We start from the raw sequence: 57671 nt of genomic DNA on the forward strand, positions 1-57671 counted from the left end.
CGGCGACGGTCTGCTCGCGCTCGAACCGGCCGCGGCCGCCGGCGCGGCCCGCCCGAGCGTGCTCGTGTCGGCCGGCGTGCACGGCGACGAGACGGCGCCGATCGAGCTGCTGTCGATGCTCGTGCGCGATCTCGCATCGGGCGCGCTGCCGCTCGCGTGCCGGCTGCTCGTCGTCCTCGGCAACGTGCCGGCGATGCGTGCCGGCGAGCGTTATCTCGACGACGACCTGAACCGCCTGTTCAGCGGCCGTCATGCGCAGGTGCCCGCCAGCCGCGAAGCACCGCGCGCCGCGCAGCTGGAAGCGGCCGCCGCCGCGTTCTTCTCGGACGCGCCGGCCGGCGCCGCGCGCTGGCACATCGACATGCACACGGCGATCCGCGCGTCGGTGTTCGAGCAGTTCGCACTGCTGCCGCACACGGGCACGCCGCCGACGCGCACGATGTTCGAATGGCTCGGCGACGCGCGCATCGCGGCCGTGCTGCTGCATACCGCGAAGGGCAATACGTATTCGCATTTCACGGCCGAGCACTGCGGCGCGCTCGCGTGCACGCTGGAACTCGGCAAGGTGCGTCCGTTCGGCCAGAACGACCTGACGCGCTTCGCATCGGCCGATCGCGCGGTGCGCCAGCTCGTGTCGGGCGCGGGCGGAGATGCGGCCGCGCAGGGCGATCATCCGCCGCTGCCGCGCGTGTTCACGGTGATCGACCAGATCACGAAGCAGAGCGATGCGCTGGAGCTGTTCGTCGCGGCCGACGTCGCGAACTTCACCGCGTTTGCACGCGGCACGGTGCTCGCGCAGGACGGCGACTACCGCTACACGGTGACGCACGACGAGGAACGGATCGTTTTTCCGAACCCGACCGTGAAGCCGGGCCTGCGCGCGGGCCTGCTCGTCGTCGACACGACGCGCGAGACGCTCGCGGCGCTCGTTTGAGCGCGTGTCCCGACCGGCTGCCGATTGCGCTGCCGCGACGGCACGCGGCGCGCGCCTGACCCGCAACCCGTCGGTATCCCGTCGTCGCCCGCATGCCGGGGCTGACGGCAGGCGCCCCCCGGCTTGCGTATTTGCGACACCGTCTTGCAAGTTCGGCGGCTCGCCTGACCGGCGCCGCGCACGCAGCGCAGCATCGGGCGACGTCGCCCGCTTTGCCATATCGGGCCGCGCGGATTGGTACAATCGCGGCCTTGCGGCTGTTGCGCCGCATCACGGCGTGGCATCGCGATTGTCGTGGTCATCCGACCCTGCAATGATGCAAGCGCCCGTAGTTCCGGAACATTCGAGTATCGAGGAGAGCACCTGATGAAGTTGGATTGGCGTAAAGTGGCCGCGCATGCGGTGGTGGCGGCATCGGCGGTGGCGGCAGGCAGTGCGGTTGCCGCGGATCTGAAGGAGATCCGGTTCGGCGTCGAGGCCTCGTACGCACCGTTCGAATACAAGACGCCCGACGGCAAGCTGACCGGCTTCGACATCGACATCGGCAACGCGGTGTGCGCGAAGCTGAAGACGAAGTGCGTGTGGGTCGAGAACGACTTCGACGGCCTGATCCCGGCGCTGCAGGCGCGCAAGTTCGACGCGATCAACTCGGACATGACGATCACCGACCAGCGCAAGCATGCGATCGCGTTCACCGATCCGATCTACACGATTCCGAACCAGCTGATCGCGAAGCAGGGCAGCGGCCTGCTGCCGACCCCGCAATCGCTGAAGGGCAAGCGCGTCGGCGTGCTGCAGGGCACGATCCAGGAAGCGTACGCGAAGAAGAAGTGGGCGCCGGCAGGTGTCGAGGTCGTGCCGTACCAGACGCAGGACCTGGCCTACGCCGACCTGAAGTCCGGCCGTCTCGACGCGACGTTCCAGGACGCGGAAGCCGGTTCGAAGGGCTTCCTGGCGAAGCCGCAAGGCCAGGGCTTCGCGTTCGCGGGCGGTACCGTGAGCGACGCCGAGATCCTCGGCTCGGGCGTCGGTTTCGGCCTGCGCAAGAACGACGCGGCGCTGAAGACCGCGCTCGATCAGGCGCTGAAGGACCTGAAGGCCGACGGCACGATCGACAACCTCGCGAAGAAGTACTTCAGCGTGCCCGTGACGCTCAAGTAAGCGTTGCGTTCGATCGCACGATGCAAGCAGACCGGCCGCTCATGCGGCCGGTTTGCTTTTGCAGGCGGGGAGCGGGATGAATCAGGGTGTCAGACAGGATGTGAAACAGCCGAAAACGGCGGGGAGCGGCCGGCGCCGCGTCACGCCGGAAAGAACCGGCCCAGTTCGCGTGCGAGCTCGTTGAGCACGCCCATCTCCTGCTGCGTGATCTTGCGCGCGGGCTGCGCGCCGGCCCAGTCGCCGTACAGCAGCGCGACGGTCGTCGTGCCGACGCGCACGGGCAGCAGCACGAACGCGCGCGTGTCGTCGAACGCGTCGAGATACCACGCGGGCAGGCGCTTGAGCATCTTCGGCTCCCGTGCCTGCTCGATGAAGATGCCGACCGAGTTCGAGATCGCGAGATGAAACACGTCCGGCTCGAAGCGCTCGTCGAAGCGCAGCCGGTCGAGCATCGTATCGACGCCGGGGCCGAAGCCGAGGCGCGCGGCGAACATGCCGTCGTCGTGACGCACGAACATCACGGTGCGCGTGAACGCGAGGCCGGCCAGCAGGCTTTCCGACGCGAGTGCGAGTACCGGCGTCAGCACGTGCTCGGACGGCAGCGCGCGCAGGTCCGCGAGGCCGGCTTCGAGGCATGCCTCGGGCGCGGCCTGGGCGCGCGCGATCGCATCGGCGTTCGCGCGCAGCTCGACGATCTCGCGCATCACGGTGTCGCTCGCTTCCTCGCGTGCGAGCCGCTCGGCGATCTCGACGAGCGCGTCGGATTCCATGTCGAGTTCCGCGCCGTAGTGCTGCGCCAGCGCCGCGATGCGCGCGTCGCGCTGCGGGCTCGCGGGCATCACCAGTGCGCCCGCGACGTCGGTCGAGCAGCGGCTGATCGCGCGCAGCCAGCGCACGCGGTCGGCCGGGCCGTCATCGGCCGCATGGCCCGCATCGTGGTCGTCAATCTCGTTGCCGAACGCGTCGGCATGGACCATATGGTCGTGATCGGCCATCCCCGCGCGGATCACCTCGGGCAAGCGCCAGCGCGCGGCCGCCTCGAGCCCGATTTCGTCGAAGCCGACGCCGAGCACGTCGATGCAGGCGGCCGTTTCGTCGCCGTTCAGCTCGGCCGCGCGACGGCGGATCCGGTCCCATTCGCTGTCGAGATAGCAGACCACGAGCAGCTTGCCGACCTGGCGCATCAGCGTGCAGACGACGGCTTCCTCGCCCGAGCGCAGCTCGGCGCGCTCCGTGAGCTTGCGCGCGACGCAGCCGGACAGCAGCGCGCGGTTCAGCTCGAGCTTCGCGTCGATGCGCCGCGGCGTACTCTGGTGGAAATGATCGACGAGCTTGAGCCCGACGACCAGGTGGCCGACGGCGTCCATGCCGAGCACCATCAGGGCGCGGGTCACGGTCGTGATGTTGCCGCCGAACGCCATGTACATCGCGGAGTTCGCGAGCCGCAGCACTTTCTGCGTGAGCGCGAAGTCCGACAGCACGACGCGCACGAGTGCGGTGAAGTCGAGGTCGTCGTTCTTCATCGCGGCCATCGTCGCGCGCAGCGATTCCGACAGCAGCGGGAAATCGCCCCGTTCGTTCATCCGGGCCCACAGCTTGTCGAGCAATGCTGTGCGGGGCAGGTGTTCGGTGATTGACATACGGATCTGTCCGGTTCGCCGCGCGTCAGGCGGCGGCGTGCAGGTGCAGCTGATGGGCCTCGAAGCGCCGCGCGAGCTCCTCGGACGGCAGCGCCTGGCAGACGAGCCAGCCCTGGATATGGTTGCAGCCCATCTCCGTCAGCAATTCGCGCTGCGCCTCGGTCTCGACGCCTTCCGCGACGAGTTCGAGATCGAGCGTCTGCGCGAGGCCGACCACCGCCGACACGATCGCGCGGTCGTTGCGCGAGGTCAGCAGGTTCTCGACGAAACTGCGGTCGATCTTCAGCTTCGCGAGCGGGAAGCGCTGCAGGTACGCGAGGCTCGAATAGCCGGTGCCGAAATCGTCGATCGCGAAGCGGATGCCGAGATCGGTCAGCTCCTCGAGCAGCCCCTTCGCCTGCGCGGGATCGTGCATCAGCAGGCTTTCGGTGATCTCGAGCACGATGCGGCGCGGGTCGATGCCCGTCAGCGCGATCGCCTCGCGCACGCTTTGCGTGAAGCGCGGGTCGCGGAACTGCTGCGGCGACACGTTGACCGCCACGTACTGCAGCGCGAGCCCCTGGCGATCCCACGCGACGAGCTGCATGCACGCGGCCTTGAGCACCCAGTTGCCGAGATAGTTGATCAGGCCGATCGATTCGGCGAGCGGAATGAAGGTCGCCGGCGGCACGAGGCCGTGCACCGGATGGCGCCAGCGGATCAGCGCCTCGACGCCGACCACCGCGCCCGACTGGCTGCGCGTGATCGGCTGGAAATGGAGCGAAAACTCGCCGTTGCGCACGCCGTCGTACAGGTCGGCCTCGAGCTTCAGCCGTTCGGCATCCGCCGGGTCGTCGACGGGCGCGTGGAACGCGAGCGCATTGCCACCCGACGCCTTCGCCTGCGCGAGCGCGTGGTCGGCACGGCGCAGCAGCGGGCTGTGGTGCTGCGCGCGATGCGGGGCGGCACGCTCGTCAGGGTAGAGCGCGATGCCGATGCTCGCGGACAGGTGCACGGTCTGCCCCTGGTACACATAGGGCTGGCGCACCGCGGCCTGCAGCCGGCGTGCGAGTGCATCGGCGGCATTGCTCGCCTGCGTGCGGTCCGGCGCACTGAGCACGACCGCGAACTTGTCGCTCGCGACGCGCGCGAGCTGTTCGTTCTGCGTGACGAGCGCCTTCAGCCGCTGCGCGGTTTCGCGCAGCAGCGTGTCACCCGCGTCGTAGCCGAGCGCGCGGTTGATCCGCTGGTAATCGTCGAGGTCGAGCAGCAGCAGTGCCGCGCAGGTGCCGCCTTCGTCGGCGGCCTGCTGCGCGCGCATCAGCGCGGGCACGAGCGCGGACAGGTTGTCGAGGCCCGTCATCGGGTCGTGGTGCATCTCGTAGGTCAGGCGCGCCTCGAGCGCGCGCCACGACGACACGTCGAACGCCGCGATCGCGAACCCGTCGACGCCATGGTGGCGGCTCTTGAATGCGCGGATCTCGACGTCGAGCGGGTAGGTCAGCGATTTCACGATGCACATCGTCGCCTTCTCGACCTGGCCGGAACGCGCGGCGCGCGCAAGCAGGCCTTCGAGCGCCGCGGTATCCTGTTCGGCGATCAGGTCGCGCAGCGTCAGCGTGTGCAGGTAGTCGCGGTGGTAGCCGATGAAGCGCAGGCTTGCGTCCGACACGTAAAGAAAACGCAGTTCGCGGTCGACATGGGCGAGGAAATCCACCGTGCCAACCGTCTGTTCCAGCCAGTTGCGTACGGAGTCGTCGCGGCGCGGGGCGCCGGCGCGCGCGGGCATCAGCGCGCCGCCCGACCAGGCGAAGCGGCGCAGCGTATGCAAGGCGCTGCGCCAGGAGCCCTTGCGTGACGTCTGTTTCCTGTTGGCTTCCATGTTTCTCGCTGACGTGAAGGGCTGGAACCGGTTGTCCGGAAGGAATAACGGCAGACTGTGCGGAATCTTTAACGGGCCGGGCGCGGATGGCGCTGCCGCGGCTCCGAATCGGTCACGCAAGTGTTCGACAGGCGAACGCCCGCGTGACCCACATCGAGGCTGACTTTATAAGAAATGAGGATGCAGATGAAGCGAAAACTGTTGCTGGGCGCCGCCGTGGCGGCGCTGGTGGCCGGTCATGCACTGATGGCGCAGGCGGAACTGAAGCCGGGCGCCGCGGCGCCCGATTTCACGACGCAGGCGTCGCTGGGCGGCAAGACCTACACATACGCGCTCGCGGACGCGCTGAAGCAGGGGCCGGTCGTGCTCTATTTCTATCCGGCCGCGTTCACGAAGGGCTGCACGATCGAGGCGCACGCGTTCGCGGACGCGGTCGACCGTTACAAGGCTTACGGCGCGACGGTGATCGGCGTATCGGCCGACAAGATCGACACGCTGACGAAGTTCTCGGTGAGCGAGTGCCGGAGCAAGTTCCCGGTCGCGGCCGATCCGGACGCGAAGATCATCCGGGAATACGACGCGAAACTGCCGGCGATCGACCGCGCGAACCGCGTGTCCTACGTGATTTCGCCGGAAGGGAAGATTCTCTACGAATACACGAGCATGTCGCCTGACAAGCACGTCGAGAACACGCTCGCCGCCGTGAAGGCGTGGGCCGACGCCCATCCGAAGCAGTAAACGTGAACCGGGGAACCGGGGAACCGCGTGCGTCAAGCGTCGAGGCGGCCCGTCGTGCGGGCCGCCGGTAGGGATCGACGCGCCGCCGCGCGGCGGCGCGCGTGAGGGCGCTAGGCGCGCAAGGCCTGCTCGATCGGCACGCTGCCGCCGACGAAGCCGACGATCTTGCGCGAGATGCCGAGCTTGATCGCCTCGATCGCGGCCCAGGCGACATCCTGGCGTGACACGGGCGGGGCGCCGTCGAACCACGCGTCGGTCAGCGCGATCTTGCCGACGCCCGGATCATCCGTGAGCGGGCCGGGGCGCAGGATCGCGTAGTCGACGCCCGACGCGATCACCCGATCGTCGCCTTCGCGCTTCATCTGCGAATAGTGGCGCAGCGCGTCCGGGCCGAGTTCGGGCCGGTACGCGGACAGCGAGCTGATCACCACGAGCTTCTGTGCGTTGTAGGCCAGCGTGTATTCGGCCGCACGGGCGACCGCGTCGCGGTCGACCTGCTCCTCTTCGGCCGCGCCTTCCGATTCGGCCGAGCCGGCTGCGTAGATCACGTGCGTGATGCCCTGGAATGCGTGCGAGAAATCGTTCGTCAGATCGGCCTCGACCACCCGCGCGCCCGCCAGCGCATAGCCGTGCCGGCGCACGAGCGCCGTGACCTCGAACTCCGGCTGCTTGAGCAGCAGATCCGCGCAGGCCTGGCCCGTTCGGCCGGTCGCGCCAATCAGCAGTACCTTCGTCGTCATGAAACCGCTCCTTGCTCGATGCGTCGTCCTCCCAGATAGGGACGGACGACCGATAACTCAAGTGTAATGTCGATTTGCCCGTGCGGCGGGTGTGTATTAAGGGGCGTACCGGCGGCGGGCCTTCCTGCGGTCATTCGTTCACACGGATGCGGGAATGACGCGCCGACCGGCTATCATGTGCGCGATGCATTTTTCGCCGCTACGTCATACAACGCAGCGGCCCACCGGTTGGAGTACACATGGCATTACCCCTGGACAACGTCAGCATGGCCGTGTTCTGCGACTTCGAGAACGTCGCGCTCGGCGTGCGCGACGCGAAGTACGAGAAGTTCGACATCAAGCCCGTGCTGGAGCGCCTGCTGCTGAAGGGCAGCATCGTCGTGAAGAAGGCCTATTGCGACTGGGATCGCTACAAGGGCTTCAAGGCGTCGATGCACGAAGCGAGCTTCGAGCTGATCGAGATTCCGCACGTGCGCCAGTCGGGCAAGAATTCGGCCGACATCCGGCTTGTCGTGGACGCGCTCGACCTCTGTTACACGAAGTCGCACGTCGATACGTTCGTGATCATCAGCGGCGATTCGGATTTTTCGCCGCTGGTGTCGAAGCTGCGCGAGAACGCGAAGAAGGTGATCGGCGTCGGCGTGAAGAAATCGACGTCGGACCTGCTGGTCGCGAACTGCGACGAATTCATCTTCTACGACGATCTGGTACGTGAGCAGCAGCGCACGCTCGCGAAGCGCGAACAGCAGCAGCGCGCAGGCAACGGCGGTGCGAAGCGGCCGGACGAGCCGTCGGCGTCGCGCAAGCACGACCTGGACGCGCGCAAGGCCGAGGCGATCGCGCTGGCCGTGGAGACGTTCGACGCGCTCGCGTCGGAGCGGGACGACGTCGGCAAGATCTGGGCGTCGGTGCTGAAGAGCGCGATCAAGCGTCGCAAGCCGGATTTCAACGAGTCGTACTACGGATTCCGCGCGTTCGGCAACCTGCTCGACGAGGCGCAGGCGCGCGGCCTGCTCGAAGTGGGGCGTGACGACAAGTCGGGCGCGTTCGTGTCGCGGGCACGCCAGTCGGTGGCCGCGGAGCAGGTGGCGCACGCCGGCGAAGGCGGGGCCGCACACCACGGCGGTCACCACGGCGCGCGCGCGGCGGAGCCGGCGCGGGCCGGCCGCGAGCCGCGACGTCGCGAGCAGCGGGCGGACGCCGTCGTGCACGAAACCGCGCAGGTCGACGCGGACGACGCGGCGATGGCCGAATCGGCCGGAGCCGCCGAAATCGCGGCAGTCGTGCCGGCTGAAACGACCCAAGCCGTGGAAGCGGTGGAAGCAGCCGAGGCGCACGGCGACGCGAAGGATGGCCGCAAGCGTGCGCGCAAGAGCGCGGCGAAGAAGACCGGCGCGAAGAAGGGTGCCGCCGCGAAGAGCGCAGGCCGTGAGTCGGCCGGGAGGCCGGACGACGCCGGGCATGGCGCGGCGAAGCACGGCGGCGACCAGCACGCGCACGGCAAGCATGCGGGCGACACGCATCGCGACCCGGAGCAGGGCGACATGTGGCCCGCCGCGGTGACGCACACCGAGCCGTCGGCCGGCGACGTCGGCGGCGAGGTGGCTGCCGCGCCGGCCGAGGCGGCTGTCGAGGCGTCCGCCGAAGCCAAGCCGAAGAAACCGGCCCGCAAGGCGGCACCGCGCGCGCGGCGTCCGCGCAAGACGGCGGCAGCGGCCGAGTAATGGTCGTGTAATGGTCGAGTAGTGGCCGAGTAGTGGCCGAGGTAACGGCCGAACAACGGCCGAGCCGGGTAATGGCCCGGTAACGGCCGCCGGCCGGGTGTCGTCCGAAGCAGGTCGGCACGCGGGCCGGTTTCTCGCAGTGCAACAGCGGCCGGCGCAATGCCGGCCCTTCAGCCGAGCTGACCGTTCACCGCATAAGGCTGCGTCATCACTTCGAGGAAGTGGCCGTCCGGATCGTCGAAATACACGCCGCGGCCGCCGTTGTGGCGGTAGATGTCATCGGGTTGCCGCTTCGCGGGATCTGCCCAGTGCGGCAGCCCGCGCTCGCGGATGCGTGCCAGCACGCGATCGAAGCCGGCTTCGTCGAGCAGGAACGCGTAATGCTGCGACCGGATGTCCCCCGCCTGTTCGTAGAAATCGAGCGACACGCCGTTGTCGAGCGGTACGACCAGCATCGCGCCGAACGGCGTCGGCGGCGGCAGTTCCAGAAGCTCGGTGAGGAAGCGGCTCGACGCGCGCTTGTCGCGACACCAGACGATCGTATGGTTGAGCTGGACGTTCATGGCGTGTCCCCGTGAGGGGGCCCGCGGTGGGCATGGACTCACGATAGCCGATCGCTGCGGATGCGCAAGCGCGGCAAGCGGCCGCCCGGCGGGCGGCCGCTTCCATCACTCCCCGGCGACGGCCGGGCCGCCGGAATTCCCGCGGCGGTTGCGCCGCTTCTCGGCCCAGACGCGGAAACGGTCCATGTACAGGTAGACGACCGGCGTCGTATAGAGCGTCAGCACCTGCGACACGATCAGGCCGCCGGCGATCGCGATCCCGAGCGGCGCGCGCAGCTCGGCGCCGTCGCCGCTGCCGAACGCGAGCGGCAGTGCGCCGAACAGCGCGGCCATCGTCGTCATCATGATCGGGCGGAAGCGCAGCAGGCACGCCTCGTGGATCGCTTCGAGCGACGATTTGCCGTAATTGCGCGTCTGGTCGATCGCGAAGTCGACCATCATGATCGCGTTCTTCTTCACGATACCGATCAGCAGGATCACGCCGATCAGCGCGATGATGCTGAACTCGGTCTTGAACAGCAGCAGCGCGAGCAGCGCACCGACACCGGCCGACGGCAGCGTCGACAGGATCGTGATCGGGTGGATGTAGCTCTCGTACAGGATCCCGAGCACGATATAGACGGCCAGCAGCGCCGCGAGGATCAGGATCGGCTGGTCGTTCAGCGACTGCTGGAACGCCTGCGCGGTGCCCTGGAAGCTGCCGACGATCGTCGGCGGCACGCCGACCTGCGCCATCGTCTGGTAGATCACCTGCGTCGCCTGCGACAGCGACACGCCGGGCGGCAGGTTGAACGAGATCGTCGTCGCGACGAACAGCCCCTGGTGGTTGACCGACAGCGGTGTCGTGCTCGGCCCGAACGTCGCGATCGCCGACAGCGGGATCATCGTCGACTTCGACGTCGACACCGACGCACCCGACGACGCGCTCGACTTGCCGCTCGCCGCGATCGCGTTGAGCGCCTGGTTGCGCGCGGAGTCCGACGCGATCGCCGCGGCGCTCTGCGCGGCCGTGCCGGCGCTCGACGTGCCGGCCGACGTCGCGACGTAGGTGCCGGCCGCCGCGTTGGTGGTCTGCGAGCCGTTCGCGCTGCCGCCCGACGTGCTGACCCACACCTGGTTCAGCATCTCGGGGCTCTGCCAGTATTTCGGCGCGACTTCCATCACCACGTGGTACTGGTTCAGCGGGTTGTAGATCGTCGAGACCTGGCGCTGGCCGAATGCGTCGTACAGCGTATTGTCGATCTGCGCGGGCTTGATGCCGAACCGCGCGGCCGTCGCGCGGTCGATCGTCACCATCGCCTCGAGGCCACCTTGCTGCTGGTCCGAGTTCACGTCGGTCAGCTCGGGGCGCTTCTGCAGCGCTTCGGTCAGGATCGGCCCCCACTTGTACAGGTCGGCGCTCGAATCGCCGAGCAGCGTGAACTGATACTGCGCGTTGCTCTGCCGGCCGCCGACGCGGATGTCCTGTGCCGCCTGCAGGAACGTGCGCGCACCCGCGACGTCCGCCAGCGGCGGGCGCAGTTGCTGGATCACCTGGTCGGCCGTCAGCTTGCGCTCGGTACGATCCTTCAGCGTGACGAACATGAAGCCCGAGTTGGTCTGCGTGCCGCCGGTGAAGCCCGCGACGCTCTTCACGTTCGGGTTGCCCTGCACGATCCGCATCATCTCGGAGAACTTCAGCTTCATCGCCTGGAACGACGTCGACTGGTCGGCCTGGATGCCGCCGATCATCAGCCCGGTGTCCTGCTGCGGGAAAAAGCCCTTCGGCACGACGACGTACAGGTAGGCGTTCAGCACGATCGTTGCGACGAGCGTCAGCAGGATCAGCAGCGGCCGGCGCAGCGCCCACGACAGCGAGCGTTCGTAACCGCGCTGCATGCGGCTGAAACAGCGTTCCAGGAATCGCGCGAAGCGGCCTTCGCTCTGCGGTTCGTGCGACTCGGGGAGCAGGCGCGCGCACATCATCGGCGTGACGGTGAGCGACACCGCGAGCGACACGGCGATCGCAAGCGACAGCGTCAGCGCGAACTCGCGGAACAGGCGCCCGACGATGCCGCCCATCAGCAGGATCGGGAGGAACACCGCGACGAGCGAAATGCTCATCGACAGCACCGTGAAGCCGACCTCGCGCGCGCCGTCGAACGCGGCCTGCATGCGCGACTTGCCGTTCTCGATATGCCGCGAGATGTTCTCGAGCACGACGATCGCATCGTCGACGACGAAGCCTGTCGCGACGATCAGCGCCATCAGCGACAGGTTGTCGATCGAGAAGCCGAGCAGGTACATTGCGCCGAACGTGCCGACGATCGAGATCGGCACCGCGACGCTCGGGATCAGCGTCGCGCGCCAGTTGCGCAGGAACAGGAACACGACCATCACGACGAGGCTGATCGCGATCAGCAGCGTGTGTTCGGTGTCCTTCAGCGACGCGCGGATGGTGGTCGAGCGGTCGAGCACGGGCGTGACCGTGATGTCGGCCGGCAGCGACGCGGTGAGCTGCGGCAGCGCCGCGCGCACGCGGTCGATCGTATCGATGATGTTCGCGCCGGGCGAGCGGTAGAGGATCACGAGCACCGCGCGCTTGCCGTTCGACAGGCCGAGGTTGCGGAGATCCTCGACCGAATCGACGACGTCGGACAGGTCGGACAGCCGCACGGCCGCGCCGTTGCGATACGCGACGACGAGGTCGCGGTATTGCGACGCCTCGGAAGCCTGGTCGTTCGTATAGAGCTGGTAGCGCTGCGGGCCGAACTCGATCGCGCCCTTCGGCGCGTTGGCGTTCGCGGAGGCGAGCGCCGCGCGCACGTCCTCGAGGCCGATCCCGTAGTGGAACAGCGCCTGCGGCTCGAGCTCGACGCGCACGGCCGGGTTCGCGGAGCCGCTCACCGACACCTGGCCGATCCCGTCGATCTGCGACAGCGACTGCTGCAGCACCGTCGACGCGGCGTCGTACAGCTTCGCGGGCGACGAGGTTTCCGACGTCAGCGACACGACCATGATCGGCGAGTCGGCCGGGTTGACCTTGCGGTAGGTCGGGTTGCTCTTCAGCGCGGCGGGCAGGTCGGCGCGCGCCGCGTTGATCGCGGCCTGCACGTCGCGGGCGGCGCCGTCGATGTCGCGGTTCAGGCCGAACTGCAGGATGATCCGGGCATTGCCGACCGTGCTCGTCGACGTCATTTCGGAGACGTCGGCGATCGAGCCGAGGTGCCGCTCCAGCGGGCTCGTCACGCTGGTCGCGACGGTCTCGGGGCTCGCGCCGGGCAGCGACGCCTGCACCGAGATGGTGGGGAAGTCGACCTGCGGCAGCGGCGACACCGGCAGCTTGACGAACGCGAACAGGCCCGCGAGCGCGACGCCGATCGCGAGCAGCGTCGTCGCGACGGGGCGCGTGATGAAGGGGCGCGACAGGTTCATGTCGGCACTCGCTGGGCCGCCGCGTGTTCCGACGGATGCGTTTTCGGGAGATGGGGGGGCTGCGCCCCCCCACGCGAACGAAGTGTGCGTGAGGGTCGTTTCATTTACGCATCCGTGCGCGTGCCGGCTTGCGGGCCGTGGCGCTCGAACCAGCCGCGCACGCGGCGCGCGAGCGAGTCGAAGCCGAGGTAGATCACGGGCGTCGTGAACAGCGTCAGCACCTGCGACACGATCAGGCCGCCGGCGATCGCGACCCCGAGCGGCTGGCGCAGCTCGGAGCCCGCGCCGGCGCCGACGATCAGCGGCACCGCGCCGAGCAGCGCGGCGAGCGTCGTCATCAGGATCGGCCTAAAGCGCAGCAGGCACGCCTGGTAGATCGCCTCGCGCGGCGGCTTGCCTTCGACACGTTCGGCCTCGAGCGCGAAGTCGATCATCATGATCGCGTTCTTCTTCACGATACCGATCAGCAGCACGATGCCGATGATCCCGATGATGTCGAGGTCGTGCCCGGTGATCATCAGCGCAAGCAACGCGCCGACGCCGGCCGACGGCAGCGTCGACAGGATCGTGATCGGGTGGATGTAGCTCTCGTACAGCACGCCGAGCACGATGTACATCGTGACGACCGCCGCGAGGATCAGGAACAGCTGGTTCGACAGCGATGCCTGGAACGCGAGCGCCGCGCCCTGGAAGCGCGTCTGGAACGACGCGGGCAGCCCGATGTCCTTCTCGGCGGCGTCGATCGCCTTGACCGCCTCGCCGAGCGACGCGCCTGCGGCGAGGTTGAACGAGACGGTGGTCGACGGGAACTGCGACAGGTGCGCGACCAGGAGCGGCGACGGCCGTTCGTGGAACGACGCGATCGACGCCAGCGGCACCTGGCCGCCGCCCGCCGACGGCAGGTAGATGTCGTTCAGCGATTGCGCGTAGTGCTGCTCCTTCGGCTCGGACTCGAGAATCACGCGGTACTGGTTCGACTGCGTGAAGATCGTCGACACGATGCGCTGGCCGAACGCGTCGTACAGCGCGTTGTCGACGGTCGCCGGCGTGATGCCGAAGCGCGCGGCGCTCGCGCGGTCGATCTCGATGTAGACGGACTGGCCGTTGCTCTGCAGGTCGGTCGCGACGTCGGCGAGCGACGGCTCCTGCTGCAGCCGCGCGACGAGCTTCGGCACCCAGGTCGCGAACTCTTCCGAGTTCGGGCTCGTCAGCATGAACTGGTACTGCGTCGGGCTGACGGTCGAGTCGATCGTCAGATCCTGCACCGGCTGCATGAACAGCGAGATCCCGGTGATGTTCGCCACGCGGTGCTGCAGGTCCCGGATGACCTGCGCGGCCGTTTCGGAACGTTCGTCGCGCGCCTTCAGGTTGATCAGCATCCGGCCGCTGTTCAGCGTGATGTTGCTGCCGTCGACGCCGATGAACGACGTGAGGCTCACGACGTTCGGATCCTTCAGGATCTCGGCCGCGAGCGTCTGCTGGCGCTCGGCCATCGCGCCGTACGAGATCGACTGCGGCGCCTGCGTGATCGCCTGGATCACGCCGGTGTCCTGCGCGGGGAAGAAGCCCTTCGGCACGTACACGTACAGCAGGCCCGTCAGCGCGAGCGTCAGCAGCGCGACGACGAGCGTCGAGCGCTGGCGGTTCAGCACCCATTCGAGCGCGACCGCGTAGCGCGCGATCACCCAGTCGATCGCCTGGTGCACGCGCGCCTCGAAGCGGTGGCTCTCGGGCGGGGGCGAATGGCGCAGCAGCTTCGCGCACATCATCGGCACGAGCGTGAGCGACACGATCGCCGAGATCACGATCGTCACCGCGAGCGTGATCGCGAATTCATGGAAGAGGCGCCCGACCACGTCGCCCATGAACAGCAGCGGGATCAGCACCGCGATCAGCGACACCGTCAGCGAGATGATCGTGAAGCCGATCTGCTTCGAGCCCTTCAGCGCGGCCTCGAGCCCCGATTCGCCTTCCTCGACGTAGCGCGCGATGTTCTCGATCATCACGATCGCGTCGTCGACGACGAAGCCGGTCGCGATGGTGAGCGCCATCAGCGACAGGTTGTTCAGCGAGAAGCCGGCCATGTACATCACCGCGAGCGTGCCGATCAGCGACAGCGGCACCGACAGGCTCGGGATGATCGTCGCGTAGATGTTCGCGAGGAACAGGTACATCACGAGCACGACGAGCCCGACCGCGACCAGCAGCTCGAACTGCACGTCGCGCACGGCGGCGCGGATCATCGTCGTACGGTCGGTGACGATCTGCACGTCGAGCGCGGCCGGCAGCGTTTCCTGCAGCTTCGGCAACTGCGCCTTGATCGCGTCGACGGTCGCGATCACGTTCGCGCCCGGCTGGCGCTGCACGTTCAGGATGATCGCGGGTTCCGAATTCACCCACGCGCCGAGCTTGGTGTTCTCCGAGCCGGCGACGACCGTCGCGACGTCGGTGAGCATCACTGGGCGGCCGCCCTTGTACGCGACGACCGCGCTGTTGTATTGATCGGCGCTCGTGAGCTGGTCGTTCGCGTTGATCGTGTACGCGCGCGTCGGGCCGTCGAAGTTGCCCTTCGGCGTGTTCACGTTCAGGTTCGAGATCGTCGTGCGCAGGTCGTCGAGGTTCATCCCGTACTTCGCGAGCGCGGTCGGGTTCGCCTGGATCCGCACGGCCGGGCGGTTGCCGCCCGACAGGCTGACGAGGCCGACGCCCGCGATCTGCGAGATCTTCATCGCGAGGCGCGTGTCGGCGAGGTCCTGCACCTGCGTGAGCGGCAGCGTCTTCGACGTGACGGCGAGCGTGATCACCGGCGCGTCGGCCGGGTTGACCTTCGCATAGATCGGCGGGGCAGGGAGGTCGGACGGCAGCAGGTTGCCGGCCGCGTTGATCGCGGCCTGCACTTCCTGTTCGGCGATGTCGAGCGGCAGGTCGAGCGAGAACTGCAGCGTGATCACGGACGAGCCGGCCGAACTCTGCGACGACATCTGGTTCAGCGACGGCATCTGCCCGAACTGCCGTTCGAGTGGCGCGGTGACCGACGAGGTCATCACTTCCGGGCTCGCGCCCGGGTAGAAGGTCTGGACCTGGATCGTCGGATAGTCGACTTCCGGCAGTGCGGCGAGCGGCAGGAAGCGCAGCGCGACGAGACCGGCCAGCATGATCGCCGCCATCAGGAGGGCGGTGCCGACCGGCCGGAGAATGAAAAGGCGGGATGGATTCATCGAGCGGCCCGCGCGTTACTGGGCCGCGGGGGCCGCTGCCTGCGACGCGCCGTGCCGGTGTCCGCCGCGCTGGCCGCCGGCGCCCGATGCACCCGACGCCGCACCGGCGCCGCGCGCGCCCGACGCGCCTTTCGGCTTGTCGGCCGGGATCGAGATCTTCGCGCCTTCGCGCAGGCGGTCGGAGCCGTCGGTCACCACGCGTTCGCCGAGCGACACGCCGCTGACGATGCTCGTGCGTTCGCCGTCGACCGGGCCGACCGTGACCTTGCGCACCGTCACCGTGTTGTCGGGTTTCACGACGTAGACGAACTGGCCGATCGAGCCGGTCAGCACGGCGGAGGTCGGCACGATCGTCGCGTTGCGCATCACGTCGACGAGCAGCCGCGTGTTCACGAACTGATTCGGGAACAGCATGCCTTCCTTGTTATCGAAGTTCGCGCGCAGCTTGACCGTGCCGGTGCTCGTGTCGATCTGGTTGTCGAGCGTCGCGAGCGAGCCCGTCTCGAGCGGCACCGTGTTGTTGCGGTTGTACGCGGTGACCGACAGCTTCTGGCCCGCGTTCACCTGCTTGAGGATCTGCGGCAGGTTGTCCTCCGACGTCGTGAAGATCACGCTCATCGGCTGCAACTGCGTGATCACGACGATGCCGTTGGCATCGCCCGGCGTCACGTAGTTGCCGGGGTCGACCTGGCGCAGGCCGACGCGGCCCGACACCGGCGCGGTGATGCGCGCATACGTGAGGTTCAGCTTCGCGGAATCGATCGCGGCCTGGTCGGTCTTCACCGCGCCTTCGTATTGCTTGACGAGTGAGGCCTGCGTATCGACCGTCTGCGACGCGATCGAATCCTGCGACAGCAGCGTCTGGTAGCGCTTCAGGTCGAGGCGGGCCGTCGCGAGCAGCGCCGAGTCGCGCGCGTGCGTGCCTTCGGCGTTCTCGAGCGACACCTGGTACGGGCGCGGGTCGATCTGCGCGAGCACGTCGCCTTTCCTGACGATCTGGCCTTCCTGGAACGAGACCGACTGCAGGTAGCCCGACAGCTGCGTCTTGACCGTCACGTTCGCGAGCGGCGTGACGGTGCCGAGCGCGGACAGCACGATCGGCATTTCGCCCTGCGTCGCGGTCGCGACCTGCACGGGCTGCGGAATGTTCGCCATCGCGGCGGGGCCGCCTCGGCCGCGGTGGCCGCCGCCACCGGCGGCGCTTGCACCCGCGCCCGTCGCGGCACTGCCGGCCGCCGGCGTGCGGTTCCACGGGTGCCACCACAGCAGGCCGCCGATGACGACGACCGCAAGCGCCCCGGCCATCAGCGTGCGGCGCGGGCGTCGTGCGGCGGGAGACGCGGGGTCGTTCGAAGGAGGCGTGGGCTTTTGTTCGTTATCCATCGTGTTCTGTCAGGAAGACGGCGCGGCGTGCCGGAAATCGGACTGCTGGGCTGCGCGTGGGCGGGCGGTGCCGGGAGGGGGCGCCCGGCTCGGTCCGGGGCCCCGCCGGCCCGCGCGGGAAAAGAGCGGTGCGCACCGCGAAGGCGGCGCGACGATGGGCATGATCCTACGTCCCGTCCCCGTTACAGTCCAGTGGACTATCTTTCAACGGGTTACGGTCGTTACAGAACGCAATTGGACGATGACGAATCGATTACACGGCGTGCCGCCGGGCCGGTGCGCCGCCGATCTCGCGGGTGATTTTCGCGATGCATTCGTGCAGCGCGGGTACCACGTGTTCGTGCAGCCATTCGGGCGGGCACTGGTGCGACGCGCCGCCGCAATTCACCGAATAGCGCTGCCCCGACGGGCCGACGAAACCGGCCGCCACCGCATTCAGGCCCTCGCGCCATTCGCCGATCGCGATCGCGCAACCGTCGCGCATCGCGTCGTCCAGCGCGGGGGTCAGGCGCGCGGACACGTGCGGCCAGTCGTCGCCGGCCGTGGTGCGCAGCGACTCGAGCAGCAGGCGGCGTTCGTCGTCCTCGAGTGCGGCGAGATACGCACGGCCTACCGCGGTGCGTGCGATGTCCATCCGCGAGCCGATCTCGAGACGCGTGACGAGCACGGCCGAGCGCGGCCGGATCACGTCGATCGCGACCATGTCGAGCCGGTCGCGCACCGCGAGGTGCACGGACAGCGACGTGCGTTCGGCCAGCTCGATCATGAACGGCCGCGAGCGCGCGCGGATGTCGAAGTTGCGCAGGAAGCCGTGGCTCAGTTCGAGCACCGACGCGGTGAGCACGAAGCGCTCGCTGTCGGGCAACTGAAACAGGAAGCCGGCGCTGACGAGCGTCGCGGTGATGCGCGAGACGGTCGGCTTCGGGATGCCGGTCAGTTCGGTCAGCTCACGGTTGCTGACGGGCGCGTCGGCAGCCGCGATGCGGCGCAGCACCGCGAGGCCGCGGGCGAGGGCGGTGATTTCGTCGGGCGAGGATTCACGGTCCCGCGACGCGGGAGGGGTTACAGTGGTCGACACGAGGGATTCTCTCTATTTCCGAAACTCGATTTCAATTTTGTTGGTTTTGTAGGACTATTGTCAAAGGATGCATGTTCCGCGGGTGAACCGGTCATGGGATGAGATTTTACGGGTTCACCCTTGGTTTATTAGGAAAACGCTCAAATGAGCGTTGCCAGAAAGTGCATGAACCGGTGCAAATACCGCTTGACTTGTCGGGCGGAAACGGAAAGAATGTCTCACGTTTTCGAAACATCGTTTCAAGAGTTTAACCGGCAACGATGTTTCGCGCAGTCTCTCAGGTTCTAGCACGGCCCTCGGAATGGCTAGAACTTTTTTAGCGCCACGGTCTCCGTGGCGCTTTTTTTTGCCCGTTTTCCTGCTCGCCCGCCCGGACGCGTCAGGCCCGTATTATCCCCCGATCGTTGAAACCCCCCGTTTTTACCTGCGCGGCGTCTGCTCGCGCGTGCGCCTGACGCGATTCGCACGCGCAAAAAAAAGCGCGATGTCCGCACTGGGCATCGCGCATCAAACGGCGTGGAGCGCCGACGAATGATCGGTGATGAAGAAAGGGACGCCCGGTCAGGGACGCCCGGTTAGGGACGCCCGGTCAGGGACGCCCCCGGCCGGGCACCCGGCCGGCGGGCGGCGCCTCCTCGCGCGGCCCGGTCAGGCCTTCGCGAGCTTGATGCTGGTCTGCTCGGCCGTCAGGTAGCCGACGCTCGCGCCGAAGCGGTCCTTGAAGTTCGCGCGCACGAGCGGGTCGAGCGTCGGCTTGACCTTGTCGTGCAGCGGCGATTCCCAGTCGCCCGCGTGCTGGAAGTTGCTCATGATGTACGTCCAGCCGTTGATCTCGTCGACCGCGTGCAGGCCCGTCGATTCCGCGCCGGCCGGGCACGACAGCACGCGCACCAGCGACTTCGTGTCGACGTTGTAGGCCCACAGGAAGTTGTTCACGTGCATGCCCGAGTCTTCGCCGATGAAGAGCGTGCGCAGCTTTTCGGAGAACTTCAGGTTGTCCGGGTTCGCGATCTTGTCCGGGTTCGCGAGGTTGCCGAGCCCGTCGGCCGCGGCGAGATCCTCGCCGACGAGCGCGGCCGGCGCGCCCATGTCGACCGGCACCCATTCGCTGTCGATCGCGCTGCCCGTCGTGTCGCGCTGGCTGCCCTTCAGGTTCAGCGCATAGACGGCGCCCGCGGCGATCTTCTTGTCGACCGCGACGTCGCGCGACGCCGCATTGCCCTTGACCATCGACGTCTCGATCCGCGACATCGCCGTGTAGACGATCTTGTCCTTCGCGTTCACGGTCGTGCCTTCGAGCTTCGTGAAGCCCATGCTGCCGCCGAGCAGTGCCGCGTAGCGGTGCGTCTCGAGGAACGCGGCCGCCTTTTCCATCCCCGGCTTCACGCGCATCCAGTTGAACTTGCCGCCGAAGTGGACCTTCGTGTAGCTCGCATCGTTCGGGTCGGTGGTCACCAGGTCCATGATGTCCGATGCCTTCAACGTGTTCGCGAGCGCCTCGATCTCGCTGCTCGTCGCGTGGCCGATCCTGATCCACGTGAGCGTCGCGGTGCCGGCGCCGGCCGACGAGGTCTGCGTCCACTTCGCGACATACAGCGTGCCGGCCGACAGGTCGGCGGCCTTGTCGGCGACGAACATGAACAGGCCGCCGTTGGTGGCGTCGTCACCCATCATCACGGTGCGCTGGTCCGGCATCACCTGGATCAGCTCGTGCGAGATGCGGCCGAGGCAATAGTGCTTCTTCACGGTGCCCGTGCCGTCGGGATTCACGGTGATCTCGGGCAGGTGGCCGTAGTGGTAGGGGTTCGCCTTCGTCTCGTCGCCGAACGTGTTCTTGCTGAACGCCTTGAACTGCGCGTCGGTCGCGGCCTTGGTCGCGTCCGGCTCGTACTCCTCGCTCGACAGGTGCGTGCCCCACGGCGACAGGCTCGCGCCGCACGTGATCCACAGGCCGTGCGCCTTCGACGTGTCGACGTTGTGGTACTTGACGACCTTCAGCGCGCCGTTGGCCGGATCCTGGTCGAGCGTCAGCACCGCGATCGGCGACGGCAGCTGGCCGTACTGCGATGCGCTCGCCTGGTCGCGCGTCGTGTATTCGAACTGCACGACGGCGAACACCGTGTTGCCTTTCACGCCGGGCACGTTCGCGTTCTTCAGCGTCAGCAGCGAGCTGCCGTCCGGGCAGTCGGAATAGAACTGGCGCTCCTTGCCGGCAACCGAGCGGTCGATGATCGGCTGGTTGTTGATGTCGTAGTAGCCGCCCGCGAGCGTCGTGCCGCCCTTGCCGTCCGGCACCATGTCGCCCGTCACGAAGAACGGCCGGTACGCCAGCTTGAAGTTGCGCGCCGAACCGTCCGAGAACGACACCGACAGCGTCGAGCCGACCGTCGTCGTGGCCATCGCGGCCGCGTTGTCGAGCGTGGGTGCGGCCATCGCCGAGAACGTCGCCGACGTGTACGCGGCGGCGACCGGGGTCGGCGTCGACGCCGGATTGTCGTCGCCGCCGCAACCCGTCAGCAGGGCCGGCAGCGCGAGGCCTGAAAGGGGAAGCATCGGCGCGCCGGCGAGGATCTTCAGGGCCTGACGACGGGAAGCATTGGGCAACGCGGGCATGTGGAGTCCAGTTTCAGTTGTTGGAAGAATGGCCTTCGCGAAGCAGGCGCTCGGCAAGCTCCGCGAAGGCAAATTGAAAACTGGACGGAAGTGTAAGGACGCTCGATGAAAGTTTTTTGAATTGAAATCGTAATGGCGGGCCGGGCGTTCGTCAGGGGCTCAATCGCGTTCGGGCGTCGCCGAGATGCGGTGGATCGACAGGTCCGCGCCGTCGAACTCGGCTTCCCGGTCGAGGCGCAGCCCGACGGTCGCCTTCAGCGCACCGTACACGAGCGTACCGCCCGCGGTCGCGATCGCGATGCCGCCGAGCGTGCCGACGAGCTGCGACATGAACGACACGCCGCCGAGGCCGCCGAGCGCGGGCAGGCCGAACACGCCGGCCGCGAGGCCGCCAAGCGCGCCGCACATGCCGTGCAGCGGCCACACGCCGAGCACGTCGTCGATGCGCCACTTGTTCTGCACGCAGGTGAACATCGCGACGAACAGTGCGCCGGCGGCCGCGCCCGTGACGAGTGCGCCGATCGGGTGCATCACGTCGGAGCCCGCGCATACCGCGACGAGGCCCGCGAGCGGCCCGTTGTACGTGAAGCCCGGGTCGTTGCGGCCGGCCATCCACGCGGCGAGCGTGCCGCCGACCATCGCCATCAGCGAGTTCACGGCGACGAGGCCGCTGATCTTGTCGAGCGTCTGCGCGCTCATCACGTTGAAGCCGAACCAACCGACCGCGAGCACCCACGCGCCGAGCGCGAGGAACGGGATGTTCGACGGCGGGTGCGCGGCGATCCGGCCGTCCTTCGCGTAACGGCCATGGCGCGCGCCGAGCAGCAGTACGGCCGGCAGCGCGACCCAGCCGCCGAACGCGTGCACGACGACGGAGCCCGCGAAATCGTGGAACGGCGCGCCGAACGCGTGCGTGAGCCAGGCCTGCACGCCGAAGCGTTCGTTCCACGCGATCCCTTCGAAGAACGGATAGATGAAGCCGACGATGATCAGCGTCGCGACGAGCTGCGGATTGAACTTCGCGCGCTCGGCGATGCCGCCGGAGACGATCGCGGGAATGGCCGCCGCGAAGGTCAGCAGGAAGAAGAAGCGCACGAGCGCGTAGCCGTTGTGCTGCGACAGCGTGCCGATGTCGTCGAAGAACTCGACGCCGTACGCGATCGTGTAGCCGATGAAGAAATACGCGAGCGTCGACACCGAGAAGTCGACCAGGATCTTCACGAGCGCGTTGACCTGGTTCTTCTTGCGGACCGTGCCGAGTTCGAGAAATGCAAAGCCCGCGTGCATCGCGAGCACCATGACGGCGCCGATCAACAGGAACAGTGAGTCGACGCCGGATTTCAGACCATCCATGCCGTGGCTTCCTTGCGCAAAAAACGGGCAAGGAATGCAAATATCGAGCCAACTTGGTGAGCCGCCGCATGGAGTTGGTGCCCGGGCGCCGCGTGGTGAGGCATTCCGATGAATCGTGCACGGGAAGAGGGCGTAGCCGGCGCAGCCCGAGCGCGATGCCGGGTGCACGTGTGTGGTGCGGTGCGTACGGAACTGGTGCGTGCGACGAGCCGGTTGGTGCGGCGTGGTGCGCGATGGTGCGTCGCGGCGCACCAGCCGGCGCGTCAGTGGCGCGCGAACAGCGGGGGCGGCCGCCGCAGCCGCAGCGCACACACCGACCAGTAGGCGGCGACGGTTGTCAGCCCCAGCGCGGCGAACGCGAGCGCCGCGAAGCCCGTGAGCGACTGGCCGTCGGCGTCGGGGCCGAGGATGCCTTGCGCGACGATCAGCGCGGCCGTCCAGAAGCCGATCACGGCCTGCGCGAGCAGGCGCGCGGCTGCGACGCGGCGCGGGCGCCCGGATTCGGCCAGGCGGTGCGGCGACCGCGGGCGCAGACACAGGAACAGGGTGGCGGTGAGCAACGCGGCCAGGGCGATGAGCCAGTTGACGAGGAAATCCATGAGAAAAAGGGGGCACGTCCGAAGCGGGTTGAAGCTCGCCCACTTTAGAGTCCTCGCGTGCGCGATTGAATCAGACGAGTCCGAAATTGAAAGCCATTTTTAATGGCGGGGCTGATTGGCCCTGTTCAACAGGCGGTATCATCGACGTCGGTCCAACCACGAGGCCGCGCCACGCGCGGCCGGAGATTGCTGATGAAGATGAAGACATCGCGGGCGCGTCGCGTGCCCGGGTCCGTACTGGCGGCCGTGGCCGCCGGTGCGCTGCTGTTGCTCGCGGGCTGCGAGAAGTCCGGTGCGCCGGTCACGCAACCCGATACGGCCGCGAGCGCGGCCGCCGATGCCGCGAACAACGCGGCCAAGGCGCTCGACCAGGTGGCGAGCACCGTCAACCAGCAGATCAACGCCGCGAAGGCCGGTATCGCGTCCGCGGCGTCGGCCGTGCCGCCGCTGTCCGCGAGCGGCCTCGCCTCCGCCGCGCAGGCGCAGATCGACGCGGCTGCTTCCGCGGTCGTCGCGCATGCGGCTTCCGAAGCCGGCGCGAAGATCGCCGAAGCCGGCAAGAAGCTCCAGCAGTGGAGCCAGCAGAATGCGTCGGGCGCCAAGCCCGCGAGCGGAGAGTGACGCGGGCTTGCATGATCCGCGAAATGTAATTATGATAGTTACACATGTCGCCGGCCGCAGGATGGGCCGGCGTCGTCAAGTGGGTGAGGAATGAATACCAGCAGCCGGTTCGCGTTTGCCGTCCACGTGCTTGCCTTGCTGTCGATGCAGGAAGGCGTGCCGCTGTCGTCCGACATCATCGCGGGCAGCGTGAACACGAACCCGGCGCTGATTCGCCGCCTGCTGTCGATGCTGGCGGCTGCCGGGCTGACCACGTCGCAGCTGGGCGCGGGCGGCGGTGCGCTGCTGGCGCGCGAGCCCGGTGCGATCACGCTGCTCGACGTATATCGTGCGGTCGACGATGCGCAACTGTTCGCGCTGCACCGCGAGGCACCGAATCCCGCGTGTCTCGTCGGGCGGCACATCCAGGTCGCGCTGACCGACTACATCGGCGACGCGCAGCGCGCGATGGAAGCCTCGCTTGCCACGCGCACGCTGGCCGACGTCACGGCCGACGTGCTGGATCTGGAACAGCGTACGCAACATGACGTGCGCGCCGGCGGGTAACCGGCGGCAGGGCAGGAAGCCGGACGGCGCGCATGCGCGGTGTCCGGCGCAACGGGGGCTTTGCCCCGTTTTTTTCGATCTTATCTGTAATTGAAGTCGTTACATATTTTGCTTACTGGAGAATCGACATGACGCAACGTACCCTGAATATCGCGCTGTTCGGCGCCACCGGCACGATCGGCTCGCGCATTGCCGCGGAAGCCGTGCGACGCGGCCATCGCGTGACCGCGCTGTCGCGCCATCCCGGCGCGGCCGGCGACGGCATCACCGCGAAGGCGGCCGACCTGTTCGACGCGGCCAGCATTGCGGCCGCGCTGCCGGGTCATGACGTCGTCGCGAGCGCGTACGGCCCGAAGCAGGACGATGCGACGAAGGTCGTCGCGGCCGCGAAAGCGCTGGTCGCCGGCACACGCGAGGCGGGCTTGAAGCGGCTCGTGGTGGTGGGCGGTGCAGGTTCGCTCGAAATCGCGCCGGGCAAGCAGCTGGTCGACAGCGAAGGCTTTCCTGAAGCGTACAAGGCGCAGGCGCTCGCGCACCGCGATGCGCTCGCCTACCTGAAGACGGTCGACGATCTCGACTGGACGTTCTTCGCGCCGGCCGCGATGATCGCCCCGGGCGAGCGCACGCGCACGTTCCGCACGGGCGTCGGCAAGCTGATCGTGGATGCGCAGGGCAACAGCAGGATCTCGACGGAAGACTACGCGGTCGCGTTCGTCGATGCGCTCGAGCAAGGCAGCTTCGTGCGCGAGATCGCGACGGTCGCGTATTGAGCGGCGCGCCGGCCGGCGCGTGAGCGCCGGGCCGGCCGCGACGTGCAGGAACGCCAGGCGATTCCACCTTGACGGGCGGGATCGCCTGTTTCGTCTGGAGCGGGCTGCGTGCCGGCAGACGCGCACGACCCGCACGTGTACCGGATCGGTATTTACACCGGTCGACGCGGCGAGGCGGTTTTCATATTGTTCCCCGTTGTGCAGGATGAATAGAATAAATTTCTATCTACGAGGGACTGGAGAAATGGACGCCATCGATCGCAAGCTGCTGGAGCTGTTGCAGGCGGATGCCACGCTGCCGATCGCGGAACTGGCACAGCGCGTGAACCTGTCGCAGACGCCGTGCTGGAAGCGTGTGCAGCGGCTCAAGGAAACCGGCGCGATTCGCGCGCAGGTTGCGCTGTGCGATCCGCGCAAGCTTGGGGTCGGCACGACCGTGTTCGTCGCGATCCGGACGAACCAGCACACCGAGGAATGGGCGCAGCGGTTCACGCAGGCCGTGCGCGACATGCCGGAAGTGGTCGAGGTGTACCGGATGAGCGGCGAGACCGATTATCTGCTGCGCGTCGTGGTGGCCGGCATCGACGATTACGACCGCGTCTACAAGCAGCTGATTCGTACGGTGCCGCTGTTCGACGTCAGCTCGTCGTTCGCGATGGAGCAGATCAAGTATTCGACCGCGCTGCCCGTGCGCGACCTTGCCGAGCCGGCGTAGCGCGGCAATGAAACGGCGCGGGCGTGCAGCGCGCCCGCGGGTTCAGCGGCCGCGCGCCAGTGCGCGTGCGCGCTCGTCGGCCAGTGCGTCGCGGCGCACGAAATCCGCGACGAACGGGCTGGCCGGATGGTGATGCAGTGCGTACGGCGTGTCCCATTGCGCGAGCTGGCCATCCTTCATCACGCCGATCCGGTCGGCGATCGCGAACGCTTCCGCCTGGTTGTGCGTGACGAGGATCGCGGTGTGGCCCGTGCGTTTCAGGATGTCGCGCAGCTCGAACGCGAGCCGCTCGCGCGTATCGACGTCGAGATTCGAGAACGGCTCGTCGAGCAGCAGCAGTTCCGGTGACGGCGCGAGCGCACGGGCGAGCGCGACGCGCTGCTGCTGGCCGCCCGACAGCTCGTGCGGATAGGCGCTGCCTGAATCGGCAAGGCCGACCAGATCGAGCATTTCCGCCACACGCATGCGCCGTTCGGTCTTCGGCATGCGCCGCAAACCGAACGCGACGTTGTCGGCCGCACTGAGGTGCGGAAACAGCGCGTAATCCTGGAACATCATGCCGATGCGGCGCCGCTCGGGCGGCACGTCGAGCGACGGCGCCGCGACGGGCGCGCCGTCCAGCACGATGCGCCCCATGCGCACCGGTTCGAAGCCGGCGATCGCGCGCAGCACGGTGGTCTTGCCGCAGCCCGACGCACCGAGCAGGCAACCGATGTCGCCGCGCGGCAGCGCGAGGCTCAGGCCGTCGACCACCGTGCGGCGGCCGTGCGGCGTGTCGTAGGCGAGGCAGAGGTCATCGAGTTCGAGCAGGTTCACGGTGTCAGGCTCCGATCTTGTGGCGGGTGCGGGCGAGCAGGATCACGGGCACGAGCCCGGCCAGCACGATCGCGAGGGCGGCGACCGCGCCTTCCTCGTAGGTGCCGCGCGCCGCTTCCGCATACAGCCAGGTGGCGAGCGTGTCGAAGTTCAGCGGACGCAGCAGCAGCGTCGCCGGCAATTCCTTCATGGCGTCAACGAACACCAGCAGCGCGCTCGTGGTGAGCGCGGGCCGCAGCAGCGGCAGGTGCACGCGGCGCAGCGTGCCGCCGGCCGTTTCGCCGAGCGAACGCGCCGCCTGTTCCAGCGACGGCGGGATGCGCGCGAGGCCTGCCTCGATGCTGCCGGCCGGGATCGCGAGAAAACGCACCGTGTAGGCGATCACGAGCGCGGCCGCCGAGCCCATCAGCAGCAGCCCGTCGCGGCCGAGTGCCGCGCCGAACAGCCGGTCGGCCGCCGCGAACGGGATCAGCAGGCCGATCGCGAGCACGGTGCCGGGCACCGCATAACCGAGGCTCGCGATTCTCGCGCAAACGCGGGCCGGGCCCGCGCCTGCGCTGTCGCGTTGCGCGCGCGCGGCCCATGCGACGACGAGCCCGCACGCGAGTGTCGCGACGGTGGCGGCGGTGGCGATCGTCAGCGTGTTCGCGAGCCCCGTCATCAGTTGCGCGGACACGCCGCCGACGAGATGCAGCCGCTTGGTCGTCTCGACCGCGAGATACGCGGCCGGCGCGCCGAAGCCGAGCAGCACGGGCAGCCAGCCGAGCACGGCGGCGCCCCATGCGGCCGTGCCCGTCAGGCGGCGCGGCGCGATCGGCCGCATGCGCCGGCCATGCGCATAGCGCTGGCGGCGGCGCCCGTAGCGTTCGAGCACGATCATGCCCACGACGATCGCGAGCATCGCGAGCGCGATCTGTGCGGCGCCGGCAAGATCGGACCGCGTGATCCATGTCGTGTACACGGATACCGTCAGCGTCTGCACGCCGAGGAATTCGGATGCGCCGATATCGTTCAGCGTTTCGAGCAGCGCGAGGCTCACGCCGACCGCGATCGCGGGCCGCGCGAGCGGCACGACGACGCGCCAGAACGTGGCGATGCGTCCCGCGCCGAGCGTGCGCGCGGCTTCGAGCAGGCTCGCGGACTGCGTGACGAACATCGCGCGCGTGCTCAGGTAAACATAGGGATACAGCACGAAACCGAGTACGAAGATCGCGCCGGGCAGCGAGCGCAGGTCGGGCAGGCGGAACTGGCGCGGGCTGTCGAAGCCGAGCAGCCAGCGGATCGCGCCCTGTACGGGGCCGATCGGGTGCAGCAGGTCGAGATACGCGAACGCGACGATGTAGGTGGGCACCGCGAGCGGCAGCAGCAGTGCCCATGTGAGCACGCGTCGGCCGGGAAAGTCGTAGGCGGTGACGAGCCACGCGCAGCCGGTGCCGACGATCGACACGATCGTGCCGACGCCCGCGAGCAGCAGCAGCGTATTGACGAGTGCCTGCGGCAGCACGAATTCGGCGAGATGCCGCCAGTGCGCGAGATCGGCGTCGAACGCGGCGGCCACGAGCACCGCGAGCGGCGCCGCGACCGCCGCGGCGATCGCCAGCGCCGCGAGCAGCCACACGCTGCCCGCGCGCGGCAGCAGGCGCGGCCGGCACGCCACGCGGCGCGCGCCGGCGGTGGTTGCGTCAGTTGTCAAAACCGACCTTGTCGACGAGCTGGCTCGCCTGCTTGCGATGCTTCGCGATGTCCGCCAGCGGCAGCGGGTCGATCTTCAGCGTGCCGAAGCCGGCGATCACCGGATCGAGTTTCACGTTCGCGCGCACCGGGTATTCGTAGTTCGCCTGCGCATACAGCGCCTGCGCTTCCGGCGACACGAGGTATTCGAGCAGCTTCACCGCGTTGGCCTTGTGCGGCGCGTGCTTCGCGACCGTCGCGCCGCTGATGTTGACGTGCGTGCCGCCGCTCTTCGCGTTCGCGAACGTCGGCCGCACGACCTTGATCGCATCGCCCCACTTGCGTGCGTCGCTGCCGGGCTCCGCATTCTTCATGTGGCCGACGTAGTAAGCATTCGCGAGGCCGACGTCGCAGATGCCGCCGAGGATGTCGCGTGCGACGTCGCGGTCGCCGCCCGTCGCCTTGCGCGCGAGGTTCGCCTTCACGCCGCGCAGCCATTTCTCGGTCGCGGCTTCGCCGTCGTGCGCGATCATCGCCGCGACGAGCGCCGTGTTGTACGGATGCTGGCCCGAGCGGATGCAGACCTTGCCCTTCCATTTCGGATCGGCGAGATCCTCGTAGCGGAACGCATCGACCTTCAGGTCCTTCTCGACGTACAGCACGCGATCGCGCAGCGACAGCGCGTACCAGTCGCCGTTCGCGCCGCGCAGGTTCGCGGGAATCGCGTCGTCGAGCGTCTTCGAGCGCACCGGCTGCGTCAGCCCGCCGTCGACGAGATCGAGCAGGTTGCCGACGTCGACCGTCATCAGCACGTCGGCCGGCGACTGCGCGCCTTCCGCCTTCACGCGCTCGAGCAGGCCATCCTTCACGAACACCGTATTGACCTTGACGCCACTCTGCTTGGTGAACGCCTCGATGAGCGGCTGGATCAGCTTCGGTTCGCGGGTGGTGTACAGGCTGACTTCCTCGGCCGCGTGGGCCGGCGGCGCGAAGGCAGCGGCGGCAAGGGCGAGGGCGCCGGCGAGCGGCAGCAGGCGGGTGCGCGGATTCGACATGAAGACTCCGGAGGGGCAGGTGGACGAAGGGAGCGTTCCGGGGCGCGCCTGCCGCTCGATCGACCCGGAACATTACAAAATGAAAGACTCGGGATTCTAGATCGAAATGGGAACCGTTATCAAATGAAAGATAACGACGGGCGGGCGGAGGACGGGAAAGGGGAGCGGAAGCGGGGAGCGGAAACGGGGCGTCGCGGGACGGGCGCAAGCGCGTAGAATGCCCGCTTCGATGAATTTGACGGAGTCGCCCCGACCATGAACGATCAGCGCAAGAAGAACCCAGTCCGCAACGTGAGCATCCTGATCGTCGTGGCCGTGCTGCTCGTGATCGGGACGATCCTGTACAACGCGATTTCGCAGAAGCACGCGTACGACGAAGCCCATCCGGCCGAGGCCGCGAACGCCGCGTCGCACTGACGTGCCGATGCGCGGCCCGGCGGGCCGCGCACGTGGCGTCGATGTGAAGGGGATGAGTGCCCGGCTGCTGGCGCGGCTGATGCCGCGCGGAGCCGGGAACGAAGCGGGCGCCGGAACCGGCGCGCCGCGTACGCAGGTCAGCCGTGCGTCAACGTGACGCAGGTGCGAATTTCGGGCGGATCCGTGCGTAGAACACGGCCGCGAGCAGCGCGAGCCACGCCGCGCCGACATACAGCGCGACACGCGTGTCCTCGAACCAGCCGAGCATCACGATCACGAAGCCCATGAACGCGATCGTCAGCGCCGGCGCGACCGGCCACAACGGCACCTTGAACTTCAGCGCCGCGACTTCGGCGCTCGACAACCGGCGGCGCATCGCGACCTGCGACAGCAGGATCATCAGCCAGACCCACACGGTCGCGAACGTCGCGATTGCCGCGACCATCAGGAACACGTCCTTCGGCATCAGGTAGTTGAGCAGCACGCCGGCGAGCAGCGCGACCGCCATCACGAGCACCGTGACCCACGGCACGCCGTGCCGCGACGTCGTCATCAGCACGCGCGGTGCCTGGCCCTGGCGCGCCATCCCGAACATCATCCGGCCCGCGCCGAAGATGTCGCTGTTGATCGCGGAGATCGCCGCGCTGATCACGACCAGGTTGAGGATCGTCGCAGCCGACTTCACGCCGAGCGCGGAGAAGATCTGCACGAACGGGCTGCCGTCGCTGCCGACACCCGTCCACGGGCTGATCGACATCAGCACGACCATCGTCAGCACGTAGAACAGCAGGATGCGCGCGGGCACCGCGTTGATCGCGCGCGGAATCACGCGCTCCGGATCCTTGGCTTCGCCGGCGCTCATCCCGATCACCTCGATCCCGCCGTACGCGAAGATCACGACCGACAGCGACGCGATCAGCCCGCCGACGCCGTTCGGCAGGAAGCCGCCATGGTTCCACAGGTTCGCGAACGTCGGCACGTCGGCCGAATGGCCGAAGTGCATGCCGGTCAGCAGGATCGCCACGCCGCCGCCGATCATCGCGACGATCGCGCCGACCTTGATGATCGACAGCCAGAACTCGAGTTCGCCGAACACCTTCACGTGGCACAGGTTCAGCCCGCAGATGATCGCGACGACGCCGAGCACCCAGATCCATTGCGGGACGTCCGGAAACCAGAAGCCCATGTAGATGCCGAACGCGGTGATGTCGGCGATCGCGACGATCACCATTTCGAGCGTGTAGGTCCAGCCGGTGACGAAGCCGGCAAACGGGCCGAGGTTCTCGGTCGCATAGTGGCCGAACGAGCCGGCGACGGGTTCGCGCACGGCCATCTCGCCGAGCGCGCGCATGACCATGTAGACGGCCGCGCCGCCCAGGATGTACGCCAGGATCACGGCCGGGCCCGCGAGCTGGATCGCGGACGCCGAACCGTAGAACAGGCCCGTGCCGATCGCCGAACCCAGCGCGAGAAAGCGGATGTGCCGCGCGCTCAGGTGGCGCTGCAAGTTTTTCATCGTGTCTCCGATATCGTTATGCGACGGACCGGGCGAGCGGGGCCGGTCCGATTGCCTCAAGTTGTATAGACAACTTGAATGTGAACGAATGATAACAAGCCGGGCCGGGTGACCGGAATCGGGTATTCCCTGACTGGCGCGACGGGCGCAACAGGGGGACGGGCGGTCGCGCAGGGAAGGCGCGGGCCGCCTGGAAAGCTCGGATCATGCTTCGGGGATCGCTGAATCGGGGAGCGCCGGCAGGCGATCCGCGGCATGCGCGGGCCGGCCACCGGCGGGGTAAAGCCGCGGTCAGGCGGGCAGGCGGATCACGCTTGCATCCTTGCGGATCAGCAGCGACGACGCGAGCATCTGCTTGCACTGATGTGCGAGCACCTTCAGGTCGTGCGTGAGCTCGGCACCCACCGCATCGGATTTCTCCGCGGACACGACCATCGCGTCGAGGTCGCGCGTGATCTGCTTCGACGCGTCGAGCTGATCGGCGGGCGGCGGCTCGCCGGCCTCGGCCTTCTCGAGATTGTCGAGCACGGCGGCGAGGCCGCGGTGCAGCGCGTCGTCGTGAAGGATGTTGCCGTCGGCTGCGCAGGCCGTGCGGATCAGCGGCGCGGCGGCCGTGATCTGCGCGCCGAGCACGTGGGTCTGCACGAGCAGGTCGTTCAGTTCCGGCACGAAGCGCTGGTGCGCCTTCGGCTCGATCATCATCCGCTGGAACGCCTGCCCGAGATTCGCGAACGCGATGTGTACGTCCTTGCGCGCGAGGCGGTAGCGGTAGTCGTCGTCGAGGGTCGTGGCCGGCGCCTCGATGGCCGCGGCGACGACCGGCACGACGGCCGCGCCGTCGGCGGCCGGCACGGCCGGCGGCGACACGCCGCGCCCGGCCCGCCACACGGCCTCGAAATACTTGCGGGTCGCGGTGAGCATGTCGGCCACCTGCTTGCCCATCAGCCGGTATTCCCAGTACGGGAACAGCCGGCTCGCGGCGATCGCGATCATGCAGCCGACCACGGTGTCGATCGCGCGCTCGCCGATGATCCGCATGCTGCCCGGCGCCAGCAGGTGGAACATCAGGAGCACGTACGACGACGTGAACACGACGCTCGCCGCGTAGTTGAACAGCAGCAGGCTGTAGCTCATCACCATCGACCCGAACATGATCGCGATCAGCAGGTGCGGCTCCTTCACCGTGTAGATCAGCGCGATGCTGGCCGCGCAGCCGATCAGCGTGCCGATGATCCGCTGTGCGTTGCGCTGCTTGGTGAGCGAGTAGCCGGGTTTCAGGATGATGATGGTCGTCATCACGATCCAGTACGCGTTCGTGAGCGGCAGCAGCCGGCCGAGCCAGAACCCGACCGCCACCGCGATCGTCACGCGCAGCGCGTGGCGGAAGCTCGGGGAACGCATGTTCAGGTTCGAGAAGATCAGGAGTGGCGACATCCGGCGGCGCTGCAGGAAGCGCGTGAGCGCCTTGTCGATCTTCAGTTCGGTTTGCTGCGGATCGGCGTGGCCCGACAGGTTGCGGCGCATCCGGTCGATCAGGCGCGTCGCGCTCCAGATGCGCCGGAACGTGGCGAGCACGGCCGCATACGCCTCCGCGTTGGTGGCCGGGAAGTTCTTCTTGCGCATCAGCTCGATCTCGTACTCGATCGCGCGCAGCTCGGCCTTCACGCTGATCCGCGAATGCGGGGCGCGGTTTTCGAGCACCGCGAGGCCGATCTCCTCGAGATCGGCGGCCGCCTTGCGGATCAGGTCGCGATAGAAGATGATCAGGTCCGAGCCGCCGAACGTGTTGCGCACCAGCGGGTAATCGGTGTGCGCGCCGACGAACAGCTCGTGCAGGTCGACGCTGTTGATGAACAGGTTGTACATCGTCGTGCGGCCGGGATCGAGCTTGCCGCGGCGCAGTTTCGGCAGGTTGCGCAGCACGATGTCGCGCGCGGTTTCCTGGGTTTCGACCGCCGTGATCTGCTTGGCGACGAGATTGCGGTAGCACTCGTCGAGATCGGCATCGAGGTCGTAGAACTGCGCGCGCGCGAGCAGGTAGTCGGCGCAGGCGAACAGGCTCTCGGCCAGCGCCTGCTGCTCGATCCGGCGCGCCTGCCATCGCGACACGAGCGTGGCCCAGTACGTGTACCAGAGGCCGCCCGCGAGAATCCAGCCGGCGTTGATGAACGCCTGCAGCGGCGTGAACTTCTCCTCGAGCGTCATCACCATCATGAACAGTGTCGCGAAGCTGATCTGCGGCCAGCGGTTGCCGTAGACGACGATCAGCGACAGCACGAAGGTGAGCGGCACGATGGTGAGCCACAGCACGAAGATGTTCGGTGTGGCAAGCCCGGTCGCGAGCGCGGCCAGAAAGCCGATCACGCTGCACGCGAGCATTTCGTTGTGCTTGTACTTGAGCGGGCCCGGCATGTCGACGACGCAGGCGCCGAGCGCGCCGGTCGAGATCGTGAAGCCGAGCTCGCGGTTGTGAAACACGATCAGGCACAGCACGGCCGGCAGCGACACGCCGACCGCGATCCGCAGGCCGCCGAAAAAGTACTGGCTGTAGAAAAACTTTCTGATTTCGACCGAATAGCGCATCGATGGACTGAATGGCTGACGAAGACGCCCGGGGCGGCGTATTGACTGGCGACGAGTCTATCGTATTTCGCGGTCCGCAAAACCTGGCTTTCCGGCCGAGGTTCGCGGAGGCGGTCCATTTGCTATCCTTGGTGATCCTGTTCGCCCGGCCCTGCCCGCGCGAGGTTCCGACGCCTGCTTCATGCTCCATCTCTTCTATTCGAACCGTCACGAAACGCTGGCCGACGCGCTGCTCGAGGATCTGGCCGCGTTCCCGGCCCGCAACGGCCCGTGGGCGCCGCAACAGGTCATCGTGCCGAGCGCGGCGCTGCGCCGGCGCCTCGAGCTCGACATCGCCGCGCGCAACGGCGTATGCGCGAACGTCGAGTTCACGTATCTCGCGCAGTGGCTGTGGGCGCAGATCGGCCGCGTGCTGACGGTGCCCGCCCGTTCGCCGTTCGCGCCCGACCGCCTCGTGTGGCGCTGCTACCGGTTGTTCGCGCAGGCATCCGACGGTGCGCCGTGGCTCGCGTCGCCGCGGCTGGCCGCGTATCTGTCCGCGTCCGACGATGCGATGCGCTACGAGCTTGCCCATCGCGTCGCGGCCGTGCTCGACCATTACCTGACCTATCGTCCCGAGTGGCTCGCCGCGTGGCAGGCCGGCGAGTCCGTGCTCGCGGGCGACGGCGCGCCGCGCGGGATCAGCGACGCCGCGCGCGACGACGAGCGCTGGCAGGCCGCGCTGTGGCGTGCGCTGCTTGCCGAGCTGAGCGACAGCGGCACGCCGCCGGCGCACCGCTTCCTCGTCGACGCGCGCCATCTCGATCCCGAAACCGTCGCGCGCGCACGCACGCACTGGCCGGAATCGGTCAGCGTGTTCGCACTGCCGACGATGCCGCCGCTGCACGTCGCATTGCTGCGCGAACTGTCGCGCTGGATCGACGTGCGCGTCTATGCGCTGAACCCGTGCCGCGAATTCTGGTTCGACATCGTGACCGCCGCGCATGCCGAGGCACTCGACGCGGCCGGGCGGCTCGACTACCAGGAGGTCGGCCATCCGCTGCTCGCCGAATGGGGCAGGCAGACCCAGGCGCAGCTGCACATGCTGCACGAACTGACCGAAAGCGCCGCGTCGGGCGACGCGGCGCGTTTCGTCGAGAATCCCGCGCCGACGTGGCTCGCGCGCGTGCAGAACGCGATCCTCGAACTGCGGCCCGAGGCCGAAGCCGGCGATGCCCCGGCCGAGCGCGGCATCGAGGTGCACGTGTGCCACAGCCTCGCGCGCCAGCTCGAGGTGCTGCACGACCGGCTGCTCGCGTGGTTCGACGCGGACGCGAGCCTGCAGCCGTCCGACGTGCTCGTCGCGGTCGCCGATCTCGCGGCGGCCGGCCCGCTGATCGATGCGGTGTTCGGCACGGCCGGCAGTGGCGGTGCGCGCGTGCCTTACCGGATCACCGGCCTGCCGCCTTCGCAGGCGAACCCGGTCGCGCGCGTGCTGCTCGACTGGCTCGCGTTGCCGGAGCGGCAGGTCGGTGCGCCCGAGCTGGTCGAATGGCTGCGCGTCGACGCGGTGGCGGCACGCTACGGCATCGATGCGACGGCGCTCGAGACCGTGCAGACCTGGCTCGCGGCCGCCGGCGCGCGGCGCGGGCTGTCGCCGCTCGCGAGCGACGATGCGGCCGTGCCGTCGCCGCGTCATACGTTCTCCGATGCGCTCGCGCGGCTCTTTCTCGGTTATGCGATGCCGGAAGGCGCGGCGCCGGTCGGCGCGTGGCTGCCGATCGAGGCGGCCACCGGCAGCGAGGCCGAACTGCTCGGCCGGCTCGCACGCTTCACCGACGATCTCGACGGCTTCGCGCGGCGGCTGGCCGAAGCGCATACGCCGCACGGCTGGAGCGAACTGTTCGCCGACACGCTCGCGCGTTTCTTCGATTCGGGCGCCGCGTATGCGGATGCGCTCGCGGGCGTGCGCGACGCACTCGACGCGATGCTGGCCGCGATGACGGAGGGGGCGCCCGACGAAGCGCTGCCGGCAGCCGTCGTCCGGGCCGGGCTGGCCGCCGCGCTCGACGATCCGGCGCGCGGCGGGGTGCCGTGGGGCGGTGTCACGTTCTCGTCGCTGACGAGCCTGCGCGGGCTGCCGTATCGCGTCGTCTGCCTGCTCGGGATGGACGATGGCGTGCTGCCGAGCCTCGCGCGCGCGGACGAATTCGACCTGATGGCCGTGTTGCCGAAGCTCGGCGATCGCCAGCGCCGCGACGACGAGCGCAACCTGTTTCTCGACCTGCTGCTCGCCGCACGCGACCGGTTGCTGATTGCCTATACGGGCCGCAGCATTCGCGACAACGCGCCGTTGCCGCCCGCGGCACTCGTCGACGAATTGCTCGACCATCTCGCGCTCGTCACGGCGGGCCCAGACGCCGCGCCGGACGCAGTCGATGCCGCGCGGCGCGCGTTCATCGTCGAGCATCCGCTGCAGCCGTTCGCGGCCGCGTATTTCCAGCCCGGCAGCGCGCTCGTGTCCTATGACGCCGAGCGGGCGACGCTCGCGTCGCTGCTCGCCGCCGAAGCGTCGCGCGACGGCCCGCGCGAATTGCCGTTCTTTGCGCAGCCGCTGCCGGCCGAACCGGTCGAGCCTGTCGCATTCAGCGAATTCGAACGCTTCTGGCGCCATCCGGCGCGTGCGTTGCTGCGCGGCCGGCTCGGCATCGTGCTTGCCGACGCGCAGGCCGAACTGCTCGATACGGAACCGTTCGCGCTCGACTTCGCCGGCAGCGATGCGCTCGCCGAGCGCGTGCTGCCGCTGCTGATCGAATCGGACGAGGGCGGCGTGCACGATCATGCGCTGCGCATCGCGGACGCGAGCCCCGAACTGCCGGGCGGCGCGACAGGCGCCGTGTGGCGCGACCAGGCGCTCGGCTCGATGACGCAGCTGGCATCGAACGTGCGTCGTGCGCTGGCCGACGGGATGGAGCGGCGGTCGTTCACGCTCACCGTCGTGCCCGCGTGGCCCGACACCGAGCAGACGCTGTTCGGCGCGCACGACGCGCTGCTGTCGGGCGACGCGGTGAGCGCGCCGCTTGAACTGCACGGCACGCTGAACCGGCTGACGCAGGCCGGGCAGATCATCTACCGTTATGCGAGGCCGAGTGCGCGCGACTACCTGTCCGCGTGGCTTGCGCATCTCGTCTACTGCGCGATCGAGCCCGGCGGCCCGCGCCGCACCCTGTGGTTCGGCAGCGGCGGCGCGTTCGAGCTGACGCCGGTCGCCGCGCCGCTCGAGCAGCTCGCACCGCTTGCCGCGCTGTTTCGCGCGGGGCGGCGCATGCCGCTGCGGTTCTTTCCGCGCAGCGCATGGGCGCGGGTGTCCGACGGCGAGGCCAAGGCCGCGAGTGTCTGGATCAACGAGCGGGTCGTGAGCGAAGCCGACGATCCGGCCATCGCGATCGCATGGCGCGGCGCGCATGCGTCGCTCGACGAGCCGTTCGCCACGCTCGCGCGGCTCGTGTTCGATCCGCTCGTCGAGCATCTGAAGGAGGTCGCATGAGCGCCGTGTCGCAGCCGCAGCAGGCGCTCGAACTCGACGTGTTCGCGTGTCCGCTCGACGGCGTCAACCAGATCGAGGCATCGGCCGGCACCGGCAAGACCTGGAACATCTGCGCGCTCTATGTGCGCCTGCTGCTGGAAAAGGATCTCGGCGCGGACGAAATCCTCGTCGTGACCTTCACGAAAGCGGCGACCGCGGAGCTGCACGAGCGGATTCGCGGCCGGCTCGCGCAGCTTGCGCATGCGCTCGACACGGGTGACGACGGCGGCGATCCGTTCATCGAGCGCCTGCTCGAGACGACGCTCGGCGAAGGTGGCGAGCTCGATCCCGAAACGGCCGCGAAACGGATCCGGCGTGCGTTGCGCGCGTTCGACCAGGCGGCCATCCATACGATCCACGCGTTCTGCCAGCGTGCGCTGCAGGAAGCGCCGTTTGCGGCCGCGATGCCGTTCGCGTTCGACATGGAGGCCGACGATGCGTCGCTGCGCTTCGAACTCGCGGCGGATTTCTGGCGCACGCGCGTCGAACCGGCGGCCGCACGCTGGCCGGGTTTCGCGACCTGGCTCGTCGAATCGGGCGCCGGGCCGGCCGCGCTCGATGCGCAGCTCGCGCGCCGGTTGAAGAAGCCGCTCGCCGCGCTGCGCTGGGACGGCGTGACCGAGCCCGACGAATCGGCCGAGGCCGCCGCGGCCGAATGTTTCGCTGAGGCCGGGCGGATGTGGGCGGCCGAGCGCGAAGCGATCGATGCGTTGCTGCGCGCCGCGCAGCCCGCGCTCAACCAGCGTTCGCACAAACCCGAAGCGGTTGCCGATGCGCTCGCCGCATGGGCCGCGCATTTCGCGCAGGGCGACGCGACGGCTGCGCTGCCGAAGGCCGCGCTGAAGCTCACGCGCACCGCGCTCGTGAAGGCGACGAAAAAAGGCGGCGCGACGCCCGAACACGCGTTCTTCGACGTGGCGGACGCGCTCGAGGCGGCCGTGGCGGCGGCTGAAGCCGCGCAGCGCGCGCGCTGGCTCGCGCTGATCGCCGAATGGCTCGACATGGCGCCGGGCGCGCTGGCCGAGCGCAAGCGCACGCGGCGCATCGTGTCGTTCGACGATCTGCTGGCGAACCTGTACCACGCGCTGCATGCGCATCCGTGGCTCGCCGAGACGCTGCGCGCGCGCTATCCGGCCGCGCTGATCGACGAGTTCCAGGATACCGACCCGCTGCAGTTCGCGATCTTCGACCGGATCTTCGCGCCGGGCGGCCCGTTATTCCTCGTCGGCGATCCGAAGCAGGCGATCTACAGCTTCCGCGCGGCCGATCTGCATACCTATCTGGCGGCGCGCGCGCGGGCGAGCGCGTGCTACACGCTCGCGGTCAACCAGCGTTCGACGCCCGCGATCGTCGATGCGTGCAACCGCTTCTTCATGTCGAATCCGCGCGCGTTCGTGCTGGACGGGCTCGACTATTACGCGGTGCGTGCCGGCACGCGCGTGCGCGCGCCGTTCGTCGACGAAACCGATCCGGGCCCGTCCGGCGACTTCCGGGTGTGGGCGTTGCCTGGCGGTGAAGGCACGTTGCTCAAGCGTGATGCGCAGGCACAGGCCGCGCAGGCCTGCGCCGCCGAGATAGCCCGCCTGATGCGGGGCGCGCGCGAAGGGCGCGTGCGGCTCGGCGAGTCGCCGCTGTCGCCGGGCGATATCGCGGTGCTCGTGCAGACGCACCGGCAGGGCAGTCTCGTGAAGCGCGTGCTGGCCGCGTGGGGCATCGGCAGCGTGGAACTGGCGCAGGCCTCGGTGTTCTCGACCGGCGACGCGGAGCAGCTTGAACGCGTGCTGGCGGCGATCGATGCGCCGGGCGACCTGCGGCGGCTGCGCGCGGCGCTCGCAGCCGACTGGTTCGGCCTCGATGCCGGCGCACTGTGGCGGATGGAGCAGGGCGACGGCGATGCGTCACACGAAGCGTCCGCGGCCGACAGTGCCGACGCGATGAGCTGGGTCGAGCGCTTCTCGCGGTACCGGCTGCTGTGGCGCGAACGCGGTTTCGCGGTGATGTGGCGCACGTTCACGCGCGAATTGCGGATCGCCGAGCGGCTGATGGCCGGCGCGGACGGCGAGCGTCGCGTGACCGACATCAACCATCTGGCCGAACTCACGCAGGCACGCGCGTCCGCGCAGCCGGGCATCGCGCCGACGCTGCGCTGGCTTGCCGCGCAACGGCTCGACGGCGGCGGCGAGGAAGCGCAGTTGCGGCTCGAATCCGATCGCAACCTCGTGCAGATCGTCACCGTGCACAAGTCGAAAGGCCTCGAATACGCGATCGTGTTCTGTCCGTTCCTGAACGACGGCGGGTTGCGCGAGCCGCCCGCGTCCGCGTTGCCCGATGCGCGCGAATACCACGACGATGCGGGCGACGCTGTGCTGCATTACGGGTGCGACGACGAGGCGGCCGCGCACGCGGCGCGGCAAGCGCTGCGCGAGCAGGCCGCGGAACGCGCTCGGCTCGTCTATGTGGCGCTCACGCGTGCGGTCTATCGCTGCTACGTCGTCGCCGGGCCGTACCTGTCGTCGCGCTCGACGCGCGAGGCGCGACGCAGCGTGCTGAACTGGCTCGTCGCCGGCGCGGGCCAGTCGTTCGATGCGTGGCTCGACGAGCCGCCCGACGAAGCCGCGCTCGATACGGCGTGGCATGCGCTCGCGGGCGGCCCCGTGAGCGTCGCGCCGCTGCCGGCGCCAGCGCGCCCCGTGCGTCTGGCGGCCGGGCACGACGCGTCGCAGACGCTCGCGGCGCGCCATGCGACACGCGTGCTGCGCGATGCCTGGCGGATGGCCAGCTTCAGTTCGCTGACCGCGTCGATGGCGCGCGAGGAGGCGGGCGTCGCGGCCGTGCCGGATGACGAACTGCGGCCCGACCACGATGCGCTTGCCGCGGTCGCGCCGGATGCCGAATGGCTGTTGGCCGATACGGTTGCGCCCGAACCGCCGGACGACGACATCCTCGTGTTCCCGCGCGGCGCGGCGGCCGGCGAGTGCCTGCACCGCCTGTTCGAGCTCAGCCGGTTCACGGAGCCCGAGTCGTGGCCGAAGGCCGCGCTCGGTGCGCTGCACGACCGGCCGGTCGAGGCCGGGCCCGAACTCGCGACACGTCTGCCGGCGATGATGGCGCAACTGGTCGATGACGTCGTGCACACCGAGCTCGTGCCGGGCATGCGGCTCGTCGATCTCGATCCCGCGAAGCGGCTCGACGAAATGGGGTTCCTGTTCCCGGCGCCGTCGCTCGACCTGATGGCGCTGCGCCGCCTGCTGGTCGCGCACGGCTACCCGGACGTTGCACTGGAGGCGGGCATGCTCGCCGGTTTCATCAAGGGTTTCATCGACATGATCGTCGAACACGACGGCCGCTTCTGGATCGTCGACTGGAAGTCGAACCATCTCGGCACGACGCCGGACGCCTATGGCCCACGCGCGCTCGACGTCGCGATGGCCGACCACGCGTATCACCTGCAGGCGCTGCTCTATACGGTCGCGCTGCATCGCTACCTGCGCGGGCGGCTGCCCGATTACGACTACGACACGCATGTCGCGGGCTACCTGTACCTGTTCGTGCGGGGTGTACGGCCCGGCTGGCGCAGCGGCGGCGAGCCGGCCGGCGTGCATGCGCGGCGGCCCGCGCGTGCGCTTGTCGACGCACTCGACCGGATGATGGAAGGGGGCCGAGGATGAACGCGCAGGACGATACGCTCGAATTCACCGGCGGCCTCGTCGCGCGGCTGCCCGAGCCCGCCGATTTCGGCATCGCGCTCGCGGAAGGTTTCGCGAGGCGGATCGGCGATCTCGCTCGCCGCGCCGGCGCGCCGGCCGCGGCCGCGCGCTGGGCGGCGCGCGCCGCGTTCGCGACGAGTCGTGCGACCGCGGGCGGCCACGTGTGCGTCGCGCTCGGCGCGCTCGCGCAGCGCTACGAAACACCGCTCGACGAGGTTCGCGCGGCGCTCGCCGCGAGCGGCGTGGTCGCGTTCGGCACGCTCGCGCGTGGCGACGAGCGGCCGCTGATCGTCGACCGCCACGACCACCTGTACCTGTCGCGCTATTTCGACTACGAACGGCGGCTCGCCGATGCGCTCGTCGCGCAGGCCGGTGCGACCATGCCGGACGAAGGTCTTGCGCCCGACCGGCTGCGCGACAGTCTCGCGCGTTACTTCGGGCCGGCGAACGGCGAAGTCGACTGGCAGCGCGTCGCGGCGATCGTCGCGCTGACCGGCCGCGTGACGATCGTCAGCGGTGGCCCGGGCACGGGCAAGACGACGACCGTCGTCGGCGTGCTGGCCTGTCTGCTCGATGCGCATCCGGGGCTGCGCGTCGCGCTGGCCGCACCGACCGGCAAGGCCGCGCAGCGGATGCAGGAAGCACTGCATGCGCGGGCCGGCGACCTGCCACCCGAACTCGCGGCGCGCCTGCCCGATACGTCGTACACGCTGCACCGGCTGCTGGGCGGCGGCGGGGCGGCCGGTTTCCGGCATCATCGCGACAATCCGCTGCCGTACGACCTGATCGTCGTCGACGAGGCATCGATGATCGACGTCGCGCTCGCCGCGCATCTGCTCGATGCGCTCGCGCCGGGCGCGCGGCTCGTGCTGCTCGGCGACAAGGATCAACTGGCCGCGGTCGAGGCGGGTGCCGTATTTGCGGAGCTGAGCGCGCGACCGGCGTTTACCGCCGCGGCGCGCACGCGCATCGCGCAGGCGCTCGGCATCGACGAGGCGGCATTCGTCGCGGCGCTGCCGGTGCAGGACGAGGCCGCGACCGTGGCCGCGGCCGTTCCCGCTGCGCATCCGGTTTCCGCCGCGTCCCGCGTTCCGGCGCCGCCATCGGCGCTTGTCGCTACACGCAAGCCGGCGTCGCGACGGAAGGCCGATGCGAGACAGGCATCGCTCTTCGACGACGAACCGCAGGATGACGAAGTTTCGTCGTCCAACGTCGCGCCGCCGCCGGCCGAAACCGGTGAAGCCGGCGATGCAGGCGAGCCTTCCGCATGGATCGAGGTCGACGAACTGGCGTGGCTCGACGCCGTCGAGCTGCCGCCGTTCGACGCAGGCGACGTGGCGCTTGCGTCGGTCACATCGAACCCGCCGGGCGAACCAGCCGCCGCGTCCGCCGCGCCCGCACCCGCACCCGCACCGCTCGCCGACTGCGTCGTCTGGCTCGAACGCAACTACCGCTTCGGTCTCGATTCGCCGATCGGGCGGCTGTCGCTCGCGATCCGCAGCGGCGACGTACAGGCCGCGCTCGACGCGCTGCCCGCCGACGATTCGGCGGCCGCGTCGTTCCATGACGATGCGGGCGAGTCGCTCGCGACGTCGACGCTCGAGCGGCTCGCGCGGCGGTTCGGTGCTTACCTCGACGCGTTGCGCGACGCGCTGGCCGCGCCGGTGCCCGATCCGCTGCCGCTGTTCGACGCGCTCAACCGGTTCCGGATCCTGTGCGCGACCCGCAGCGGCTTGCGCGGCGCGGAGCACGTCAATGCGCTCGTGGCCGCGCACGTGCGCCATGCGGCGCGCGTGCCGCTGGCGGTCGGCGCGCACTGGTTCACGGGGCGGCCGATCATGGTGACGCGCAACGACTACGCGCTCGGGCTGTTCAACGGCGATATCGGCATTGCGCTGCCCGACGCGCACGGCGTGCTGCGCGTGTGGTTCCGGCGTGCGGACGGCACCGCGCGCGCGGTGTCGCCGGCCGCGCTGCCGCCGCACGAAACCGCGTTCGCGCTGACGGTCCACAAATCGCAGGGCTCGGAATTCGACGAAGCCGCGCTCGTGCTGCCGGCATCGTTCGGCCGTGTGCTCACGCGCGAACTCGTCTATACGGCCGTCACGCGTGCCCGTACGCGCGTGCAGGTGATCGGGCCGCGGCGCGTGCTGGCGCAGGCGGTCGCGACGCGCACGCAGCGCGATTCGGGGCTCGCGGCACGCGTCGACGAGGCGCTTGCACGGCGCCGCATGGAGGCGTCGCGATGATGATCCGCTATACGCTCGATCCGGCCGAGGTCGAATGGACGGCCGTGCGCGCACAAGGCGCCGGCGGGCAGAACGTGAACAAGGTGTCGAGCGCGATTCACCTGCGCTTCGACATCCGCGCGTCGTCGTTGCCGCCTGTCATCAAGGAGCGGCTTCTCTCACTGTCCGACCAGCGCATCACGCGCGACGGCATCGTCGTGATCAAGTCGCAGGGATACCGCACCCAGGAGAAAAACCGCGAGGCCGCGCTGGCGCGCCTCGATGCATTGATCGCCGGCGTTGCGTTCACGCCGCGCGCACGGGTCGCCACGCGGCCGACGCGCGCGTCGAAGGAGCGGCGGCTCGAGCACAAGTCGCGCCGCAGCGCGGTGAAGTCGGGAAGAGGGAAGGTGATCGACTGACGAATGGCCGGGCGGACGAACCGCGGGTGCGGCACCCGGGCGCTCGCACCCGCGCCGGTTACCGCATCACGGTGCCGGCGCTGTCGAGTACGAAGTCGACGCAGAACACGACGAGCCGGCTCTGCGCGCGGATCGCGACGGCGGCCGTATAGCAGTCGCGGCCTTCCGTCAGCGAGAAGTGCGGGCCCATCAGCGCGACGCGTCCGGGCGCGGCGATCGCGCGCTGGAAATACGGGCGCCGCGACCAGTTGCTGTGGGTCTCCGGAAAGAGCGGTGCGAGGCGGGTGACGCCGGCCTGGCCATCGTCGGCGGGCGCGCCGATCGACGGCAGGAACTGCTCGCCGGTTTCGTCGGTGACGAACACGCGGCGGGCGGCCGGCACCGTGAACACGCGTTGCGCGGCGTCCTGCAGGTTGCCGCTCGCGGAAAACGCGGCCGCGCCGGTCAGCACCAGCCGCTCGATCGCGTCGAAGCCCGGCTGCTCGGCGACGACCGGCGTGTGCCGGCGGGCGATGAAGCGCTGCCACGCGGCGTCGAGCATCGCGGGTGCTGCCGCGCTGGCGTGGGCGATCGATGCGTCGGGCTGGCCGAACTGGAAACCCTGCACGAAATCGATGTCGGCTTCCATCAGTGCCTGCAGCGAATCGTCGTTCTCGACGCCCTCGGCGAGCACCATCGCGCCGGCCTGATGCAGCATCGACACGAGGTGATGCATGATGCGGCGATCGTCGGCCGAACCGGTCGCGCGTTCGACGAGCGAGCGATCGAGCTTGACGATGTCCGGGCGCGCGCGCCACACGCGGTCGAAGTTCGAGAATCCGGTGCCGAAATCGTCGATCGCGATCAGGAAGTCGCGATGCTGGATCATGTCGATCGTGCGGGCGAGCGCGGCTTCGTCGCGCGACGGCTGTTCGACGACCTCCAGCACGATGCGGTTCGGCGGCAGCGCGAAATGCCGGCACAGCGCCTCGACGAATTCGCGCTGCACGAGGCCCGAGTCGAGCACGCGCGGCGTGACGTTCAGGAACAGCCAGCCGTCGCCGATGCCCTGCGCGACGAAGTTGGCCGTATGCAGGCAGCGCGCGAGCCGGTCGAGCAGCAGCGCGTCGGCGTCGGCGCGCGTCTTGTCGAACAGCGCGGCGGGCGAGATCAGTGCGCCGTTCGCGTCGACGACACGCAGCAGCGCCTCGTAACCGACGACCCGCTTGTGCGTGATCGACAGCACGGGCTGGAACACGCTGCGCAGCGTCGTGGTGCGATAGGTGGCGACCCAGCCGCCAGGCGTCGGCGTGAGACGGTCGAGCAGGGAGTCGAGCGAGAGGTCGCGGGCGGGCTTCATGTCAACGGAGCCCGGGGGCGAGCGGCGGGGCGGTAGCGCGCCGCCGCGCTGAAGCGGTCGCACGCGCCGGCGGACGCGAGAGGACGTGAGACATCGAGGCCGCCTTCTGCGGGTAAGTGTTCGGAGTGTAACGGGAACGGGGCCGCTCGCGTATCAGGGAAACTCCAGACGCACGCGGGTATGCGGCTGCGGCCGACGCGGCCCGCATGCGTGCCGCGCATCACCGCCGCGACGCGAAGGGCGCCGCCGCACATGACGACCCGGCGGTTTGGCGAGCATGGTGAGCGCGATGAGGCGACGCGGGAAATCCCGGCGGCCGGCAGGGCCGCGAGCGCATGTCGCCGTCAGACGAATGCCGGCGGTGCTGCGGCACCCTCCATGGCGACGCGGAGAACAGCCGGCACCCGGTCGGAGCGCATCACGGCCCGACCGATGGCGATACGTGCACCCGAATGAATCGTCAGGTCGCTTCGCCGCTGCGCGGCCGGATCCCGGGAATCCGCTTGATCACGCCGGTCGCGAGCGCGGTGCCGACGAGCACGATCGCGCAGCCTTCGATCATCACGGCCGACACGTGTTCGCCGAGGAACAGCGCGCCCCACAGCAGGCCGAACACCGGAATCACGAACGTCACGGTGATGGCGCGGGCGGGGCCGACATGCGCGATCAGGTAGAAGAAGATGAAATACGCGATGCCCGTGCAGGCGACGCCGAGCGCGAGCACCGAGCCCCACGCGTGCGCGCTGACCGGCGCGGCCGGCCAGGTGGCGATCGCGAACGGCAGCAGCAGGACGGTCGAGCCGATCATGCTGCCGGTCGCGTTGACGAGCGGATCGACGCCGGTCAGCTTGCGCTTCGTGTAATTGGCCGCGATACCGTATAGCAGCGTCGCGCCGAGCGCCGCGACGGCGGCGAGCGCGGTCGCCGCGGCGCCCGTTTCGCCATGCGCATTCGCGATCTGGTTCCACACGAGCGTGAGCACGCCGGCGAACCCGATCACGAGGCCGAGCGCACGCGGCAGCGACAGCTTGTCCTTCAGCCACAGGTAGGCCACGAGCGCGCCCCAGAGCGGCGTCGTCGCGTTGATCACCGACGTCACGCCGGCCGACAGCGTCAGCTCCGCGAACGCGAACAGGCAGAACGGGATGCCCGAGTTCAGTGCGCCGACGACGAACAACGGCCACGCGTGACGGCGCAGCCGGGTGCCGAGGTCGGCGGGTTTGAAGCGCGTCAGCGCGAAGCCCGCGAGAAACAGCGCGCCGATACCGACCCGCAACGCCATCAGCGGCGCCACGCCGAGATCGACGACGCCGATCCGGATAAACAGGAACGACGCACCCCACAGGGCGGCGAGCACGGTCAGCAGAAGGGCGTTCTTGGGCGACATCGAGTGTGAGGGGCGGGGAAAGGATGCGGAGAATCTTACACCCCGTTACCAGCCCGTCGTTTCACGTTTCGATGAAATGACAAGAAACGGGAATGTCCCCGTTGCTGGCACGGGATAGCCGCGTGCCGGCGGTCGAGCCCGGTCAGTGATGGCGCCAGCCGCCGCGTCCGCCGAAGCCGAAATTGAGTGATACCGCCGGTCCCCAATAGCCGCCCCATGCGGGCGCATAGGCAGGTGCCGGATAGTAATAGGCGGGGCCCGGATCGACATAGACCGGGGCCGGTGCAGCCGTGTAATAACCGCCGGGATAATAGCCGTACGGGTAGTAGCAGCCGGCGAGCGTCACGCAGGCGAGCGCCGCGGCGACGAGGGTCCTGTTCATGATGTCTCTCCGGCGGAGCCGGCAATCGGCAGATGCTTAAGCTTAGGCCGCGCGCCGATGACACGGTGTGCAAAACGGTAACGGATCATTTCCGCACGGGCTGCCGGCCACGTTGCGGCGCCGCATGCGAAAACGGCGCTTCCGCACCGCGAAAACGCCGTCTGGCCGACTGTCGCGGCGCGCTGCGCCGCCTCTTTTACTTGCCGACCTGGTTGCCGATGATGCCGCCGGCCGCTGCGCCGCCGAGCGTCGACAGCGCGCTGCCGCCGATCGCCGCGCCGGCGACGCCGCCGACACCCGCACCGATTGCCGTATCGCGCTGGCGTCGTGACATCGAATCGCAGGCCGACAGGCTGGCCACCGTCGCGACGAGCAGAGCGCATACCCCAAAACGCCGAATCGAATTCATGATCGTTGTCCTTGTGGTAGTGAACGGAGGTCGCGCGACCGGCTGGCGACCGCGCATGACCCCAATCTACGCGCCGTCCCGTGGCGCTGCTGTAAGGACTTGTTAAGGCTCGGGCGGTTTCGTAATCATTTGTTTCCCTCGTGCCGGCAGGCACGCGGTGTGCACACGCGCAAAAAAGCCCGCTCGAAAGCGGGCTTGCGCAGCGCCTGAGCGCGAGACGCAGCGGTCCGGGCGGACCGCCGCGCGTGCTTATTGACGGTGATAGATCTCGGCGCCGGTCTTGACGAACTCGACCGCCTTGACTTCCATCCCCTTCTTCAGCGCTTCGGTTTCCGACACACCCTGCTGCGCCGCGAACTCGCGCACGTCCTGCGTGATCTTCATCGAGCAGAAGTGCGGGCCGCACATCGAGCAGAAGTGCGCGACCTTCGCCGAATCCTTCGGCAGCGTTTCGTCGTGGAATTCGCGCGCCTTGTCCGGATCGAGACCGATGTTGAACTGGTCTTCCCAACGGAACTCGAAGCGCGCCTTCGACAGCGCGTTGTCGCGCACCTGCGCACCCGGGTGGCCCTTCGCCAGGTCGGCGGCGTGAGCGGCGAGCTTGTACGTGATGATGCCTTCCTTCACGTCGTCCTTGTTCGGCAGGCCGAGGTGTTCCTTCGGCGTCACGTAGCACAGCATCGCGGTGCCGAACCAGCCGATCATCGCGGCGCCGATGCCGGACGTGATGTGGTCGTAGCCCGGCGCGATGTCGGTGGTCAGCGGCCCGAGCGTGTAGAACGGCGCTTCCTTGCACCAGTCGAGCTGGAGATCCATGTTCTCCTTGATCAGCTGCATCGGCACGTGGCCGGGGCCTTCGATCATCACCTGCACGTCGTGCTTCCACGCGATCTGCGTGAGTTCGCCGAGCGTCTTCAGCTCGCCGAGCTGCGCTTCGTCGTTCGCGTCGTAGATCGAGCCGGGGCGCAGGCCGTCGCCGAGCGAGAAGCTCACGTCGTACGCCTTCATGATCTCGCAGATCTCTTCGAAGTGTTCGTACAGGAAGCTTTCCTTGTGATGCGCGAGGCACCACTTCGCCATGATCGAGCCGCCGCGCGACACGATGCCCGTCATCCGGTTCGCGGTGAGCGGCACGTACTGCAGGCGCACGCCCGCGTGGATCGTGAAGTAGTCGACGCCTTGTTCGGCCTGCTCGATCAGCGTGTCGCGGAAGATTTCCCAGGTCAGGTCCTCGGCCTTGCCGTTGACCTTTTCCAGCGCCTGGTAGATCGGCACCGTGCCGATCGGCACCGGGCTGTTGCGGATGATCCACTCGCGCGTTTCATGGATGTGCTTGCCGGTCGACAGGTCCATCACCGTGTCGCCGCCCCAGCGGATCGCCCACGTCATCTTGTCGACTTCCTCGCCGATCGACGACGTGACGGCCGAGTTGCCGATGTTCGCGTTGATCTTCACGAGGAAGTTGCGGCCGATGATCATCGGCTCGGATTCCGGGTGGTTGATGTTCGCGGGGATGATCGCGCGGCCGCATGCCACTTCCGAGCGCACGAATTCCGGCGTGATCTCGGCCGGCGCGTTCGCGCCGAAGGCCGCCGCGCCGAACGCCTGGCCCGGGTGCTGGCGGCCCATCATCGCGGCGAGCTTCGCGCCGTTCGGGCCGCTCGCCTTCAGGCTCTCGAGGTACTCGGCGCGGCGCTGGTTCTCGCGGATCGCGATGTATTCCATTTCCGGCGTGATGATGCCCTGGCGCGCGTAGTGCATCTGCGTGACGTTCTTGCCGGCCTGTGCGCGGCGCGGGTTGCGGTGCAGGCCCGGGAACCGCAGGTCGGCGGTGGCCGGGTCGGCCGCGCGCTCGAGGCCGTACTGGCTCGACAGGCCGCCGAGCACTTCGGTGTCGCCGCGTGCCTCGATCCAGCCCTGGCGCAGCGCGGCCAGGCCCGCGCGGATGTCGATCTTCGCGTCCGGATCGGTATAGGGGCCCGACGTGTCGTACACGTAGATCGGCGGATTCTTTTCGCCGCCGAAGCCGGTCGGCGTATCGGCCTGCGTGATTTCACGCATCGGCACGCGGATGTCGGGCTGCGAGCCGGTTACATAAACCTTGCGCGAATTGGGCAGCGGGGCGACAGCGGCGGCGTCGACGTGTGCGTCGGCGGACAGAAACTTCGGATTGGCGTTCATGCAATCTCCTGTATGAGCGCCGGACAGGCGCTTCGGCGCTTGCCCGGAGCCCTTGACGAATGTGGGGCTCGAGCTAAGCAGGAGACGAGGCTTGGTGAGGCGGCGGATTTCGTCAGAAGGATGGCGGCGAAATCCGTACGCTTCCCTGCGCTGGCATTATCCAGATCAGGTTCAAAGGGTATTTCTCACCCGCAATGCCGGTTGTTTGACCGCGCGCATTGCAGGACCCCCGCGTTAGCAGCGCACACGATACACTGGCTTCGCGGCGGTTTCAACCGGGAGAGGATCGGCTGCCCCGGTGCGGCCGCAGCATGGCGGGCGGTGCGATGGCCCGTCGAAATGGCAGCGCGCGTCGCCGCCGCATGGCCCCACGGCTTGGCCGGCCGGGGCGAAGCGGTGCAACATGGCGCGCTTTCGCGCAACTTCAAAAAAATTTTTCGCAGCGGCTGTCATTTCCCGCGACGTCGTCCGTCTATTCGGCTCCTTAAACCCATGTTTTGGAGAGATGTCATGAAAAAAGTACTGATCGCCGCTTGCGTCGCCGCTATCGCCACGATCGCCACGATCGCCACGGGCGCGTATGCGCAGAACGACGCGATGTCGCAGCCGGGTTCGTCGATGTCGAAGGACGCGATGGGCCACGACGCGATGGCCAAGGATGCAATGGGCCATGACGCGATGAAGAAGGACGGCATGAAAAAGCATGCGATGAAGAAAGACGCGATGAAGAAGGACGCGATGTCGCACGACGAGATGGGCAAGCCGTCGGGCGACAAGATGGCGCCGTCGAACTGACGGAAGCGGACGCGGCGCGGCCGGCGCGTGCGTCGCACGGCGGCCGCCCGCACCGCATCCTGTCTGGTCGACTCATTCCCGGAGTCTTCATCATGCAAACCGTTCCCGCTACCGGCCGCGCGACCGCTACGCCGCCCGCGCGCCCGATTCATCCGCTGTGGGTGCGCGCGAGCCACTGGCTCAATGCGCTCGCGGCGATCCTGATGGTGCTGTCCGGCTGGCGCATCTACGATGCGTCGCCGATCTATCCGCCGTTCGTGTTTCCGCACGGCATCACGCTGGGCGGCTGGCTCGGCGGCGCGCTGCAATGGCATTTCGCGGCAATGTGGCTGCTGGTCGGCAACGGGCTGTTCTACCTCGCGATGTCGATCGCGACAGGGCGCCTCGCACGCAAGATGCTGCCGGTCACGCCGGCGTCGATATGGCGCGACGTGCGTGCCGCGCTGGGCGGACGGCTGTCGCACGACGACCTGAGCGTCTACAACGCGGTGCAGCGTGCCGCTTACCTGACCGCGATCGTCGATCTCGTCGTGCTGGTGCTGTCGGGGCTCACGATCTGGAAATCCGTGCAATTCCCGCTGCTGCGCGAATTGTTCGGCGGCTACGACAACGCGCGTGTCGTGCACTTCTGGGCGATGTCGCTGCTCGTCGCATTCGTTGTCGTTCACGTCGCGATGGCGCTGCTGGTGCCGCGCTCGCTGCTCGCGATGCTGCGCGGTCGCTGACCCGCGAGCCGCGGGCGAAGGAAATCATCATGTCGGAATCCGAATACAAGCGCGACGGTTCGCGCTGGACGCTCGACCGGAAGTCGCTCGAGCTCGACGTGCGTCGCGAGCTCGAGATGCCGTCGCGGCGCCTCTTCAACCGGCGCATCCTGACGCTCGGCGGCCTGACGATGCTGACCGGCTGCACGTTGAAGGACGACGCGTCGGTCAACACGTTCCTCGAGACGGTGTCGCGCATGAACGACCGCGTGCAGGCTTGGCTGTTCAGCGGCGAACGGCTCGCACCGACCTACACCGAAGCCGACATCACGCGACCGTTCCCGTTCAACGCGTACTACGGGATCGACGACGTGCCGCACGTCGATGCGTCGACGTACCGGCTCGTGCTGTCCGGCCGCGTGACGGGCAAGCGCGTGTGGACGCTCGACGAACTGTATGCGCTGCCGCACGCGGAGCAGATCACGCGACATATCTGCGTGGAAGGGTGGAGCGCGATCGGCCGCTGGGGCGGCACGCCGTTCGGCGCGTTTCTCGCACGGGCCGGCGCCGATACACGGGCGAAGTACGTGGGCTTCAAGTGCGCGGACGATTACTACGAGAGCATCGACATGCCGACCGCGCTGCATCCGCAGACGCTGCTCGCGTTCGACTACGACGGCCGCCGGCTGCCGCCGGAATTCGGCTTCCCGATGAAGCTGCGGATGCCGACCAAGCTCGGCTACAAGAACCCGAAGCACATCATGGAAATCTTCGTGACCGATACGTATCCGGGCGGCTATTGGGTGGATCAGGGGTACAACTGGTTCGGCGGATCGTGAGCGATGCGTGGCATGCGGTGGCGGTGCGTGCCGCGATGCATCACGCGGATTCACGCACCTGGAGGTCGACGCGCAGGCCGACAGCCGCCGCCATGTTGACGAGCGCGTCGAGCCCGAACAGGTTGATCTTGCCGCGCAGCAGGTCGGAGACGCGCGGTTGCGTGACACCCAGCTGTTTCGCGGCCTGGGCCTGGCTGAGCTCGAGCTGCGCGATGCGCTGCTTGAGTGCGATCATCAGTTCGGAGCGCAGCTTCATGTTCTCGGCTTCGGCCGGCTGGCCCTCGATTGCGTCCCAGACGCTCGCGTAACGTTCGTTGGTCATCGTTTCCTCTCCATCATCAGCGCGCGATAGCGCCGGGCGGCCAGATCGATATCGGCCCTGGTCGTGCGCGCCGATTGCTTCCTGAAGCAGTGAAGCACGTAGACGGCGTCGGCGAAGGTCGCGACGTAAATGATCCGGAATGCACCGCTCGTTTCGCGCAGGCGAATTTCCCGCACGCCGACGCCGACGGTGCGCATCGGCTTCCAGTCGTCCGGCGCCAGGCCGCGTTGCACCTGGTCGATCTGGTGGCCGGCTTCGCGTCGCGCGGGCAGCGGAAAACCGCGAAGATCGGCGAGGGCGCTGCCGACGAAAACAACCGGCTTCGGCGGAAGAATGGTCGAATTATACAAAATTTTGTATGGGCGTGGCGGGTTTTGAAGGAAGGTCGCGCAGGGCATGCGGCGCGTGAGTCGACCGTCACGATAAGGGGGAAGCCGTGGCCGGTGTGCAGGACTGGCCGTTCGGCCGATGCCTGGCTCGCGCGCGGCGGATTGCCGTTGGCAGTGGGGGCGAGCCGGCACCGGCAGCGCATGCGCGCGGCGTATCCGGCCCCCGATTTCACCCGCCCGCCGGCCGTAAAATGTCGCGCGGAAACATCATTCGCGATCCTTTCAGACAGGTCCGATGATGCTTTCGAATCCTTGATGCCATAATGCCGAGCGTGCGCAGCCGAAGCGGTTGCGCGCATTTTTTTTGTCCCTCTGCCGCCGCCTGCCGGTTCTCTTTCGTCGCCGTTCGCACTGCCATGTCGTTCCGCACGTTCGCTCTGCCTTCCCGGTCCCGCCAGGGCTGTTTGCCGGCATCGCCGGCGTCTTTCAGCGGAGCACGCGGCGCGACGTGCGGGCAGGCTGCGCGATGACGCCGCTCGACCGTCTCCTCGATTTCCTCGCCCGCTTCTCGTTCCGGATCCGCCTGCCGCAAAGCCGCGGCGGCCGCGTCGCGCTGGCGCTCGTGTTCATCTATTTCGTCTGGGGTTCGACCTACAGCGGCCTGCATTTCGCGCTGCAGTCGTTCCCGCCGCTGCTGCTGTCGGGGCTGCGCAACCTGCTCGGCGGGATCGGCCTGTTCATCTTCGCGCTGCGGCGCAAGCCCGAATGGCCGACGCTGCTCGAAATCCGCAATGCGGGGATCGTCGGCACGATGCTCGTCGCGCTGTCGTCCGGCACGATCGCGCTCGGGATCAGTTCGGTCAGCAGCGGTTCGGCCGCGGTGATGGTGGCCACGGTGCCGCTGTTCGCGACCGTGATCGCGGCGGTCGCCGGGCGGCCGGTCACGAAAGGCGAGTGGGCGGCCGTCGCGCTCGGGATGGTCGGCATCGTCGTGCTGAATTCGGGCGGCGCGGCCGCGCAGAATTCGGCGCTCGGCACGATCTGCGTGCTGGCCGGCGCACTGTTCTGGGCCGGCGGCGCGCATCTCGCGACGCGGCTCAAGCTTCCGTCCGACCTGTTCCTGTCGACGTCGCTGCAGATCGGCCTGGGCGGCATGATTTCGACGCTCGTCGCCTGGCTGATCGGCGAGCGCATCGAACACGTGATGGTGGGGCCCGTGTTCGCGTTCCTGTACCTGATGGTGTTCTGCACGATGGCCGCGTACGTTGCGTACGGCTACCTGATCCGCCACACGAGCCCGATCATCGCGAGCAGCTGCATGTACGTGAACCCGATCGTCGCGGTCGCGCTCGGTGCGCTGCTGCTGGGCGAGCCGGTGACGATGGCGACCGTGGTCGCGACCGTCGCGATCCTCGGCAGCGTCGGGTTGTCGTTCGTGTTCGATCCGGCGCGCCGGCCCGCGGCGCGCGCGGCAGCCACGTCGGCGGCGGAGGCTTCGTCCGCACCCGAGCAGATCGCGGTGCCGGATCCGGCACCGATCCTGGCGCCTTCCGCCGTTCCGCTGGCCGTGCCGACCCCGGCTGCCGTGATGGACCCCGCCGGGGTCGTGGATCCGGCGCCGGCGTTCGCGCCGCCGCCCGCCGCCGAGCCGGCAGCGCCCCGCAGCGACGCGTGACGCTGCCGTGGCCGGTCGCGTTCAGTCGCGCCGGCCGCCGCGATGGTGGAACCAGCCCGCCAGCGCGGTGAACGCCAGCCCGGTCGCGCACAAGCCGATCCAGCCGAACGCGTGCCATGCGGCCACACCGGCCGACGAGCCGAGCGCGCCGCCGATGAAATAGCACACCATGTACACCGTGTTCACGCGGCTGCGCGCCTCGGGCTTCAGCGCATAGATGCGCGACTGGTTCGAGATCTGCGCGGCCTGTACGCCGACGTCCAGCACGATCACGCCGATCACGAGCCCGACGAGGCTCGAGCCCGACAGCGCGAAGATCACGAACGACAGCGCGAGCAGCGCGATCGCGAGCGAGATGATCGCGCGCGGGCCGCGCTTGTCCGCGAAGCGGCCCGCGTAGGGCGCCGCGAGGGCGCCCGCCGCCCCGACGATCCCGAACAGGCCGGCCGCCTGCGGGCCGAGATGGAACGGCGCGCCGGCGAGCAGCAGCGTGAGCACGGGCCAGAACGCGCTGAATGCCGCGAACAGCGCGGCGCCCGTCAAGGACGCCTCGCGCAGCCCGCGCAGTTCGACCGCCAGATGCCACATCGAGCCGAGCAGCTTGCCGTACGACAGCGTTGAAGTCGGCGAGCTGCGCGGCAGCCGCAGCACGATCACGGCGGCGAGCGCGACGAGCGCCGCGACCGACGCGGCGAACACCGCGCGCCAGCCGAAATATTCGGCGACGAAACCGGCGGCGGTGCGCGCGAGCAGGATGCCGAGCAGCAGGCCGCTCATCACGGTGCCGACCGCGTGCCCGCGTTCGGCCGGCGGCGCGATCTCGGCGGCGAACGGCACGGCCTGCTGCGCGATCGTCGCGAGTACGCCGATCGCGAGGCTCGCGACGGCGAGCACGGCCAGCGACGGCGCGGCGGCCGCGACGATCAGCGCGACCGACAGGCCGGCGATCTGCATCAGGATCAGCCGGCGGCGGTCGAAGCGGTCGCCGAGCGGCGCGAGCAGGAACATGCCGGCCGCATAGCCGAGCTGCGTCGCGGTCGGCACCGCGCCGATCCACGAAGCGCCATCGGGAAACGCGGAGCGGAAGCTGTCGAGCAGCGGCTGGTTGTAATAGATGTTCGCGACGGATACGCCCGCGATCGTCGCGAGCAGCAACAGCAGGCTGCGCGAATAGTGGGGCGAGGCGGCGTCGGTCGGATGGTCGGTGGAGGCGGTGGACATGGCTGCGCGGACGGAGTGGGGCGGCGCGGCGCGCGGCGCACGCGTCGGGTGCGCAGGCGCGCGGGGCGCCGGTCAAGGCTGCCGATCATACCGGAGCGGCGTGAATCCTGCCGGGCGCGCGGCGGGGCGGCGGACCGGCGAAGCCGGCAGAGCCGGCAGAGTCGGCAGATCGGCAGATCGGCAAATCGGCAAATCGGCAAATCGGCAAATCGGCAAATCGGCAGGTCGGCAGGTCGGCAAACCGGCCGTCCGCCGCCTCGTCACCGCGCGCGCTTCACTCCGTCAATCGACCAGCTCGCCCGTCGGCTCGTAGAACGGATAAGGCCCGGCGCCTTCATCGACATACACGTGATGCGACGTCATCCCCGTATCGGGCGCATGACGGTGAACCGCGAACGCCGGCGGCTCGAGCCGGAATGCGGACGGCGCGTCGGTTCGCAGGTCGAAGGCGACCTGATGCGCGGGCGACGGCACCGCGGACGCGAGCGTGCCGCCGAAGCGCGTGAACATCGTGCGATGCACGTGGCCGCACAGCACGCGCTCGACGTTCGGATGAGCGCGCAGCAACGCGTCGAGTTTCGCGGCGGCGGCGGGCGCGAGGCGCAGCTTGTCCATGTGGCCGATTCCCGCCGCGAACGGTGGATGATGCAGCGCGACGATCACGGGCCGGTCGCGCGCGGCGTCGAGCTGCGCGGCGAGCCACGCGAGCCGTGCGTCGCACAGGTCGCCGTGGCTTGCGCCGGGCACCTGCGAATCGAGCGCGAGCACGCGCACCGCGCCGACGTCGAGCGCGTACTGCACGAATTCGCCATCCTGCAGCTCGGTGCGATCGGCAAACGCGCGGCGCAGCCCGGCGCGGTCGTCGTGATTGCCGATCATCAGGTAGTACGGAATCTCGAGCGCCGCGAGCAGCCCGCGCAGGTTGCCGTACTCTTCATCGTGGCCGAAGTCGGTGAGGTCGCCGGTGACGAGCACGGCGTCGGGGCGCGGCACGAGTGCGTTCAGTCTGTCGATGCAGCGCGCGAGCGCGGCCGCCGTGTCGACGCGCCGGTACGCGAGCTGGCCCGGACGCTTGATGTGGAGATCGCTGATTTGAGCAAGCAGCATCGTCGTTCCTCGGAATCGTCTGGTTGTTGTCGCGACGGCGTCGCGCGCCGCGGTGGGGGGCTGCATGAATGATGCCCGAACGATGGATTACGCGCCGAGCGCGATCAGGCCTTCCGGTGCGATCGCGAGGCCGACCGCCGTACCGCGTGCGAGCGCGATGCGGCCCGGCACGTCGATCACGAGCGCATCGGGGGCCGCGTGCTCGATCGTGAGCCGCGTGCGCTCGCCGAGGAACGCGCACGCGCTGACCGCGCCGCGCAGCGGCGCATGCGCGGGATCGGCGAGTTGCGCATCCTCGGGGCGGAAGAACCACTCGTCGGCCGCATGCGGCGTGACGATCGCGCCGCCCGTGGTCACCAGCGTTCCGTCGCGCCACTGCCCGGCGAGCCGGTTCAGCGTGCCGATGAACTGCGCGACCGTGCGGTTCGCCGGTTGGTAGTAGATGTCGCGCGGCGTGCCGATCTGCTCGATGCGGCCCGCGCCCATCACGACGATCCGGTCGCCGAGCTCCATCGCTTCGGCCTGGTCGTGCGTCACGTAGACCGTCGTCACGCCGAGCTCGCGCAGCAGCGCATTCATCTCGCGACGCAGCACGTCGCGCAGCTTCGCGTCGAGCGCGGTCAGCGGCTCGTCGAGCAGCAGCACGCGCGGTCGCACCGCCAGCGCGCGGGCCAGCGCGACGCGCTGCCGCTGGCCGCCCGACAACTGGTCGACCGGCTTGTCCGCATGCGCGTCGAGCCGCATCATCGCGAGCAGCTCGTCGACGCGCGTGCGCAGCGCGCGCGGCTCGGTCTTGCGGATCTTCAGCCCGTAGCCGACGTTGCCGCGCACCGTCAGGTTCGGAAACAGCGCGTAGTTCTGGAACACCATGCCGACCTGCCGGCGCTCGATCGGCAACGCGGTGACGTCGTCGTGGCCGAAGGCGATCGTGCCGCCGGCATCCGGCGTGTCGAGGCCCGCGATCAGGCGCAGCGTGGTCGTCTTGCCGCAGCCCGACGGCCCGAGCAGCACGAGCGTTTCGCCCGCGCCGATCGACAGGTCGAGCGGTTCGAGCACGCGCGTGCCGCGGAACGTCTTCGCACAGCGGGTCAGGGTGATGGGAGTGGAATCGAGTTTCATGTCTGCGAGAGATTCAGCGCGGGCGCTTCTTGAGCGCGCGTGAGCCGGATGGATCGACGCCGAGCCACTGCATCGCGACGAGCAGCGGCAGCGTCATCAGCAGGAACAGGATCGTGTACGCGCTGCCGACTTCGAGGCGCAGCGACGCATAGGTATCGGCGAGCCCGACCGGCAGCGTCTTGGTGTCGGGCGTGTGCAGCATCCACGTGAG

The 57671-nt window shown here is 68.6% G+C and carries 44 protein-coding genes and 1 riboswitch (2 of these 45 only partly in view); of the genes, 17 read left to right on the forward strand and 27 right to left on the reverse strand.

Annotated features, from left to right (window positions below; translation table 11 throughout):
- Together astE and DPV79_RS05650 are read left to right on the forward strand one after the other, a co-directional pair.
- Positions 1-934 carry the 3' portion of a succinylglutamate desuccinylase gene (astE, locus tag DPV79_RS05640; protein WP_208866708.1) on the forward strand. Its footprint begins 110 nt before the window's first position, so the window shows 934 of its 1044 coding nt (coding positions 111-1044); its start codon lies beyond the left edge, outside the window; the stop codon is at positions 932-934.
- A 366-nt stretch (positions 935-1300) separates the two neighbouring features.
- Positions 1301-2095, forward strand: a complete 795-nt coding sequence (locus DPV79_RS05650) for an ABC transporter substrate-binding protein (protein ID WP_048024404.1) — start codon at positions 1301-1303, stop codon at positions 2093-2095.
- A gap of 140 nt (positions 2096-2235) precedes the next feature.
- On the opposite strand, the gene DPV79_RS05655 is transcribed toward DPV79_RS05650, so the two are convergent.
- Positions 2236-3735: an HDOD domain-containing protein gene (locus DPV79_RS05655; RefSeq protein ID WP_113044980.1), complete on the reverse strand. Its 1500-nt coding sequence runs from the start codon at positions 3733-3735 to the stop codon at positions 2236-2238.
- Between the two features lie 25 nt (positions 3736-3760).
- Positions 3761-5503, reverse strand: coding sequence for a cyclic di-GMP phosphodiesterase CdpA (cdpA, locus tag DPV79_RS05660; RefSeq protein WP_194290282.1), 1743 nt, complete (start codon positions 5501-5503; stop codon positions 3761-3763).
- A 279-nt stretch (positions 5504-5782) separates the two neighbouring features.
- Between cdpA and DPV79_RS05665 the strand changes: the two genes are divergently transcribed.
- Complete coding sequence (locus DPV79_RS05665) at positions 5783-6334, forward strand: peroxiredoxin (RefSeq protein ID WP_021161764.1); 552 nt, start codon at positions 5783-5785, stop codon at positions 6332-6334.
- 110 nt (positions 6335-6444) lie between these two features.
- Here the strand turns inward: DPV79_RS05665 and DPV79_RS05670 are convergent, their stop codons facing one another.
- Positions 6445-7074, reverse strand: a complete 630-nt coding sequence (locus DPV79_RS05670; RefSeq protein WP_027787962.1) for an NAD(P)H-binding protein — start codon at positions 7072-7074, stop codon at positions 6445-6447.
- A 239-nt stretch (positions 7075-7313) separates the two neighbouring features.
- Between DPV79_RS05670 and DPV79_RS05675 the strand changes: the two genes are divergently transcribed.
- Positions 7314-8798: an NYN domain-containing protein gene (locus tag DPV79_RS05675; protein ID WP_059677593.1), complete on the forward strand. Its 1485-nt coding sequence runs from the start codon at positions 7314-7316 to the stop codon at positions 8796-8798.
- A 170-nt stretch (positions 8799-8968) separates the two neighbouring features.
- On the opposite strand, the gene DPV79_RS05680 is transcribed toward DPV79_RS05675, so the two are convergent.
- From DPV79_RS05680 to DPV79_RS05715, 8 genes are all read right to left on the reverse strand, one after another.
- A complete protein-coding gene (locus DPV79_RS05680) occupies positions 8969-9361 on the reverse strand; it encodes a VOC family protein (RefSeq protein ID WP_113044981.1) in 393 nt (130 codons plus the stop codon).
- A 105-nt stretch (positions 9362-9466) separates the two neighbouring features.
- Positions 9467-12775 (reverse strand): efflux RND transporter permease subunit, encoded by a 3309-nt coding sequence (locus DPV79_RS05685; RefSeq protein ID WP_059677595.1) that lies wholly within the window; start codon positions 12773-12775, stop codon positions 9467-9469.
- Between the two features lie 104 nt (positions 12776-12879).
- Positions 12880-15993, reverse strand: coding sequence for an MdtB/MuxB family multidrug efflux RND transporter permease subunit (locus DPV79_RS05690; RefSeq protein WP_060225407.1), 3114 nt, complete (start codon positions 15991-15993; stop codon positions 12880-12882).
- Positions 15994-16008: 15 nt separating this feature from the next.
- Positions 16009-17376 carry an MdtA/MuxA family multidrug efflux RND transporter periplasmic adaptor subunit gene (locus DPV79_RS05695; protein WP_113044982.1) on the reverse strand — a complete coding sequence of 456 codons (1368 nt, stop codon included), beginning with the start codon at positions 17374-17376 and terminating at the stop codon, positions 16009-16011.
- Positions 17377-17629: 253 nt separating this feature from the next.
- Positions 17630-18454 (reverse strand): IclR family transcriptional regulator, encoded by an 825-nt coding sequence (locus DPV79_RS05700; protein ID WP_057056455.1) that lies wholly within the window; start codon positions 18452-18454, stop codon positions 17630-17632.
- 648 nt (positions 18455-19102) lie between these two features.
- Positions 19103-21067 carry a PhoX family protein gene (locus DPV79_RS05705; RefSeq protein WP_113044983.1) on the reverse strand — a complete coding sequence of 655 codons (1965 nt, stop codon included), beginning with the start codon at positions 21065-21067 and terminating at the stop codon, positions 19103-19105.
- 159 nt (positions 21068-21226) lie between these two features.
- Positions 21227-22420, reverse strand: a complete 1194-nt coding sequence (locus tag DPV79_RS05710) for an ammonium transporter (RefSeq protein WP_048024422.1) — start codon at positions 22418-22420, stop codon at positions 21227-21229.
- A 263-nt stretch (positions 22421-22683) separates the two neighbouring features.
- The gene (locus tag DPV79_RS05715; RefSeq protein WP_113044984.1) at positions 22684-23019 is read right to left on the reverse strand and encodes a hypothetical protein; all 336 of its coding nucleotides are present in this window, start codon (positions 23017-23019) and stop codon (positions 22684-22686) included.
- 192 nt (positions 23020-23211) lie between these two features.
- Here DPV79_RS05715 and DPV79_RS05720 point away from each other — a divergent pair, with 192 nt between their 5' ends.
- The 4 genes from DPV79_RS05720 to DPV79_RS05735 all read left to right on the forward strand — a co-directional run bounded on the left by DPV79_RS05720 (position 23212) and on the right by DPV79_RS05735 (position 25671).
- A complete protein-coding gene (locus DPV79_RS05720; RefSeq protein WP_021159399.1) occupies positions 23212-23640 on the forward strand; it encodes a BCAL1086 family glycoprotein in 429 nt (142 codons plus the stop codon).
- Between the two features lie 90 nt (positions 23641-23730).
- The gene (locus tag DPV79_RS05725; RefSeq protein ID WP_113044985.1) at positions 23731-24186 is read left to right on the forward strand and encodes an Rrf2 family transcriptional regulator; all 456 of its coding nucleotides are present in this window, start codon (positions 23731-23733) and stop codon (positions 24184-24186) included.
- Between the two features lie 128 nt (positions 24187-24314).
- The gene (locus DPV79_RS05730; RefSeq protein ID WP_113044986.1) at positions 24315-24956 is read left to right on the forward strand and encodes an NAD(P)-dependent oxidoreductase; all 642 of its coding nucleotides are present in this window, start codon (positions 24315-24317) and stop codon (positions 24954-24956) included.
- A 244-nt stretch (positions 24957-25200) separates the two neighbouring features.
- The gene (locus DPV79_RS05735) at positions 25201-25671 is read left to right on the forward strand and encodes an Lrp/AsnC family transcriptional regulator (protein WP_006484401.1); all 471 of its coding nucleotides are present in this window, start codon (positions 25201-25203) and stop codon (positions 25669-25671) included.
- 42 nt (positions 25672-25713) lie between these two features.
- Here the strand turns inward: DPV79_RS05735 and DPV79_RS05740 are convergent, their stop codons facing one another.
- Genes DPV79_RS05740 through DPV79_RS05750 form a run of 3 tightly spaced genes read right to left on the reverse strand, consistent with a single transcriptional unit; the run spans position 25714 to position 29213 of the window.
- Positions 25714-26487, reverse strand: a complete 774-nt coding sequence (locus DPV79_RS05740; RefSeq protein ID WP_021159403.1) for an ABC transporter ATP-binding protein — start codon at positions 26485-26487, stop codon at positions 25714-25716.
- A 4-nt stretch (positions 26488-26491) separates the two neighbouring features.
- Positions 26492-28180, reverse strand: coding sequence for an ABC transporter permease (locus tag DPV79_RS05745; protein WP_113044987.1), 1689 nt, complete (start codon positions 28178-28180; stop codon positions 26492-26494).
- A complete protein-coding gene (locus tag DPV79_RS05750; protein ID WP_021163380.1) occupies positions 28170-29213 on the reverse strand; it encodes a Fe(3+) ABC transporter substrate-binding protein in 1044 nt (347 codons plus the stop codon). Before DPV79_RS05750 ends, DPV79_RS05745 begins: the two co-directional genes overlap by 11 nt.
- A 255-nt stretch (positions 29214-29468) precedes the next feature.
- Between DPV79_RS05750 and DPV79_RS05755 the strand changes: the two genes are divergently transcribed.
- Positions 29469-29630 carry a hypothetical protein gene (locus DPV79_RS05755; protein ID WP_113044988.1) on the forward strand — a complete coding sequence of 54 codons (162 nt, stop codon included), beginning with the start codon at positions 29469-29471 and terminating at the stop codon, positions 29628-29630.
- Between the two features lie 148 nt (positions 29631-29778).
- Here DPV79_RS05755 and DPV79_RS05760 read toward each other — a convergent pair whose 3' ends face one another.
- Both DPV79_RS05760 and DPV79_RS05765 read right to left on the reverse strand, forming a co-directional pair.
- Positions 29779-31146 (reverse strand): amino acid permease, encoded by a 1368-nt coding sequence (locus DPV79_RS05760; RefSeq protein ID WP_048024431.1) that lies wholly within the window; start codon positions 31144-31146, stop codon positions 29779-29781.
- Positions 31147-31437: 291 nt separating this feature from the next.
- Entirely contained in the window at positions 31438-33729 is a 2292-nt protein-coding gene (locus tag DPV79_RS05765) for an FUSC family protein (RefSeq protein WP_059681896.1), read from the reverse strand.
- A 181-nt stretch (positions 33730-33910) separates the two neighbouring features.
- Here DPV79_RS05765 and recC point away from each other — a divergent pair, with 181 nt between their 5' ends.
- Genes recC through arfB form a run of 4 tightly spaced genes read left to right on the forward strand, consistent with a single transcriptional unit; the run spans position 33911 to position 43651 of the window.
- Positions 33911-37255 (forward strand): exodeoxyribonuclease V subunit gamma, encoded by a 3345-nt coding sequence (recC, locus tag DPV79_RS05770; RefSeq protein WP_113044989.1) that lies wholly within the window; start codon positions 33911-33913, stop codon positions 37253-37255.
- Positions 37252-40962, forward strand: a complete 3711-nt coding sequence (gene recB, locus DPV79_RS05775; protein WP_113044990.1) for an exodeoxyribonuclease V subunit beta — start codon at positions 37252-37254, stop codon at positions 40960-40962. The genes recC and recB overlap by 4 nt, the downstream gene beginning before the upstream one ends.
- A complete protein-coding gene (locus DPV79_RS05780; protein ID WP_113044991.1) occupies positions 40959-43250 on the forward strand; it encodes an AAA family ATPase in 2292 nt (763 codons plus the stop codon). The genes recB and DPV79_RS05780 overlap by 4 nt, the downstream gene beginning before the upstream one ends.
- Positions 43247-43651, forward strand: a complete 405-nt coding sequence (arfB, locus tag DPV79_RS05785; protein ID WP_113044992.1) for an alternative ribosome rescue aminoacyl-tRNA hydrolase ArfB — start codon at positions 43247-43249, stop codon at positions 43649-43651. Before DPV79_RS05780 ends, arfB begins: the two co-directional genes overlap by 4 nt.
- Positions 43652-43709: 58 nt before the next feature.
- Here the strand turns inward: arfB and DPV79_RS05790 are convergent, their stop codons facing one another.
- The 5 genes from DPV79_RS05790 to thiC form a co-directional block, all read right to left on the reverse strand.
- Complete coding sequence (locus DPV79_RS05790) at positions 43710-44990, reverse strand: sensor domain-containing phosphodiesterase (RefSeq protein WP_021162066.1); 1281 nt, start codon at positions 44988-44990, stop codon at positions 43710-43712.
- Positions 44991-45450: 460 nt separating this feature from the next.
- Positions 45451-46377 carry a DMT family transporter gene (locus tag DPV79_RS05795; RefSeq protein ID WP_021162065.1) on the reverse strand — a complete coding sequence of 309 codons (927 nt, stop codon included), beginning with the start codon at positions 46375-46377 and terminating at the stop codon, positions 45451-45453.
- Between the two features lie 142 nt (positions 46378-46519).
- Positions 46520-46759 (reverse strand): hypothetical protein, encoded by a 240-nt coding sequence (locus tag DPV79_RS05800; protein WP_021162064.1) that lies wholly within the window; start codon positions 46757-46759, stop codon positions 46520-46522.
- 196 nt (positions 46760-46955) lie between these two features.
- Positions 46956-47168 carry a glycine zipper 2TM domain-containing protein gene (locus DPV79_RS05805; protein WP_021162063.1) on the reverse strand — a complete coding sequence of 71 codons (213 nt, stop codon included), beginning with the start codon at positions 47166-47168 and terminating at the stop codon, positions 46956-46958.
- A gap of 249 nt (positions 47169-47417) precedes the next feature.
- Positions 47418-49349, reverse strand: a complete 1932-nt coding sequence (thiC, locus tag DPV79_RS05810) for a phosphomethylpyrimidine synthase ThiC (RefSeq protein WP_048024440.1) — start codon at positions 49347-49349, stop codon at positions 47418-47420.
- Positions 49350-49473: 124 nt separating this feature from the next.
- A riboswitch (TPP riboswitch) is annotated at positions 49474-49590 on the reverse strand.
- Between the two features lie 269 nt (positions 49591-49859).
- Between thiC and DPV79_RS05815 the strand changes: the two genes are divergently transcribed.
- The 3 genes from DPV79_RS05815 to DPV79_RS05825 all read left to right on the forward strand — a co-directional run bounded on the left by DPV79_RS05815 (position 49860) and on the right by DPV79_RS05825 (position 51687).
- On the forward strand, positions 49860-50144 hold the full coding sequence (locus tag DPV79_RS05815) for a pentapeptide MXKDX repeat protein (RefSeq protein WP_113044993.1): 285 nt from the start codon (positions 49860-49862) through the stop codon (positions 50142-50144).
- A 92-nt stretch (positions 50145-50236) separates the two neighbouring features.
- Positions 50237-50869 (forward strand): cytochrome b/b6 domain-containing protein, encoded by a 633-nt coding sequence (locus DPV79_RS05820; protein ID WP_027787939.1) that lies wholly within the window; start codon positions 50237-50239, stop codon positions 50867-50869.
- A 29-nt stretch (positions 50870-50898) separates the two neighbouring features.
- The gene (locus tag DPV79_RS05825; RefSeq protein ID WP_021162060.1) at positions 50899-51687 is read left to right on the forward strand and encodes a molybdopterin-dependent oxidoreductase; all 789 of its coding nucleotides are present in this window, start codon (positions 50899-50901) and stop codon (positions 51685-51687) included.
- 40 nt (positions 51688-51727) lie between these two features.
- On the opposite strand, the gene DPV79_RS05830 is transcribed toward DPV79_RS05825, so the two are convergent.
- Together DPV79_RS05830 and DPV79_RS05835 are read right to left on the reverse strand one after the other, a co-directional pair.
- On the reverse strand, positions 51728-52009 hold the full coding sequence (locus DPV79_RS05830; protein WP_059486657.1) for a helix-turn-helix domain-containing protein: 282 nt from the start codon (positions 52007-52009) through the stop codon (positions 51728-51730).
- Positions 52006-52359 (reverse strand): type II toxin-antitoxin system RelE/ParE family toxin, encoded by a 354-nt coding sequence (locus DPV79_RS05835; protein ID WP_042976757.1) that lies wholly within the window; start codon positions 52357-52359, stop codon positions 52006-52008. The genes DPV79_RS05830 and DPV79_RS05835 overlap by 4 nt, the downstream gene beginning before the upstream one ends.
- A 505-nt stretch (positions 52360-52864) precedes the next feature.
- Here DPV79_RS05835 and DPV79_RS05845 point away from each other — a divergent pair.
- Entirely contained in the window at positions 52865-54013 is a 1149-nt protein-coding gene (locus DPV79_RS05845; RefSeq protein WP_113045051.1) for an EamA family transporter, read from the forward strand.
- Positions 54014-54034: 21 nt separating this feature from the next.
- Here the strand turns inward: DPV79_RS05845 and DPV79_RS05850 are convergent, their stop codons facing one another.
- From DPV79_RS05850 to DPV79_RS05865, 4 genes are all read right to left on the reverse strand, one after another.
- Positions 54035-55234 carry an MFS transporter gene (locus tag DPV79_RS05850; protein ID WP_048024444.1) on the reverse strand — a complete coding sequence of 400 codons (1200 nt, stop codon included), beginning with the start codon at positions 55232-55234 and terminating at the stop codon, positions 54035-54037.
- A 282-nt stretch (positions 55235-55516) separates the two neighbouring features.
- The gene (locus DPV79_RS05855) at positions 55517-56341 is read right to left on the reverse strand and encodes a phosphodiesterase (protein ID WP_113044994.1); all 825 of its coding nucleotides are present in this window, start codon (positions 56339-56341) and stop codon (positions 55517-55519) included.
- 87 nt (positions 56342-56428) lie between these two features.
- Positions 56429-57460, reverse strand: coding sequence for an ABC transporter ATP-binding protein (locus DPV79_RS05860; RefSeq protein ID WP_113044995.1), 1032 nt, complete (start codon positions 57458-57460; stop codon positions 56429-56431).
- Between the two features lie 13 nt (positions 57461-57473).
- A protein-coding gene (locus tag DPV79_RS05865; protein WP_060126225.1) for an ABC transporter permease crosses the window boundary here: on the reverse strand, positions 57474-57671 show its final stretch. 705 nt of this gene lie beyond the right edge of the window; 198 of the gene's 903 nt are visible here — the last part of the coding sequence; its start codon lies beyond the right edge, outside the window — the gene reads right to left on this strand; the stop codon is at positions 57474-57476.

Source organism: Burkholderia reimsis (genome assembly GCF_003294055.1).
In the GTDB taxonomy this organism is placed as follows: domain Bacteria; phylum Pseudomonadota; class Gammaproteobacteria; order Burkholderiales; family Burkholderiaceae; genus Burkholderia; species Burkholderia cepacia.

Coding starts and splice junctions, on each gene's coding strand:
- DPV79_RS05650 (WP_048024404.1), top strand. CDS start 1,301: ATGAAGTTGGATTGGCGTAAAGTGGCCGCGCATGCGGTGGTGGCGGCA.
- DPV79_RS05815 (WP_113044993.1), top strand. CDS start 49,860: ATGAAAAAAGTACTGATCGCCGCTTGCGTCGCCGCTATCGCCACGATC.
- DPV79_RS05855 (WP_113044994.1), bottom strand. CDS start 56,341: ATGCTGCTTGCTCAAATCAGCGATCTCCACATCAAGCGTCCGGGCCAG.
- DPV79_RS05655 (WP_113044980.1), bottom strand. CDS start 3,735: ATGTCAATCACCGAACACCTGCCCCGCACAGCATTGCTCGACAAGCTG.
- DPV79_RS05715 (WP_113044984.1), bottom strand. CDS start 23,019: ATGGATTTCCTCGTCAACTGGCTCATCGCCCTGGCCGCGTTGCTCACC.
- DPV79_RS05710 (WP_048024422.1), bottom strand. CDS start 22,420: ATGGATGGTCTGAAATCCGGCGTCGACTCACTGTTCCTGTTGATCGGC.
- DPV79_RS05760 (WP_048024431.1), bottom strand. CDS start 31,146: ATGAAAAACTTGCAGCGCCACCTGAGCGCGCGGCACATCCGCTTTCTC.
- DPV79_RS05675 (WP_059677593.1), top strand. CDS start 7,314: ATGGCATTACCCCTGGACAACGTCAGCATGGCCGTGTTCTGCGACTTC.
- DPV79_RS05790 (WP_021162066.1), bottom strand. CDS start 44,990: ATGAAGCCCGCCCGCGACCTCTCGCTCGACTCCCTGCTCGACCGTCTC.
- DPV79_RS05725 (WP_113044985.1), top strand. CDS start 23,731: ATGAATACCAGCAGCCGGTTCGCGTTTGCCGTCCACGTGCTTGCCTTG.
- DPV79_RS05820 (WP_027787939.1), top strand. CDS start 50,237: ATGCAAACCGTTCCCGCTACCGGCCGCGCGACCGCTACGCCGCCCGCG.
- DPV79_RS05755 (WP_113044988.1), top strand. CDS start 29,469: ATGAACGATCAGCGCAAGAAGAACCCAGTCCGCAACGTGAGCATCCTG.
- DPV79_RS05830 (WP_059486657.1), bottom strand. CDS start 52,009: ATGACCAACGAACGTTACGCGAGCGTCTGGGACGCAATCGAGGGCCAG.
- DPV79_RS05860 (WP_113044995.1), bottom strand. CDS start 57,460: ATGAAACTCGATTCCACTCCCATCACCCTGACCCGCTGTGCGAAGACG.
- DPV79_RS05845 (WP_113045051.1), top strand. CDS start 52,865: ATGACGCCGCTCGACCGTCTCCTCGATTTCCTCGCCCGCTTCTCGTTC.
- DPV79_RS05690 (WP_060225407.1), bottom strand. CDS start 15,993: ATGAATCCATCCCGCCTTTTCATTCTCCGGCCGGTCGGCACCGCCCTC.
- DPV79_RS05750 (WP_021163380.1), bottom strand. CDS start 29,213: ATGTCGAATCCGCGCACCCGCCTGCTGCCGCTCGCCGGCGCCCTCGCC.
- DPV79_RS05850 (WP_048024444.1), bottom strand. CDS start 55,234: ATGTCCACCGCCTCCACCGACCATCCGACCGACGCCGCCTCGCCCCAC.
- DPV79_RS05670 (WP_027787962.1), bottom strand. CDS start 7,074: ATGACGACGAAGGTACTGCTGATTGGCGCGACCGGCCGAACGGGCCAG.
- DPV79_RS05705 (WP_113044983.1), bottom strand. CDS start 21,067: ATGCCCGCGTTGCCCAATGCTTCCCGTCGTCAGGCCCTGAAGATCCTC.
- DPV79_RS05795 (WP_021162065.1), bottom strand. CDS start 46,377: ATGTCGCCCAAGAACGCCCTTCTGCTGACCGTGCTCGCCGCCCTGTGG.
- DPV79_RS05695 (WP_113044982.1), bottom strand. CDS start 17,376: ATGGATAACGAACAAAAGCCCACGCCTCCTTCGAACGACCCCGCGTCT.
- DPV79_RS05735 (WP_006484401.1), top strand. CDS start 25,201: ATGGACGCCATCGATCGCAAGCTGCTGGAGCTGTTGCAGGCGGATGCC.
- DPV79_RS05685 (WP_059677595.1), bottom strand. CDS start 12,775: ATGAACCTGTCGCGCCCCTTCATCACGCGCCCCGTCGCGACGACGCTG.
- DPV79_RS05680 (WP_113044981.1), bottom strand. CDS start 9,361: ATGAACGTCCAGCTCAACCATACGATCGTCTGGTGTCGCGACAAGCGC.
- DPV79_RS05800 (WP_021162064.1), bottom strand. CDS start 46,759: ATGAACAGGACCCTCGTCGCCGCGGCGCTCGCCTGCGTGACGCTCGCC.
- DPV79_RS05805 (WP_021162063.1), bottom strand. CDS start 47,168: ATGAATTCGATTCGGCGTTTTGGGGTATGCGCTCTGCTCGTCGCGACG.
- DPV79_RS05780 (WP_113044991.1), top strand. CDS start 40,959: ATGAACGCGCAGGACGATACGCTCGAATTCACCGGCGGCCTCGTCGCG.
- recC (WP_113044989.1), top strand. CDS start 33,911: ATGCTCCATCTCTTCTATTCGAACCGTCACGAAACGCTGGCCGACGCG.
- DPV79_RS05825 (WP_021162060.1), top strand. CDS start 50,899: ATGTCGGAATCCGAATACAAGCGCGACGGTTCGCGCTGGACGCTCGAC.
- cdpA (WP_194290282.1), bottom strand. CDS start 5,503: ATGCCCGCGCGCGCCGGCGCCCCGCGCCGCGACGACTCCGTACGCAAC.
- DPV79_RS05720 (WP_021159399.1), top strand. CDS start 23,212: ATGAAGATGAAGACATCGCGGGCGCGTCGCGTGCCCGGGTCCGTACTG.
- DPV79_RS05665 (WP_021161764.1), top strand. CDS start 5,783: ATGAAGCGAAAACTGTTGCTGGGCGCCGCCGTGGCGGCGCTGGTGGCC.
- arfB (WP_113044992.1), top strand. CDS start 43,247: ATGATGATCCGCTATACGCTCGATCCGGCCGAGGTCGAATGGACGGCC.
- DPV79_RS05765 (WP_059681896.1), bottom strand. CDS start 33,729: ATGCGCTATTCGGTCGAAATCAGAAAGTTTTTCTACAGCCAGTACTTT.
- thiC (WP_048024440.1), bottom strand. CDS start 49,349: ATGAACGCCAATCCGAAGTTTCTGTCCGCCGACGCACACGTCGACGCC.
- DPV79_RS05730 (WP_113044986.1), top strand. CDS start 24,315: ATGACGCAACGTACCCTGAATATCGCGCTGTTCGGCGCCACCGGCACG.
- recB (WP_113044990.1), top strand. CDS start 37,252: ATGAGCGCCGTGTCGCAGCCGCAGCAGGCGCTCGAACTCGACGTGTTC.